The 57,671-nt window shown below is 64.9% G+C and carries 45 protein-coding genes, 1 tRNA gene, 3 other RNA genes and 4 pseudogenes (1 of these 53 running past the window's edge); 26 read left to right on the top strand and 27 right to left on the bottom strand.

Annotated features, from left to right (window positions below):
- Positions 1-1,542 carry the 5' portion of a YdiU family protein gene (locus J7360_RS05200; RefSeq protein ID WP_057660949.1) on the bottom strand. 15 nt of this gene lie to the left of the window's left edge, so 1,542 of the gene's 1,557 nt are visible here — the first part of the coding sequence; its start codon is at positions 1,540-1,542; its stop codon lies beyond the left edge, outside the window.
- A gap of 273 nt (positions 1,543-1,815) precedes the next feature.
- On the opposite strand from J7360_RS05200, the gene J7360_RS05195 reads away from it, so the two are divergent.
- Positions 1,816-2,691 (top strand): alpha/beta hydrolase, encoded by an 876-nt coding sequence (locus J7360_RS05195; protein WP_209033406.1) that lies wholly within the window; start codon positions 1,816-1,818, stop codon positions 2,689-2,691.
- Positions 2,692-2,904: 213 nt separating this feature from the next.
- Here J7360_RS05195 and J7360_RS05190 read toward each other — a convergent pair whose 3' ends face one another.
- The gene (locus tag J7360_RS05190; RefSeq protein ID WP_209033404.1) at positions 2,905-3,603 is read right to left on the bottom strand and encodes a glutathione S-transferase; all 699 of its coding nucleotides are present in this window, start codon (positions 3,601-3,603) and stop codon (positions 2,905-2,907) included.
- 168 nt (positions 3,604-3,771) lie between these two features.
- Positions 3,772-3,987, bottom strand: a complete 216-nt coding sequence (locus J7360_RS05185; protein ID WP_057660944.1) for a cold-shock protein — start codon at positions 3,985-3,987, stop codon at positions 3,772-3,774.
- A 553-nt stretch (positions 3,988-4,540) separates the two neighbouring features.
- Here J7360_RS05185 and J7360_RS05180 point away from each other — a divergent pair.
- The 3 genes from J7360_RS05180 to J7360_RS05170 all read left to right on the top strand — a co-directional run bounded on the left by J7360_RS05180 (position 4,541) and on the right by J7360_RS05170 (position 8,556).
- Positions 4,541-5,089 (top strand): YaeQ family protein, encoded by a 549-nt coding sequence (locus tag J7360_RS05180; protein WP_005923173.1) that lies wholly within the window; start codon positions 4,541-4,543, stop codon positions 5,087-5,089.
- Positions 5,086-6,267, top strand: a complete 1,182-nt coding sequence (locus J7360_RS05175) for an NAD(P)/FAD-dependent oxidoreductase (RefSeq protein ID WP_057660940.1) — start codon at positions 5,086-5,088, stop codon at positions 6,265-6,267. The genes J7360_RS05180 and J7360_RS05175 overlap by 4 nt, the downstream gene beginning before the upstream one ends.
- A 219-nt stretch (positions 6,268-6,486) precedes the next feature.
- Positions 6,487-8,556 (top strand): EAL domain-containing protein, encoded by a 2,070-nt coding sequence (locus J7360_RS05170; protein ID WP_209033402.1) that lies wholly within the window; start codon positions 6,487-6,489, stop codon positions 8,554-8,556.
- 100 nt (positions 8,557-8,656) lie between these two features.
- Here J7360_RS05170 and htpX read toward each other — a convergent pair whose 3' ends face one another.
- Positions 8,657-9,535, bottom strand: coding sequence for a protease HtpX (gene htpX, locus J7360_RS05165; RefSeq protein WP_209033400.1), 879 nt, complete (start codon positions 9,533-9,535; stop codon positions 8,657-8,659).
- Positions 9,536-9,632: 97 nt separating this feature from the next.
- Between htpX and gluQRS the strand changes: the two genes are divergently transcribed.
- The 4 genes from gluQRS (at position 9,633) to J7360_RS05145 (ending at position 12,222) form a co-directional block, all read left to right on the top strand.
- Positions 9,633-10,532, top strand: a complete 900-nt coding sequence (gluQRS, locus tag J7360_RS05160; RefSeq protein WP_057660938.1) for a tRNA glutamyl-Q(34) synthetase GluQRS — start codon at positions 9,633-9,635, stop codon at positions 10,530-10,532.
- Positions 10,533-10,613: 81 nt separating this feature from the next.
- Positions 10,614-11,354 carry a beta-ketoacyl-ACP reductase gene (locus J7360_RS05155; RefSeq protein WP_003486018.1) on the top strand — a complete coding sequence of 247 codons (741 nt, stop codon included), beginning with the start codon at positions 10,614-10,616 and terminating at the stop codon, positions 11,352-11,354.
- A gap of 159 nt (positions 11,355-11,513) precedes the next feature.
- The gene (phaR, locus tag J7360_RS05150; protein ID WP_099804238.1) at positions 11,514-12,089 is read left to right on the top strand and encodes a polyhydroxyalkanoate synthesis repressor PhaR; all 576 of its coding nucleotides are present in this window, start codon (positions 11,514-11,516) and stop codon (positions 12,087-12,089) included.
- A 57-nt stretch (positions 12,090-12,146) separates the two neighbouring features.
- Positions 12,147-12,222, top strand: a non-coding RNA gene (locus J7360_RS05145) — sX9 sRNA.
- Between the two features lie 53 nt (positions 12,223-12,275).
- Here J7360_RS05145 and J7360_RS05140 read toward each other — a convergent pair.
- The 6 genes from J7360_RS05140 to J7360_RS05115 all read right to left on the bottom strand — a co-directional run bounded on the left by J7360_RS05140 (position 12,276) and on the right by J7360_RS05115 (position 19,987).
- Entirely contained in the window at positions 12,276-13,250 is a 975-nt protein-coding gene (locus J7360_RS05140; protein ID WP_042675602.1) for a TraB/GumN family protein, read from the bottom strand.
- A gap of 33 nt (positions 13,251-13,283) precedes the next feature.
- Positions 13,284-14,219 carry a DUF1684 domain-containing protein gene (locus J7360_RS05135; protein WP_057660936.1) on the bottom strand — a complete coding sequence of 312 codons (936 nt, stop codon included), beginning with the start codon at positions 14,217-14,219 and terminating at the stop codon, positions 13,284-13,286.
- Complete coding sequence (mutL, locus tag J7360_RS05130) at positions 14,219-16,096, bottom strand: DNA mismatch repair endonuclease MutL (protein ID WP_057660980.1); 1,878 nt, start codon at positions 16,094-16,096, stop codon at positions 14,219-14,221. The genes J7360_RS05135 and mutL overlap by 1 nt, the downstream gene beginning before the upstream one ends.
- A 138-nt stretch (positions 16,097-16,234) precedes the next feature.
- On the bottom strand, positions 16,235-17,932 hold the full coding sequence (locus J7360_RS05125) for an N-acetylmuramoyl-L-alanine amidase (RefSeq protein WP_209033398.1): 1,698 nt from the start codon (positions 17,930-17,932) through the stop codon (positions 16,235-16,237).
- Between the two features lie 70 nt (positions 17,933-18,002).
- Positions 18,003-18,503 carry a tRNA (adenosine(37)-N6)-threonylcarbamoyltransferase complex ATPase subunit type 1 TsaE gene (tsaE, locus tag J7360_RS05120; protein ID WP_007965704.1) on the bottom strand — a complete coding sequence of 167 codons (501 nt, stop codon included), beginning with the start codon at positions 18,501-18,503 and terminating at the stop codon, positions 18,003-18,005.
- Positions 18,500-19,987, bottom strand: coding sequence for an NAD(P)H-hydrate dehydratase (locus J7360_RS05115; RefSeq protein ID WP_209033396.1), 1,488 nt, complete (start codon positions 19,985-19,987; stop codon positions 18,500-18,502). Before J7360_RS05115 ends, tsaE begins: the two co-directional genes overlap by 4 nt.
- Before the next feature lie 24 nt (positions 19,988-20,011).
- Here J7360_RS05115 and queG point away from each other — a divergent pair, with 24 nt between their 5' ends.
- Positions 20,012-21,079: a tRNA epoxyqueuosine(34) reductase QueG gene (gene queG / locus J7360_RS05110; RefSeq protein ID WP_007965702.1), complete on the top strand. Its 1,068-nt coding sequence runs from the start codon at positions 20,012-20,014 to the stop codon at positions 21,077-21,079.
- A 146-nt stretch (positions 21,080-21,225) separates the two neighbouring features.
- Positions 21,226-22,563 carry an exodeoxyribonuclease VII large subunit gene (xseA, locus tag J7360_RS05105; RefSeq protein ID WP_057660931.1) on the top strand — a complete coding sequence of 446 codons (1,338 nt, stop codon included), beginning with the start codon at positions 21,226-21,228 and terminating at the stop codon, positions 22,561-22,563.
- Positions 22,564-22,858: 295 nt separating this feature from the next.
- Here the strand turns inward: xseA and J7360_RS05100 are convergent, their stop codons facing one another.
- From J7360_RS05100 to J7360_RS05090, 3 genes are all read right to left on the bottom strand, one after another.
- Positions 22,859-24,121, bottom strand: coding sequence for a virulence factor (locus tag J7360_RS05100; protein WP_057660930.1), 1,263 nt, complete (start codon positions 24,119-24,121; stop codon positions 22,859-22,861).
- Between the two features lie 511 nt (positions 24,122-24,632).
- A complete protein-coding gene (locus J7360_RS05095; protein WP_173362051.1) occupies positions 24,633-26,378 on the bottom strand; it encodes a formylglycine-generating enzyme family protein in 1,746 nt (581 codons plus the stop codon).
- Between the two features lie 75 nt (positions 26,379-26,453).
- Positions 26,454-26,529: non-coding RNA, sX9 sRNA (locus J7360_RS05090), on the bottom strand.
- A 207-nt stretch (positions 26,530-26,736) separates the two neighbouring features.
- Here J7360_RS05090 and rnd point away from each other — a divergent pair.
- Positions 26,737-27,828, top strand: coding sequence for a ribonuclease D (rnd, locus tag J7360_RS05085; protein ID WP_007965696.1), 1,092 nt, complete (start codon positions 26,737-26,739; stop codon positions 27,826-27,828).
- A 202-nt stretch (positions 27,829-28,030) separates the two neighbouring features.
- On the opposite strand, the gene ligD is transcribed toward rnd, so the two are convergent.
- Entirely contained in the window at positions 28,031-30,649 is a 2,619-nt protein-coding gene (gene ligD, locus J7360_RS05080) for a DNA ligase D (protein WP_057660929.1), read from the bottom strand.
- Positions 30,650-30,664: 15 nt separating this feature from the next.
- Positions 30,665-30,841 (bottom strand): DUF3606 domain-containing protein, encoded by a 177-nt coding sequence (locus J7360_RS05075; protein ID WP_022559336.1) that lies wholly within the window; start codon positions 30,839-30,841, stop codon positions 30,665-30,667.
- 220 nt (positions 30,842-31,061) lie between these two features.
- On the opposite strand from J7360_RS05075, the gene J7360_RS05070 reads away from it, so the two are divergent.
- From J7360_RS05070 to J7360_RS05055, 4 genes and pseudogenes are all read left to right on the top strand, one after another.
- Complete coding sequence (locus J7360_RS05070; protein WP_003485983.1) at positions 31,062-31,463, top strand: H-NS family nucleoid-associated regulatory protein; 402 nt, start codon at positions 31,062-31,064, stop codon at positions 31,461-31,463.
- 92 nt (positions 31,464-31,555) lie between these two features.
- Positions 31,556-31,631: transfer RNA gene (locus tag J7360_RS05065), tRNA-Ala, on the top strand.
- A 173-nt stretch (positions 31,632-31,804) separates the two neighbouring features.
- Positions 31,805-33,018, top strand: a pseudogene (locus J7360_RS05060) (integrase arm-type DNA-binding domain-containing protein).
- Positions 33,019-33,030: 12 nt separating this feature from the next.
- On the top strand, positions 33,031-34,002 hold the full coding sequence (locus J7360_RS05055; RefSeq protein WP_209033394.1) for a hypothetical protein: 972 nt from the start codon (positions 33,031-33,033) through the stop codon (positions 34,000-34,002).
- 286 nt (positions 34,003-34,288) lie between these two features.
- Here the strand turns inward: J7360_RS05055 and yecR are convergent, their stop codons facing one another.
- Positions 34,289-34,612 carry a YecR family lipoprotein gene (gene yecR / locus J7360_RS05050; protein WP_065628148.1) on the bottom strand — a complete coding sequence of 108 codons (324 nt, stop codon included), beginning with the start codon at positions 34,610-34,612 and terminating at the stop codon, positions 34,289-34,291.
- 147 nt (positions 34,613-34,759) lie between these two features.
- On the opposite strand from yecR, the gene J7360_RS05045 reads away from it, so the two are divergent.
- The 5 genes from J7360_RS05045 (at position 34,760) to J7360_RS05025 (ending at position 38,361) form a co-directional block, all read left to right on the top strand.
- Positions 34,760-35,008 carry a helix-turn-helix transcriptional regulator gene (locus tag J7360_RS05045; protein ID WP_343237337.1) on the top strand — a complete coding sequence of 83 codons (249 nt, stop codon included), beginning with the start codon at positions 34,760-34,762 and terminating at the stop codon, positions 35,006-35,008.
- Positions 35,009-35,182: 174 nt separating this feature from the next.
- Positions 35,183-36,094: a ParB N-terminal domain-containing protein gene (locus J7360_RS05040; RefSeq protein WP_017163762.1), complete on the top strand. Its 912-nt coding sequence runs from the start codon at positions 35,183-35,185 to the stop codon at positions 36,092-36,094.
- 206 nt (positions 36,095-36,300) lie between these two features.
- Positions 36,301-36,534, top strand: a complete 234-nt coding sequence (locus tag J7360_RS05035) for an AlpA family phage regulatory protein (protein ID WP_244664086.1) — start codon at positions 36,301-36,303, stop codon at positions 36,532-36,534.
- Positions 36,535-36,794: 260 nt separating this feature from the next.
- Positions 36,795-36,971, top strand: coding sequence for a hypothetical protein (locus J7360_RS05030; protein ID WP_042675596.1), 177 nt, complete (start codon positions 36,795-36,797; stop codon positions 36,969-36,971).
- Between the two features lie 283 nt (positions 36,972-37,254).
- Entirely contained in the window at positions 37,255-38,361 is a 1,107-nt protein-coding gene (locus tag J7360_RS05025) for a sensor domain-containing diguanylate cyclase (RefSeq protein ID WP_176215017.1), read from the top strand.
- 42 nt (positions 38,362-38,403) lie between these two features.
- Here J7360_RS05025 and J7360_RS05020 read toward each other — a convergent pair whose 3' ends face one another.
- Both J7360_RS05020 and J7360_RS05015 read right to left on the bottom strand, forming a co-directional pair.
- Positions 38,404-38,913 (bottom strand): chemotaxis protein CheW, encoded by a 510-nt coding sequence (locus J7360_RS05020; protein ID WP_003485975.1) that lies wholly within the window; start codon positions 38,911-38,913, stop codon positions 38,404-38,406.
- Between the two features lie 11 nt (positions 38,914-38,924).
- Positions 38,925-40,583, bottom strand: a complete 1,659-nt coding sequence (locus J7360_RS05015; RefSeq protein ID WP_007965688.1) for a methyl-accepting chemotaxis protein — start codon at positions 40,581-40,583, stop codon at positions 38,925-38,927.
- A gap of 297 nt (positions 40,584-40,880) precedes the next feature.
- Between J7360_RS05015 and J7360_RS05010 the strand changes: the two genes are divergently transcribed.
- Positions 40,881-41,501 carry a DNA-3-methyladenine glycosylase gene (locus J7360_RS05010; RefSeq protein ID WP_042675594.1) on the top strand — a complete coding sequence of 207 codons (621 nt, stop codon included), beginning with the start codon at positions 40,881-40,883 and terminating at the stop codon, positions 41,499-41,501.
- Here the strand turns inward: J7360_RS05010 and J7360_RS05005 are convergent.
- Positions 41,441-45,834, bottom strand: a pseudogene (locus J7360_RS05005) (DEAD/DEAH box helicase). The gene J7360_RS05010 and the pseudogene J7360_RS05005 overlap by 61 nt on opposite strands.
- A gap of 190 nt (positions 45,835-46,024) precedes the next feature.
- On the opposite strand from J7360_RS05005, the gene J7360_RS05000 reads away from it, so the two are divergent.
- Together J7360_RS05000 and J7360_RS04995 are read left to right on the top strand one after the other, a co-directional pair.
- Positions 46,025-46,100: non-coding RNA, sX9 sRNA (locus tag J7360_RS05000), on the top strand.
- A gap of 76 nt (positions 46,101-46,176) precedes the next feature.
- The gene (locus J7360_RS04995) at positions 46,177-46,557 is read left to right on the top strand and encodes a DUF3301 domain-containing protein (RefSeq protein ID WP_033481176.1); all 381 of its coding nucleotides are present in this window, start codon (positions 46,177-46,179) and stop codon (positions 46,555-46,557) included.
- A gap of 194 nt (positions 46,558-46,751) precedes the next feature.
- Here the strand turns inward: J7360_RS04995 and J7360_RS04990 are convergent.
- The 8 genes and pseudogenes from J7360_RS04990 to J7360_RS04955 form a co-directional block, all read right to left on the bottom strand.
- Positions 46,752-47,079: pseudogene (locus J7360_RS04990) on the bottom strand (hypothetical protein).
- A 188-nt stretch (positions 47,080-47,267) separates the two neighbouring features.
- Positions 47,268-47,708: a ClpXP protease specificity-enhancing factor gene (locus J7360_RS04985; protein ID WP_007965679.1), complete on the bottom strand. Its 441-nt coding sequence runs from the start codon at positions 47,706-47,708 to the stop codon at positions 47,268-47,270.
- Positions 47,709-47,786: 78 nt separating this feature from the next.
- A complete protein-coding gene (locus J7360_RS04980) occupies positions 47,787-48,422 on the bottom strand; it encodes a glutathione S-transferase N-terminal domain-containing protein (RefSeq protein WP_005915265.1) in 636 nt (211 codons plus the stop codon).
- Positions 48,423-48,826: 404 nt separating this feature from the next.
- A complete protein-coding gene (locus J7360_RS04975) occupies positions 48,827-49,585 on the bottom strand; it encodes a cytochrome c1 (protein WP_057659041.1) in 759 nt (252 codons plus the stop codon).
- Positions 49,578-50,837 (bottom strand): cytochrome bc complex cytochrome b subunit, encoded by a 1,260-nt coding sequence (locus J7360_RS04970; protein ID WP_022559344.1) that lies wholly within the window; start codon positions 50,835-50,837, stop codon positions 49,578-49,580. The genes J7360_RS04975 and J7360_RS04970 overlap by 8 nt, the downstream gene beginning before the upstream one ends.
- A complete protein-coding gene (gene petA / locus J7360_RS04965) occupies positions 50,837-51,481 on the bottom strand; it encodes a ubiquinol-cytochrome c reductase iron-sulfur subunit (protein ID WP_007965672.1) in 645 nt (214 codons plus the stop codon). Before petA ends, J7360_RS04970 begins: the two co-directional genes overlap by 1 nt.
- A gap of 508 nt (positions 51,482-51,989) precedes the next feature.
- Entirely contained in the window at positions 51,990-52,973 is a 984-nt protein-coding gene (locus tag J7360_RS04960) for a lytic transglycosylase domain-containing protein (RefSeq protein WP_209033390.1), read from the bottom strand.
- A gap of 194 nt (positions 52,974-53,167) precedes the next feature.
- On the bottom strand, positions 53,168-54,133 hold the full coding sequence (locus tag J7360_RS04955) for a WYL domain-containing protein (RefSeq protein WP_022559346.1): 966 nt from the start codon (positions 54,131-54,133) through the stop codon (positions 53,168-53,170).
- A gap of 161 nt (positions 54,134-54,294) precedes the next feature.
- On the opposite strand from J7360_RS04955, the gene J7360_RS04950 reads away from it, so the two are divergent.
- From J7360_RS04950 to J7360_RS04940, 3 genes and pseudogenes are all read left to right on the top strand, one after another.
- Positions 54,295-54,882 (top strand): glutathione S-transferase family protein, encoded by a 588-nt coding sequence (locus tag J7360_RS04950; protein ID WP_057659046.1) that lies wholly within the window; start codon positions 54,295-54,297, stop codon positions 54,880-54,882.
- Between the two features lie 38 nt (positions 54,883-54,920).
- Positions 54,921-56,375, top strand: coding sequence for a tRNA (N6-isopentenyl adenosine(37)-C2)-methylthiotransferase MiaB (gene miaB / locus J7360_RS04945; RefSeq protein ID WP_209033388.1), 1,455 nt, complete (start codon positions 54,921-54,923; stop codon positions 56,373-56,375).
- A gap of 420 nt (positions 56,376-56,795) precedes the next feature.
- Positions 56,796-57,590: pseudogene (locus J7360_RS04940) on the top strand (PhoH family protein); the annotation flags it as partial.
- Between the last annotated feature and the right edge of the window lie 81 nt (positions 57,591-57,671).

Genomic DNA, 57,671 nt, shown 5'->3' with positions numbered 1-57,671 from the left:
CAGCATCGAACACCCGGCGCGATCGCGTGCCCATTCCGGCCGCCGCGCCGCAAATGCATCGCGCCCGGGCTGATCGTCGTATGGGCGGCGCATGACTTCCAGCAACTCCTGAACCCCGGACGGGTCCCCCTGTTCGGCACGGTCGATCGCCTGCTGCGCCAGATAATTGCGCAATACATAGCGCGGGTTGGCCAGGCGCATGCGCGTGTGTCGCTCGTCCGGCGGCAGTGGATCCTGCTGCAGGCGCGCGGCGTAGCGCTGCAGCCATTGCTGCAGCTGCGGCGCATCCGCAACGCGTTTGTCTTCGTCGTAAAAGGCCGCGCGCAGCTGCGCGGGGTCCGGATGGTCGGGCGACAGGTCGATCAGGCCACGGAAGGTCAGCGTCATGTCCATCTCGGATTCGCGCATCAGTGCGCGCAGCGCGTCGATCAGCTGCAGATCCTCGTCGCGACACTCTGCCAACCCCAGCTTGGCAGCGGTGTCGTGCCGGTCGCACGCCAGGTAGGTATCGCGAAAACGGTCCAGCCCGTGTTGCAGCGGGGCCTGGTCGGGAAACAGCGGCGCCAGCGCCTGGGCAAGCCGGCCCAGATTCCAGTAGGCCACTTGCGGCTGGGTGCCGAAGCGATAGCGCCGCCCCTGCGCGTCGGTGGTATTGGGCGTCCAGTCCGGGTCGTAGTCGTCGACCCAGCCATACGGGCCATAGTCGATGGTCAAACCAAGGATGGACATGTTGTCGGTATTCATCACCCCATGCACGAACCCGACCCGCAGCCAATGGGCCACCATGACCGCGGTGCGCTCGCAGACCTGCGTAAACCAGTCGGCGTAGAGCGCCTCGCCGGCACCGGCCAACGCCGGGAAATCGCGGGCGATGGTGAAATCCACCCACTGCCGCAGCAAAGCGATATCGCCGCGTGCGCTGGGCAATTCGAAGTTGCCGAAGCGGATGAACGAGGGCGCCACCCGGCATACGATCGCGCCCGGCTCGCGTTGCGGGTGGCCGTCGTAGAACATGTCGCGCACCACCGCATCGCCGGTGCCGACCAGGCTCAAGGCACGCGTGGTCGGCACGCCCAGATGATGCATGGCCTCGCTGCACAGGAATTCGCGGATCGACGAGCGCAACACGGCGCGCCCATCGGCGCCGCGCGAATACGGCGTCGGGCCGGCACCCTTGAGTTGCAATTCGTAGCGACCGCCGTCGGTTCCGATCGCCTCACCCAGCGAGATCGCCCGCCCGTCGCCAAGCTGCCCGGCCCAATGCCCGAACTGGTGCCCACCGTAGTTGACCGCCCAAGGCTGCATTCCCGGGTACAGCGCATTGCCGCCGAACACCTGGGCGAACTGCGCACTGGCGATCTCGGCCGCATCCAGGCCCAGCACCTGCGCCATCTCCGCCGAATGCGCGATCAAGGACGGAGCAGCGACCGGCGTCGGCAGGACTGCCGACCAAGCAGCGCTCACCTCGCGCCGGCGCGAACCCTCTTCCGGGTCGCCAGGCAGCTGTTGACGCAGACGATTATCGAAGCGCAGGTGTGTCATGCCGGCAAGCCTAGGCCACCGGCGGTGAACCTGGCATGGGCGATACCGCATCCGGCGCTGCCCGCGCACCGTATCTTCACTCGACTGGCGTGTGCCGAGCGGGCTCGTCCTGCACATGCTTGCGACGTGCGATAGCCGCTAATAGCCGCCGGCTGCGGATCGGATGCGAACCAGATAGAGGCGAACGTTGCCGGCTCGCCACATTCTCGCCTGCACTTGCCAGCCTGTTGCGTTCGTACCTGCCCCCCTCCCGCCCACCTGACGATACTGCCCATGCCCTCGCGCGCTTCCCGCTGGTTCCGTCCTGCCATTCTGCTGCTCGGTTCGTTGACCATGACGGCCTGCAGCAGCGTCTTCTTTGGGGGCATCAATGCTGCATCCAGCCGGTCGGGCATCGTCGAGCATCGCGACCAGGTGTTCGATCCCGAACACGGCCTGGCGTTGGATGTCTATCAGCCTCGCGGTGCAGTCGACGCGCCAGTGGTGGTGTTCTTCTACGGCGGCACCTGGAAGCGCGGTTCACGCGCCAACTATCGCTGGGTGGGCCGCGCACTTGCGCGCCAGGGCGTGGTGGCGATGGTGGCCGATTACCGCAAGTATCCGCAGGTCGGGCTGCATGGGTTCATGTCCGACGCGGCAGGCGCCACCGCTTGGAGCTACCGCCATGCGCACGAGTACGGCGGCAACCCGAGCCGCCTCGCGGTGATGGGCCATTCGGCAGGCGCGCATATGGCCGCGCTGCTTGGCACCGATGCCCGCTGGCTGCAGGCGCATGGCCTCAAACCTAACCAGTTGTGCGGCGTGGTGGGCCTGGCCGGGCCGTACGACTTCATGCCGATGACCGATCCCGAATTGGTCGAAATTTTCGGCGATGCGCCGGCAGCGCAACGGCAATCGCAACCAGTGCGTTATGTCGGCGGCGACGAACCGCCCATGTTGCTGCTGCATGGCGATGCCGACCGCGTGGTCGAACTACAGAACAGCATCTCGCTGCAGCAGGCGCTCACGCGCGAAGGCGGCAGCGCCGAACTGAAGGTCTACCCGGGCATGGGCCATCTCGGCATCCTGCTGGCGCTGCGCAAATCGCCCGAGCGCTCGCAGGTGCTGAACGATACGCTGCAGTTTGTGCGCCAGTGCCGGGCGCCTTGAACCGCAGTGCGTCCTGCCGTGGTTGCGAATTGAGTGATTGCTGCGAACGGCTGATGGGCAGCGGTACCGACGTCGGTGTCGCTGGGTAGCCATTCGGATCCGGAATGAGCGAATGCGTGGCGATGAGAGCGCCATGTCGTAGCAGCAGACAGCGGGCGTAAAACAGTCCCGCCCACCTACACTCACACCCGCTCTCCCTACTCTCCGATGCCGTCACTTGGCCGGTTTGCTTCCCATCAGCTCGAACGGTCCGCCTTTCTTCAGCGCAGCCTGATACGCCGGACGCGCTTGGATCCGTTCCACAAACGCATGCAGACGCGGGTATTTCTCCAGACCGCCGCCGCGTGCAGCAGCGGCCTGTACCGGGAAGCTAATCTGGATGTCGGCGGCGGTGAAGCGTTCGCCAGCGAACCAGTTGCCGGCCTGCAACGACTGCTCCATCCAGTTCAAATGCAAGGTGAGCTGCGGTCCCACAAAGCCCGACATCGCCTTGTCCACGATTGCACGCGCGATAGGCTTGGCGAAGAACGGCATCGGCGCGCTGCGGATGCGACCGAAGATCAGGGTCATCAGCAACGGCGGCATCGCCGAGCCTTCGGCGTAATGCATCCAATAGCGGAACTGCAGGCGCTCTGGCGAATCCAGCGGCCGCGGCGACGGCGACAACGCGCACTCGGTGTCGTAGCGCTCGGTCAGGTACTCCAGGATCGCCCCAGATTCGGCCACGACCAGGTCGCCATCGACCAGCACCGGCGACTTGCCCAGCGGATGGATCGCGCGCAGCGCCGGCGGCGCCAGCATGGTCTTGGGGTCGCGCTCATGGCGCACGATCTGGTAAGGCAGCGCCAGTTCTTCCAGCAGCCACAGCACGCGCTGGGAACGGGAATTATTGAGATGGTGAACAGTGATCATGAGATGGCTGCGCGCGGAAAGCGCACATCCTACCGATCCAGGCGTCGTCGCAGTGCGCAAGCAGCGCCCGGCGGACGCTCCAGCGAGGCTCCGCTTGTCTTGCAGGCAAAAAAAACGCCAGTCGCTTGCGCGACCGGCGTCCTTGGCAACCTTACGGTTGCAGACGGATTAGACCGCCTGCACCTGGTCAGCCTGCATACCCTTCTGGCCCTGCACGGCGACGAAGGTGACCTTCTGGCCTTCCTGCAGCGACTTGAAGCCGGTGCCCTGGATGGCACGGAAGTGCACGAACAGGTCGGGGCCACTTTCCGGGGTGATGAAACCGAAGCCCTTGGCATCGTTGAACCACTTCACAACACCGCTCTGACGTGATGCGTCTGACATTTTACTAACTCCTGAACTATTGATGGATAAATCGCAGCGTCCGAAAAGCCGGAGCTGAGACTGAGTTGCAGGCGTTGGTAAAGCGGAACGATGAAGCGAGATCTGTAACGATCCGGCTGCACCAGGCCACGATTCACGGTGACCCTTGCAAACACAGTGCGTGCACAGTACTCGTGTTTTCTGCAAAAAGCGACACCCTGCGTCAAATCTTTTGCAGTCAGGTCCAATCCGACGGCCTGTCGGGACTGTCCCCATCCCAATTGGCCGGATGACACTGCCTGACGACCCTACAGCTGCGCAGATCATGGGGGCCGTTAACGACACCTGCCCGGCCATGGTCCGCGACGTCCTGGACCGCGCCTCAGCGCCTGTCGCCCCGCCGTGACCCTTGCAGCCATTCGCCCTCTGAGCCAGGCCCACCCTGCCCTTGGTCGTACCATCCAGCTGTCAGCCAGCCCAGACCCGGCCGACGACGCACCTCTGCCAGATGCAGGCGACACCCGGCACATGAACCGGGCGCGTATCATGAGCGCCCTTTGCAACCGGCATCCTGATGGCCCTCACCGCCACCGTCCGCAGGGCGGAACTCCAGATCAGCGACATGGACCGCGGCTATTACGCCAACCATTCGCTGACCCTGGCCCAGCACCCTTCCGAGACCGACGAGCGCCTGATGGTGCGGCTGCTCGCGTTCGCGCTGTTTGCCGACGACCGTCTGGAATTCGGCCGTGGCCTGAGTAACGACGACGAGCCGGACCTATGGCGCCGCGACTACACCGGCGATCCGGATCTGTGGATCGACCTTGGCCAGCCCGACGAGAGCCGCGTGCGCAAAGCCTGCAATCGCTCGCGCGAAGCGGTAGTGATCGGCTACGGCGGCCAGGCCACCGAAACCTGGTGGAAGAAACACGCCAACGCCATGGGCCGGTACCGCAATCTGCGCGTGATCGAGCTCGACTCGCAGGCCACCGAAGCACTTGGTGCACTGATCCAGCGCGGCATGCGTTTTGACGTGATCATCCAGGACGGCGAAGTGCAGATGCTGGCCGACCACGGCAGCGTCACCCTGACCCCGATGGTGCGGCAAGCCCCGGCCGAATGAGCATGCGTTGCGACGTGCTGGTCATCGGCGCCGGCGCTGCCGGGCTGATGAGCGCCCTCACTGCCGGCCAGCGGGGCCGCAAGGTGCTGGTGATCGATCATGCCAACAAGGTCGGCAAGAAGATCCTGATGTCCGGTGGCGGGCGCTGCAATTTCACCAACACCGGCACCACGCCTGGCAACTTCATTTCGGCCAATCGGCATTTCTGCAAATCCGCACTGGCGCGCTACAGCCCGGCGGATTTTGTGGAGATGGTCGAACGGCATGCCATTGCCTATCACGAGAAAGAGCTGGGCCAGTTGTTCTGCGACATCTCCTCCAAGCAGATCGTGCGCATGCTGCTGGACGAATGCGATGCGGCCGGCGCGCAGATCCGCACCCAGTGCGATGTGCTGTCGGTCCAGCGCGGCAGCGACGGCTTCGAGGTCCAGACCAGCCAGGGGAGCGTGCAGACGCAGTCGTTGATCGTGGCAACCGGGGGACTGTCGATCCCCAGCATGGGGGCCAGCGGCTTCGGCTATACCTTGGCCAAGCAGTTCGGCCATGCGCTGTTGCCCACCCGCGCCGGGCTGGTACCACTCACGCTGAGCGGCACGCATCAGGAGCGTCTGCACGAGTTGTCCGGGCTGGCGTTGCCGGTCCAGGCGCAGTGCAATGGGGTCAGCTTTCGCAATTTCATGCTGCTCACCCATCGCGGGGTCAGCGGCCCGGCGATCCTGCAGATTTCCTCGTATTGGCAGCCGGGCGACGACTTGCGGCTGGATCTGCTGCCCGGTCGCGATGCAGCGACGTGGCTGCGCGAACAAAAGCAACAGCGCGGCGCCACCGAGCTGCGCAACGTGCTGGCCGACGTGCTGCCGAAACGGTTTGCACAACGCTTGTGCGAGATATGGCTGCCAGATAAGCCGGTCCGGCAGCTGGATCCGCCGCAGCTGAAAGCCGCCGCCGACCTGCTCGGCAGTTTTCCGCTGATCGCCAGCGGCACCGAAGGCTACCGGACGGCTGAAGTCACCCTGGGCGGGGTCGATACCCATCAAGTCTCCAGTTCGACCATGGAGTCGCGTCTGGTGGCGGGCCTGTACTTCGTCGGTGAGGTGCTGGATGTCACCGGCTGGCTGGGCGGTTACAACTTCCAGTGGGCGTGGGCGTCCGGCCATGCAGCGGGGAGCGTGGCGTAACGCCGATGGCGAGGAGTTGCTGGTCGCCCACCGATCACGCCAGGCGCCTTGAACGCGCGGTCGCGGCATGGGCAGCACGCGGTGAAAGCGGTCGATGCTCCCGCAAGGCAGTTCCACCGCAAATATTGCTCTACGTCTCACACTTGATGCGGCATGCTCCACACACATGGACGTGCCAAACCCCTTCGTGTATTAAAGCCCGTCTCTAGGGAGCCGCGCATGCAAAAAGGCAAAGACCTCACCCTCCGCCTGATGATCGTCGACGACAGCGTGGAGAGTGCGGAGACCATCGTCACCGCGCTGCGCAATGGCGGCATTGCGGTGCGCCCATCGCGACCGCAAAGCCAGGAGGAACTGGCCAGCATGCTGTCGGGCCAGATCGATCTGGCCATCCTGGGTCAGGCGCAGCAGATCCCCATGAGCGCCTTGCAGACCCAGATTGCCGGCAGCGGCAAGGACATCCCGATCATTTTGCTGGCCGAGCGGATCGAAGAGAACGCGCTGGTCGAGGCCGCTTCGCACGGGGTACGCGCCATCGCATTGCGCCACCGCCCCGCACACTTGCTTGCATTGGTGCGCTCGGAATGGGACGACCTGCAGGCCCGCCGTGGACTACGCCGCATCGAAGCCCAGATGCGCGAGACCGAGCGCCGCTGCGACGCACTCATCGCGTCCTCGCGCGACCCGATCGCCTACGTGCATGAAGGCATGCATATCCGCGCCAACGATGCCTATCTGGAAATGTTCGGCTTCGAGTCGTTCGACGATGTCGAAGGCATCTCGCTGCTGGACATGATCGCTGCGCAGTACGTCGACGATTTCAAACAGCTGCTCAAGGCGATGTCCAAGGGCGAGCCGCCGCCGGCGCAGTACAAGCTCGATGCACGCCGCGTGGAAGGCGACACCTTCCCGGCCACGATGGAGTTCGCCACCGCCACCTATGAAGGCGAGCCGTGCATCCAGGTGGTGTTCCGGCGCCGCGAGGAGTTCGACCCGGAGCTGGCGCGCGAGGTCGAAGACTTGCGCCAGCGCGACCAGGTTACCGGCCTGCTCAATCGCCCCACCTTCATGGTGGCGCTGGAACAGGCCGTCGCGCAGGCCGGCCGCAGCGAAGGCCAATCCGGCTTCCTGTTGATCGAGCCGGATCACTACGCACGCATCCTGCCGGAGTTCGGGCTGGATTCGGCCGATGCGCTGATTGCTGCGCTCGCCGCGCACGTGGCGAGCGTACTGGACGACAGCGTGTTGGCCGCCCGCTTCGGCGAACACAGTTTCGCCCTGCTGTTGAACGGAAATTACGCGCGCACGCATGCGCTGGCCGAAACCGTGCGCAATGCGTTCGCGCAGCATGTGTTCAGCGTAGGGACGCGCTCGGCCACGGTGACGGTCAGCATCGGCGGCGTGCAGATCGGCGAGAAGATCGCCAGCATCGGCCAGGTACTCAATCGCGGCACCGAGGCGGTGCGCACCACTGCCGAGCTCGGTGGCAACGCGGTCAGCATCTATGATCCGGCTGCGGCGGATCGGGCCGAAGAAGAACGCATCGAGCGCTGGGTCGAGCAGTTGCGCGAAGCGCTGGTCGGCGACGGTTTCCTGCTGCATTACCAGCCGGTGCTCAACCTGCAAGGCGAGCCGCTGGAGCTGTACCAGGCGTTCCTGCGCCTGGAACGCAATGGCGAAATGATGTCGCCGAACGCGTTCATGGCCATTGCCGAAGAGCACGACCTGGTCACCGAAATCGACCGCTGGGTGGTGGCGCGGGCAATCCGGCAACTGGGCGAACGCCAGCGTGCCGGACACAAGACCCACCTGCTGGTGCGCATCGGGCCGAACTCGTTCTCGGACCCGCAGATGATCGACACCATCCGCGAGCAGTTGGCGGTCTATGGCGTTCCCGGTGAACGGCTGTGGCTGCAGACGCCGGAGTCGAAGGTGTTTACGCACCTGCGCAACGCGCAGCAGTTCCTGGCGGCGGTGTCGGCGATGGATTGCAAGGTCGGGCTGGAGCAATTCGGCTCGGGCCTGGACTCGTTCCAGTTGCTGGCGCATTTCCACCCGGCCTTCCTCAAACTGGATCGTGGCATCACCGGCGACATCGCCTCGGCGCGGGATAGCCAGGAAAAGATTCGCGAAATCACCTCGCGCGCGCAACCGGCCGGCATTCTGACAATGGCCGAGTTCATCGCCGATGCGCAGTCGATGAGCAGCTTCTTCAGCGCCGGGGTGGACTATGTCCAGGGCGATTTCGTCGCACCGACCGGGCCGTTGATGAATTACGAGTTCGGCTGAAAGCCGGCAGCACCCCCTCGTTCGTACCATCGCTAGGCAACAAAAAACCCGCATTGCGCGGGTTTTTTGTTGCCTGCCAGGCAGCCGGAGACCCGACACCTTACATGGCGCTACCGCTGGCGGCGCGCAGCGCAGCGATGCGCTCTGTGAGCGGCGGATGGCTCAGGAACAGGCGGCGCAAGCCCTCGCCCACCCCGCCGGAGATGCCGAACGCCTGCACTTGCGAGGGCAAGGTGTTCTGGCCATGGTTGAGCGACAGCCGCTCCAGTGCAGCGATCATCTTGCTGCGGCCGGCCAGCTGCGCGCCACCGGCATCGGCGCGGAATTCGCGGCGCCGCGAGAACCACATCGCAATCATGGTCGCGAACAGGCCGAACACCATCTCCAGTGCGAACACGATGACGTAGTACGCAAAGCCGCGGCCACCCTCGCGGTTGCCAGACAAGGCGCTGTCGATGATGCCGCCGACCACGCGGGCGAGCACGATCACGAAGGTATTGAGTACGCCCTGCAGCAGCGCCATGGTGACCATGTCGCCGTTGGCGACGTGGGCGATCTCGTGGCCAAGCACTGCCTCGGCTTCATCCTGGTCCATGTTCTGCAGCAGGCCGGTGGACACCGCCACCAGGGCGTTGTTGCGGTTGGCGCCGGTGGCGAACGCGTTGATTTCCGGGCCCTCGTAGACCGCCACTTCCGGCATGCCGATGCCGGCAGCCTGGGCCTGACGGCGCACGGTTTCCAGCAACCAGCGTTCTGTCGGCGTGCGCGGCTCGGTGATGACCTGCGCACCGGTGCTGCGCTTGGACATGAACTTGGACAGCAGCAAGGAAATGAACGAGCCGCCAAAACCGAAGATGGCGGCCATCACCAACAGGCCACTCATCTGCGCGGGATTGACGCCCAGCAACGACATGACGATGCCGGCGAGCATCAGCACCGCAAGGTTGGTCAGCAGGAACAGGAAAATGCGGTTGAACATGACGCGATGGCTCCACGGATGCGGGGTGAACTGTTGCGGATCTGCGGGTGTTGCGGCTTGAAATCAAGCAAGCACCTGACCGACGATTCAGCTGCCCATGCCTTCGCCCCCTTATCTCGGCCGCTTCGCGCCCTCGCCCACCGGCCCCCTGCACTTCGGCTCCCTGCTGGCTGCATTCGGCAGCTGGCTGCTGGCCCGGCATGCCGGTGGGCAGTGGTGCGTGCGCATCGAAGACATCGACCCGCCGCGTGCCGAGCCCGGCGCCTGCGAACGTCAGTTGCGCACGCTGGCCGCATTCGGGCTGCACTCGGACCTGCCGGTAATTCGGCAGTCCGAGCGCGATGCGGCCTACATCGCGGCGATCACCCGGCTGCTGCAGACCGGCCAGGCATTCGAATGCAGCTGCAGCCGTGCCGATCTGGCCGGCATGGGCGGCATCCACCACGCCTGCGTCGCGCCGCTGGGCGAGCGCCGCGCGGTGCGCCTGCGGGTGCCGCCGCAACCACCGGTCGGCTTCGACGACGCCTTACAAGGCCCGGTACTGCAGGATGTCTACGCCGAGGTGGGCGATGTGGTGTTGCGCCGCGCCGATGGGTATTGGGCGTACCAACTGGCGGTGGTGGTGGACGATGCGGCGCAAGGCATCACCGACGTGGTACGCGGCGCCGACCTGCTCGACTCCACCCCGCGCCAGATGGTGCTGCAGCGCGCACTGGGCCTGCCGCAGCCGCGCTACTTGCACCTGCCGCTGATGCTGGATCGCGACGGCCGCAAGCTCTCCAAGTCACACGCTGCACCCGCGTTGGACGACGCCGATCCACTGCCGGCCCTGCACGCCGCCTGGGTGGCCCTGGGCCAACAGTCCGACGCGTTGCCGCGGCATGCAGCCGTGGAAACCGTGCTGCGCGACGCCGTGCAGCATTTTTCGCCACGGCTGCTCCCGCGCCAACGCCAGCTGGACCTCGATATGCGCACATCCGACCTCCAGCGTGACTAGAATTGCGCCCCAGCACCGGCATCCGGGCGCAGCATCCCGCGCCCAAATCGCCCTCAGCCTCACTTGTTGATTGGAGTCGTCATGACATCTCGCGTCGCATTGGTCACCGGCGGCACCGGCGGTATCGGTACTGCCATCTGCAAGCGCCTGGCCGACCAGGGCCACCGGGTCGCCAGCAACTTCCGCAACGAAGAAAAGGCACGCCACTGGCAGCAGCGCATGCAGGCACAGGGGTATGCATTCGCCCTGTTTCGCGGCGATGTCGCCTCCTCCGAGCATGCACGCGCGCTGGTGGAAGACGTCGAATCTTCGCTGGGGCCGATCGAGGTGTTGGTCAACAACGCCGGCATCACCCGCGACACCACCTTCCACCGCATGAGTGCCGAGCAGTGGCACGAGGTCATCAACACCAACCTCAATTCGGTCTTCAACGTGACCCGCCCGGTGATCGAGGGCATGCGCAAACGCGGCTGGGGTCGGGTGATCCAGATCAGCTCGATCAACGGGCTCAAGGGCCAGTATGGCCAGGCCAACTACGCCGCCGCCAAGGCTGGCATGCATGGCTTCACCATTTCGCTGGCGCGCGAAAACGCGGCATTCGGGGTCACCGTCAATACGGTCTCGCCCGGTTATGTAGCCACCGACATGGTGATGGCGGTCCCGGAGGAAGTGCGCGCCAAGATCGTGGCCGATATCCCCACCGGACGCCTGGGCCGTCCGGAAGAGATCGCCTACGCGGTGGCGTTCCTGGTGGCGGAAGAGGCTGCCTGGATCACCGGATCGAATCTGGACATCAACGGCGGCCACCACATGGGCTGGTGACGTTTGCTGCAACTTTGCGGTGCAGCATGGATTTTCCTCAAAAACCATGCTGCGCAACATTTTTAATGTGTCCGCTTAAGCAAATAAGGCGTTTTGGCTGTTGCAAGCGCTGCTGCGGTGCGCCATCCTGCGCGCACTATCAGTGTGGGTGAACGTTCCATGGCCGGACTTCGCATCATCAAGAAGTATCCCAATCGCCGTCTCTACGACACGGAAATCTCCAGCTACATCACCATCGAAGATGTGCGCCAGTTGATCATCGATGGCGAAGAATTCGAAGTACGCGACGCCAAGAGCGGCGAGGACCTCAGCCGCGCAGTCCTGCTGCAAATCATCGCCGACCGCGAGCAGGACGGCGAGCCGATGCTCTCCACCCAGTTGCTGAGCCAGATCATCCGGTTTTACGGCGACTCGCTGCAGGGCTTCATGGGCAATTACCTGGAGCGCAGCATGCAGGTGTTCCTGGATCAGCAGCAGCAGTTCCGCCAGCAGATGGGTAACCTGCTCGGGCAGACCCCGTGGGCGATGATGAACCAATTGACCGAGCGCAACCTGGAGTTGTGGCAGGAGTTCCAGCGCAACTTCGGCGCCGGCTTCGGTCGTCCCGGCGGCCCTGGCACGCCGCCGAGCCCACCTGGGGCGAGCGGCCTGGGCAGCGGCCCGATGGGAACAAGCACGCATGGCTCGGCCGGTGGCAATCACGGCACGACCGGCAAAGCCCGCAACCGCGGCTAAGAGCCGCCCACATCATTGCGCAGCCGCCAGGCAGGTGCGGCCGGTGCCGGAATCCTCTTGTGCTACTCGTACGTTCCGGTTCCGCTGCGCGGGCCCAGGCCAGCTGACGACTGGTCGCGCCGTGGTGTCGACCGTTCCAAACATCGAACGCTGCGCCAGGAGCGTCGCGCTCCCAGGCGCAGCCGATCAGCGGCCAGCCTGCGTTGTGCAGGCCGAGCAGATGCGCTCCACGTGGTAGCCGCGTGCACGCAGACGCTCCACCACCCCGTCATTGCCCAGTAAATGCAGCGCACCGACCACCACCAGCGTGGTTCCGCTGCCTTTGCCGAGCCGCTGTTCCAGCCGCGGCACCCAGCGCGCATTGCGCTCGACATTGATGTCCTGATACAGCGCCGGATACTGGCGGCGCATGTCGTCGGCCATCTGCGTGGAGAGCGTATGCACATCGCCGTTGCGCCAGGCTGCATGCAGCTGGCGTAGCTGGTCGGAGGCATCGGCCTCGTCCAGCGATTCTTCCAGCAACTGATGCTGCTCGGTCGGCGACATGCCATCGAGCAAGGCGATTTGCTCGGCGGCGCGCTCCAGGCCGTCGGCCGGTTTGCCGCGCGCCTGCGCCTGTTCCATCAGATAATGATCCAGCCCCGCGTTCGGGTCCATGCCTTGCCGAGTCATCTCCGCCAGGCTGATCGTCAGCGCCACGAACCAGGGCTTGAGCGGCTGCAGGCTCGCCAGCGACATGCCGTACTTGCGCGCGTAGGCGCTCAGCGCCTGCCAGGTCTTCGCATCCAGCGTGTCTTGCAGCGTACGCCCGTCGGTGCGCCGCGCCGCCCGCAACATGCGACTGGCCAGCTCGGGCGATTGCGCATCGTCAGGCGGCAATTCGAACAGCAGGCGGTCGGCCTTGGCGAAGGCCTGCATCACATCCGGCGATAGCGGATAGTCGCTGGGCTTGAGCACATGAAACGAGCCCAGCAGATACAGTGTGCCGCCCTTGCCATCGACCTTCCACAGCAGCGGCACCGGCGGGCCTGCCGGCGCGTGGCCGGCAGCGCGCGCCCACACCGGTAGGAGCGCCCCGCTCCACAAGGCCAGGCCGAGCAGCGCGCCGCTGCACCAGGCGGCACCCCGCTGGCGCGTCGACGTTATCCATAGCCCGGTCACGGTACTTTTCCGCGCATGTGAATGTCGCGCATGTCAGTGCGGCACCTTGTAGGCCTTCTCGCCTGCCGACACCGCCAGATCGATGCGGTTTTCCGGTGGCGGCAGTGGACAGGTGGCGAACGGGGTGAACGCGCATGGCGGGTTGTAGGCGCGGTTGAAATCGACCATCACATGCCCCGAGGCATCGGGCACGTCCAGATCGAGAAAACGTCCGGCCGGATAGCTGCCGTGGCCGCTGGTACGGTCGGCGAATACCACGAACATCGCCCTGCCTGGCTCGCCGATGGTTTCCAATCGGAAGGTCTTGCCGTCGCGTTCGAACTCGATCGCGCCCGCGTTCGGCTGCTCGCTGCTGATCCCGACGATGTCGACGATCGGGATGGTCTTGCCCACAGCGTTGGGCACATAGCGCGCGTTGATGCGCCAGGACGGATCCAAGGGCCAATAGTCCAGGCCAGCGAAGTGCGTGCGCGAACTCGCGTCGGCATGCTTGACCCGTAGCGCATACCGGTCGCCGCGATGGATCAGGCTCAACACGCCCTTGCCGTCGTCGAACCGGATCAGGGTGGGCTGCGGATCGCGGTCGGACTGGAAGCGGATCCGGCTGGTCAGCGGCTTGCCATCGAGGGTCAGCGCCGCACCACGCTCGGGCACGAACCAGACCGTGTTGTTCTCGGTGGACACCATGCCCATTTTCGGCGGGCCCACCGCCAGCTTGATGCCGCTGTCGGCACTGCTGCCGATGTAATGCGCATTCAGCGACAGCCAGTGCAAGCCGACCAGGCTGGTCCAGCCATCTGGTGCGCGTAACTCCTTCAGCCGCGCTTCGCGCCAGGCGGCGGTGTCGGCCAGAAATGTCTTGTCGAGTGCGACCGGCGCGGCCGGCGGCGGTGCATCGCGTCCGCACCCGACCAATATTGCCGCCACCAGCATGCCGAGCAGCCAGCCCTTCCCCCTGTGCACTGCCATCAACGCCCCCTCAAAAACCAACGATCGATATCGCTCAGCGTAAACCGCGCCCAGGTCGGTCGACCATGGTTGCATTGGCCCGAGCGTTCGGTGGCTTCCATATCGCGCAGCAACGCGTTCATTTCGGGCACGGTGAGGCGGCGGTTGGCGCGTACTGCACCGTGGCACGCCATGGTGGAGAGCAGTTCGTCGCGTGCGCTGGCGATGCGGCGGCTTTGACCATGCTCGCGCAGATCGCCCAGCACATCGCGCAGCAGCGCCTCCGGTTCGGCATTGGCCAGCAGCGCGGGAATGCTGCGCACGTGCAGCGACTGCGGGCCGGCGCGGGTGATCTCGAAGCCTAGCGTGGCCAACGTCTCCGCTTCGCGCTCGGCGGTGTCGGCTTCGCGCTCGCCCACTGCCAGCGTCATCGGCACCAGCAACGGCTGCGCGTGCAGGCCGATGCTGTCATGCGCCTGTTTGAGCCGCTCATAACCGATGCGCTCGTGCGCCGCGTGCATGTCGACCACGATCAAGCCTTCGGCGTTTTCGGCCAGGATGTAGATGCCGTGCAACTGCGCGATGGCATAACCGAGCGGCGGCACACCGCTGTCTTCTGCAGTTGCCGGCAATCCGGTGCCGGCCATGTTCGGCATGCCTGCCGATTGCTGCGCGCTGCTCGGCGGTGGTGCATACAGCGCGCTGTAGGCGGCGCGCGCCTCGTCCACACGCAGCCCCAGCGGCGTTTGCGAAGGCGTCCAGCTGGCGTAGCCGTACGTGCCATTGCTGCCCCCAGGCATACCGCCATGACTTGGAGCGCCGCCGCCAGCGAGACTGCCCATTCCACCGGAGGTCGTCCCCATGTCGCCGACGCGATCGCTACCGATGCTGTTTGGCGTGGCGCCGGCACGGGTATGCGCCAAGGCATCCTGCAGGGTGCGATAGACGAAATCGTGGATCAGCCGCGCTTCGCGGAAGCGCACCTCGTGTTTGGCCGGGTGCACATTGACGTCCACACGTGCCGGGTCCAGCTCCAGAAACAGCACATAGGCCGGCTGACGGCCATGGAACAGCACATCGCCGTAGGCCATCTTCACCGCATGCGCCACGCTGCGGTCTCTGACCGAACGGCCGTTGACGTAGAGGTATTGCTGGTCGGTGCTGGCACGCGAGTAATGCGGTTGCGCAACCCAGCCGTGCAGGCGCAGACCGGCGCCGCTGTGGTCCACGCGCAGGGCCTGGCGCGCAAAATCGTCGCCGAGCGTTTCGCCCAGCCGCGCATCCGAATACAGATCGCCCGGCTTGTAACGCCGCGACGGCTTGCCGTTGTGCGAGACGCGCAATTCGACATCCGGCCGCGCCAGCGCCAACGAACGCAACCACTCTTCGATGTGGCCGAGTTCGGTGCGTTCGGCACGCAGGAATTTGCGCCGCGCCGGCACATTGAAGAACAGTTCGCGCACTTCGACCGTGGTGCCTGGCGCATGCGCGCGCGGCACCACCTCGCCCAGGCGGCCGCCGTCGATTTCCAATGCCGAGCCGTGTTCAGCGTCGTGGCGGCGCGAGGTCAGGGTAAAGCGACTGACCGAGGCGATCGACGGTAAGGCTTCGCCGCGAAAGCCTAGCGTGGCGACAGTCTCCAGGTCGTCCAGCGAAGCGATCTTGCTGGTGGCATGCCGCGAGACTGCCAGCGGCAGCTCGTCCGGGGTGATGCCGCCACCGTTGTCGCGGATGCGGATCAGCCGGACGCCGCCCTCTTCGAGCTCGATATCCACGCGCGTGGCGCCGGCATCGAGTGCATTTTCGACCAGTTCCTTGACCACCGATGCGGGCCGCTCGACGACTTCGCCGGCAGCGATCTGGTTGATCAGAATCTCGGGCAACTGGCGGATCGCCATCAGCGCACGCTCCAGTGCGGCACGCGCGAAACGCGGTAGATCGGCGGTGTGACAGGCAAAACGGACATCGGCACGGCAATCCGGCGGCGCGCAGGCGCCGTCATCCAAGGAATCAGTGCGGAATGATAGCCGAGCGGGTCAGCGACTGCCGCCGGCCACGGTGCCGACTGCATCGGCTTCGGCCTGCGCACGCGCCGCGAACAAGGTGCCTGGGGGCGGTTGGCGGGTAAAGAAGGTATCGATGCCGTCCAGCACGGCGCTGGCAATCTTGCGCTGATAAGCCGGATCGATCAGGCGACGTTCTTCATGCGGATTGGAGATGAAGGCGGTTTCCACCAGCATTGCCGGCATGTCGGAGGTCCGCAGCACCGCGAAGTTGGCGCGTTCCAGCTGCGGCTTGTGATTGTTGCCGATGCGCTTGAGCCCACCCAGCACATGGCCTGCGGCATCTTCGGAGGCCTTCATGTGGCCGCTCTGCGCCAGGTCCAGCAACACGTTGGCCAGGGTGCTTTCGGTTTGTTGCAGGCGCACGCCCCCAACCAGATCGGCGGCGTTTTCCTTGTCGGCCAGCCAGCGCGCCCGTTGCGACGAGGCTCCCTTGGTCGACAGTACATACACGGAGGAGCCGGTGGCGCTGCGGTTTTCGGCGGCGTCGGCATGGATGGAAATGAAGATGTCGGCCTTGGCAGCGCGGGCTTTCTGCGCACGCATCGGCAACGGAATGAACACGTCGGTATCGCGCGTCAGGTAGGCCTTCATGCCTGGCGTGGCGTTGACCTGGCGTGCCAGTTCACGGCCCACCGCCAGGGTGACGTCTTTCTCGCGCTTACCGGTGGGCCCCATGGCGCCCGGGTCCTGGCCGCCGTGGCCCGGGTCGATCGCCACGACCAACGGCCGCATACCCGGTGCCATCTTGGTCCGCGAGGCTTCGCTGGGCAGTACCGGACGCGGCGGCAGGTCGTCGTCGCCTGCGGCAGCCGCCACGCTCGAGGCACTACTGGGGGCAGTTGCTGCGGCATTACCGGGCGTCGCGCCCATCGGTGCGCTGCCGCCATTCAAGATCGCAGCTGCAGCTGCGCTGCTGCCCGCCCCCCCTGCACCAGACGGTACGGTGGTGATGGCACCGGCGGCACGGTTCGGCGTGTTGCCGGCAACGCCGGTCGGCGCTGGCGCACCGGTGGTCGCGGAGGTGGCAGGCCGAGGCGTCGGCACACCGGTGGCGACGGTGGTCGGTACCGGGGCCTGAGTGACAGTGGGCATCGCCGATGCCGGCACAGACGGTGCAGACGGCGGCGACGGCGGCACCGAAGAGGCACGTTGCGCAGACGCGGCCAAGGCTGCCGTTGCGCGTGCCGCTTCGGCCTGCGCATTGAGCGGGCGCGGCGCCGGGGCAGCGGTCGGTGCAGCCGCAGCAACTGTGGAGGCCACCGCCGGCGTCGGATCGCCGGGCCATTCGATCACCAATGTCGACACGCTGCCCAGCGTCTGCATCTGCGGCTTCAGCGGGGTCACCGGCGTTGCCAGTTCGAACACCACACGGAACGTGCCAGGCACCGGCTGGCCGGTGCGCACCGAAGTCACCAACCCGGCGGCAGGCGGCAGCTTGAGACCGCGCACGCCCGAGGATTCCGGAAAATCGACCACCAGGCGCGTCGGGTTCGCCAGCGCCAGCGTCTTGAAGCCGCCGCTGCCGGCCAGTTGAATTTCCGCGCGGGTCCCGGTGGCTCCGGTACTGACGCCGACTCCCTTGATTTCGCCGCCCCAGGCAGCAAAAACCGCCAGGCTCAAGCTGGCGGTCAGGGCGGAACGACAGAAGTTGCGGATCCCCGGTGTCATGGCGCTGGATTCAAGCATCCAACTGCGTGAATTGCAAGGCAATTTCCCTTAATAATCCATAACCTGGCGTTCATTCTTCTCGTGCGGCGGCAAAAAGGGGCTGCAACTGGGGCTGCCGTGACAGTCTTTCCATCCAGGCATGCCCGATCGCACTGCGGCCCAGCAACCGAACGCTGCGGCCTTCGCCGACCACCGCCAGTTCAACGTCCAGATCGACCGGCGGCAGCACGCCGACGCCGCGCTCCGGCCATTCGACCAGCCACAAGCTCGCACTGCCCTCGTCGAGCCCGAGAAAGTCCAGCTCTCCGGCGTGGCCGATGCGATACAGATCCAGATGCCAGGCTTCATCGCCAGTACTCAGCGGATAACGTTCGACCAGGGTATAGGTGGGGCTGCGGATCGGCCCGGTGACACCGAGTGCGCGCAGCAGCGCGCGCGCCAGCGTGGACTTTCCCGCGCCCAGGTCGCCATGCAACTGCACCACCGCGCTCGCCGGTCGCGCTGCGGCCAGCGCTTGGCCCAGGGTTTCGGTGGCCTGCACGTCGTGCAGTTGTCCGTCGAGGTCGATCATGCGATGGCTCCAGCGTTGGCGAGGCGGCGCAGCTCGGGAAGCAGGTCGGTGGGCAGCAGGCCGCGCTCGCCTGCATGCGCTGCCGCATCGCCGGCACAGGCGTGCAGCAAGGCGCCAAGACTGGCGGCATCGAATGGCGAGAAGCCCTGCCCCAGCAAGGCCGCGATGACGCCGGTCAACAGATCGCCCATGCCGCCGACCGCCATGCCGGGATTGCCTGCGTCGATGATGCGCGGCAAGTGACCTGGCGACGCGACCACGGTGCCGGCGCCCTTGAGCACGACCACTGCGTCGTAGCGTGTTGCAAGTGCCGCAGCAGCGGACGGACGATCGCGCTGAATCTGCCGGGTCGACAGGCCCAGCAGACGCCCGGCTTCGCCCGGGTGCGGCGTCAAGACGCGCGGACCACGCACCGGAACGTCGTTGGCGGCCAGCAGATTCAGCCCATCGGCATCGAGCACCACCGCCGTGGCGGCGCCCAGCGCTGCGCGCCACAATGCCTGCGCCCACTCGTCCTGCCCTAGCCCGGGCCCGAGCGCGACTGCATCCGCCGCCTCGGCCAGTGTGGCGATGTCGTCATTGGCCTGCACGGCACGCGCCATCGCTTCGGGGCAGCGCGCCAGCAGTGGCGTGACATGCTCGGCGTGCGTTGCGACCTGCACCAACCCGGCGCCGCTGCGCAACGCCGCTTCGGCGGTCAGCATGATCGCGCCACCGCTGCCGAGATTGCCGCCCACGCACAGCACCCGCCCGGATTCGCCCTTGTGCGTGTTGCGGCGACGTGGGCGCAATTGCGCCGCCAGGGCATCGCTGTTCCAGCTGTGTGCGACTGGCGTGAGCCCGTCGAATGCTGAAACCGGCACCTCCAGCGAAGCCACTTCACGCTCGCCGGCGTGTTCCAGCGCATCGCCGGTGTAGAGCCCCAGATGCGGCACGATGAACTGCAAGGTCAGTGCTGCGCGTACCGCCGCACCGAAGGCCACCCCATGGTCGGCATCGATGCCGCTGGGCACATCCAGCGCAAACACCGGCACGCCCGCCGCGTTGATGGCGTCGATCAAGGCGGCGGTCGCATCGTCCGGTGCGCGATTCAGGCCGATGCCGAACAGCGCATCGACGATCACATCGGCCTGTGCCAGCGTATACGGAAACAATTCGATTGCACCACCGACGGCGAGGTAGTCGGTACAAGCGCGCTGCGCCAGGTCCGAGCCCGGGTCGTGTTCGGGCAGGTGCACCACGCGGACCTGACGCCCTGCGCGGTGTGCCAGGCGCGCCAGCACATAGCCGTCGCCCCCATTGTTGCCGGTGCCGCACACCACCACGAGGCGGCGCGCCTGCGGCCAGCGTTCCAGCAAGCACTGCCAGGCCGCCTGCCCGGCGCGTTGCATCAGGGTGTAGCCGTCGCCGCCGAGCAGCGTGGTGGCCTGCGCATCGAGCGTGCGCGCGGCGGCAGTGTCGTAAAGAGGGAGCGGTGCGTACATGCCGGGAATTCTATACTTGTCGCCATGTCTGCCGTTCTTGCCCGCCCCGACCCTGCCGATGCCGCTGCGCGCATTCGCGTGCTTGCGCGCGAAGCCGGCTTTCAACGCTGCGGCATTACCGGCATTGAGCTGGGCGAGGACGAGGTGCATCTGCGCAGCTGGCTGGAAGAAGGCCTGTACGGGACCATGCATTGGATGGCCCAGCACGGCGACAAACGCTCGCGCCCGCAAGAGTTAGTGCCCGGCACCCTGCGCGTGTTGTCGGTTGGCATGGATTACGGCCGCAAGGACGACGCCGAGGCCTGGAACACCTTGCACGACGGCAACCGCGCCTATGTGGCGCGCTACGCGCTAGGGCGCGATTACCACAAGCTGATGCGCAACCGGCTGCAGAAGCTGGCCGAGCGTATCCAGGGCGAAATTGGCGCATTCGGTTTCCGCGTGTTCGTCGACTCGGCGCCGGTGCTGGAGCGCGCGTTGGCGCGCAATGCAGGGCTGGGCTGGATCGGTAAACACACCTGCCTGATCGATCGCAACGGCGGCTCGTGGTTCTTTCTCGGCGAGATCTACCTCGACCTGCCACTGCCGATCGACACGCCCGCCACCGCGCATTGCGGCACCTGCACGCGCTGCATCGACATCTGCCCCACGCAAGCCATCATCGCGCCCTACCGGCTGGATGCGCGCCGCTGCATCGCATACCTCACCATCGAACACGACGGCGCAATTCCCGAAGACATGCGCAAGCCGATCGGCAACCGCATCTTCGGCTGCGACGACTGCCAGCTGATCTGTCCCTGGAACAAGTTCGCCAAGCGCACCGACGAAGCCGATTTCCGCGCCCGAAACGACCTGGACGTGGCCACGCTGCCGCAACTGTTCGCCTGGAATGAGGACGAATTCCTGCGTCGCACCGAGGGCAGCCCGATCCGCCGCAGCGGACACGAGCGCTGGCTGCGCAACATTGCCGTGGGCCTGGGCAATGCGTCTGGTACGCCAGAGGTGCTGGCCGCCTTGGAAGCACGTCGCGACGACGACTCGGCGCTGGTGCGCGAACACGTTGGCTGGGCGCTGGCGCAACACGGTCTTTGACCGGCACAGGCCACTTGTGAGTGCGTTGCGCATGCGGCAGCTGCGGCCTGCACGTGCACGTGCACGTGGCCAACGCTGCGGCACTGTGCCAACGGCGTTCGCCGGCCAATCACCCATCACCGTCGTCGCTACGGGATAATGCAGCGATGGCCGACCGCAACGAACAGATCCTCACACCCAGCCAGCTCAATTCACTGGCGCGCGACCTGCTGGAAGGCAGTTTCCCGCTGGTGTGGGTGGAAGCCGAACTGAGCAGCGTCACCCGGCCCTCGTCGGGACATCTGTATTTCACGCTCAAGGACGCGCGCGCGCAGATCCGCTGCGCGATGTTCAAGCCCAAGAGCACCTGGCTGAAATTCCAGCCGCGCGAAGGCCTGCGCGTGCTCGCGCGCGGGCGCCTGACCCTGTACGAAGCGCGCGGCGACTATCAGCTGGTGCTCGACCATCTGGAAGAAGCCGGCGAAGGCGCCTTGCGTCGCGCCTTCGACGAACTGCGCGCGCGTCTTGCCGCCGAAGGCCTGTTCGATGCAGAGCGCAAGCAGGCACTGCCTGCGCATGTGCAGCGGCTGGCGGTGATCACCTCGCCCAGCGGCGCGGCGGTGCGCGATGTGCTCAGCGTGCTGGCGCGGCGTTTTCCGCTGCTCGAAGTGGACCTGCTGCCTTCGCTGGTGCAAGGCGACAGCGCTGCGGCACAGATCACCTCACTGCTGCAACGCGCCGATGCCTCCGGGCGCTACGACGTTATCCTGATCACCCGCGGTGGCGGCTCGCTGGAAGATCTGTGGGCCTTCAACGACGAACGCCTGGCGCGCGCCATCGCCGCCGCGCAGACGCCGGTGGTGTCTGCAGTCGGCCACGAGACCGACTTCAGCCTCAGCGATTTCGTCGCCGACGTACGTGCACCCACGCCCTCGGTCGCGGCCGAATTGCTGGTACCCGATCAACGCGAGCTGGTCGCGCGCGTGCGGCGTGCGCAGGCACGCATGACCCAACTGCAGCAACACGCCTTGGGCAATGCCATGCAACGCGCAGACCGCCTGGCACTGCGGCTGCGTGTGCAGAGCCCGCAGGCGCGCTTGCAACTGTTCCATCGCCGCCAGGAAGACGCCGGTCGCCAGCTGCGTGCGCGCATGATGCACGTGCTCGAACGCTTGCAGGCGCGTGTACAGCGTGGGCAAGCACAGCTGCAATCGCACAACCCGCAACGTCATCTGGCCGGCTTGCAACAACGCCTGCGGGCACTGCATCCGCAGGCGACGATGCAACGTCGCCTGCAGCATGATCAGCTGCAATTACGCAGCATTGCACGCTCGCTGGAAGCGGTCAGCCCACTGGCCACAGTCGCACGCGGCTACGCCATCGTGACCCGCCCTGCCGATGGCAGCGTGGTGCGCAACGCTGCCGAGGTGGTCACGGGCGAACGCCTGCGCGCGCAGCTGGCCGATGGCAGTATCGAGGTGCGCGTGGAGTCTGGCGAAAGCTGACCGCAAGCAATGCGCGACACCGTGGTTCCTGCAGCAATGCCGGCGCTCAGCGCTGACATGAACTCTTCGAAGGGGCCCATTCCACGGAATGCCAGGCGGGTCTGCGCGGCGCCGGAGAGCGCCTTTTAACACGCCAAAGGGGCGGACGAATCCGGGATTTCGATGAAGCAGGGCCGCCAGCCGTGCTTCAGCGTCGAGCACCTTCGCATGGTGGAAGGTGCTCGGTGGCAATCATTGCGTGTCGATCAACCGCTCTAGAACACGTTATGCAACGCTTTGCTGGTTGCAAGCGGCATTAGGAGCGGCTCGCCGCTTCCGCGATCGGCGTCTGCGCTGCATGCTGCCAGCCCTCCATCAGCAGATTGGCCAGCACCACCGGATCGTGGTCGAAGTGATGCCCACCCGGGCGCGCCAGCACCTGCACGCCGCGTGCGCGCAGCTCCGGACACAGCGTGTCCTTTTCTTCGTCGCCGTAGATGCATTGCAGGCGGTGCGCGTCCAGCGCCTGGATGGCCGGCTCCACATCGCGCTCGGCGTCGTTATGCCAGCCCAGCCACCCACCCACGCGCACCTTGAAGTCAGCCTCGTGGCCTAGGCCGAGCAGGCTGACGAACTGCACCGAGGCGCGTTGCTGCGGCGACAGTTCTGGATAGGCGAACGGCAACACATCGGCACCGAACGAATACCCCACCAGGGCGACGTGCTGGATATGCCAACGCTGGCGATAGCTGGCGATCACTCGATCCAGATCCGCACCAACCTGCTGCGGCGTGCGGCTGCCCCAGAAGTAGCGCAGGCTATTCCAGCCCACCACCGACACGCCCTGTTGCTGCAGCTGCGCGGCAATGCCTTTATCCAGTTCGCGCCAGCCGCCATCGCCGGACAGCATCACCACCAGACGGTCGCTGCCGGGCGCGTGCATTTCCACCAGCGGCAAATCGCCTAGGCCTTGCGACTGCGCAGCCAGGAAGTGCCCGCGTGTGGCCGCTGCGATCTGCATTGGGCTGGATGCGTCGGCCAGATCGTCCAGGAAGCCCTGACTGGCATTGGGCAGATCGCGCGAGCACGCCAGGCCTGGATCCTTGGTACCGGCGTCGGCAACCACCGCACCGCCCAGCACGTCGGGCGCGGCTGAGGCCACTGCCTGGCGCGCCAGCACCGCGCCATCGCCCTGCCCCACCAACACCGGCGGCAGGAACGCATCGACACGTTCGGCGCGCAACAATTTCTTGCCCAGTCGCTCGGCATCGTCGGCCAGCGAGCTGCAGGCGGCTTGGTGGGAGCGCACGCGTTCGCGATAGTTGGCGGTGTCCACCACTGCCACCAGCGCGCCATCGTTGCTCAGCATGTCGGCCAGCTTCTGGCTGTCTTGAGGATGATCGCTGTCGGGCAGCAGGATCACCATTGCCTTGGGCGTGCCCTCCGGACGGATAACTTCGACCGAGCCGTAATGGCCAGCCGTATTACTGTCCTGCAGATGCCGCGCCACGGCATAGCCGCTGCCGCCGATCAGCAAGATCGCAATCACCCAACGAAACATTTTGATCCCCATGCCCATGACGGCAGTCCCTGGTTAGCGGTTGCGATTTGACCACAGCAGACACGACCGATTTCACCGCGATTGCACGCGGTGTTCGTTGCTGTTAAGCCATCTGAACCCTACCTTGCGCATGACGCATGATCGGTGCAGCGCGTTGCCCGCGGGCGCCCGCTGCACGGCTGACGGCCGGAAATTGCCGCCTCGGAAACTTCCGCACTCAGCGGTCGTCCTGGGAACGTTATTGGATGGCCATGAGGGATCCAAACGCAGCCCGCGCGCACTCGATCACCAAAGGCACTGGCGCGACTGCAGCGCTGTTCTGGCAATCCTTTCTCGTCGTGCAAGCGAGATGCCCGGCTCGTCCAGCCGCGCCCCGCCCGGCCGCCTTTGTCGGAACGAACACTTCCCCGCCGAGACCTCCCCCAGGTCGCAGGGCCGATCCGAAAGCGCTCGCGGCGACAGCGACGGCAAGCCGAAGGCGGCAGTCGCGCGGGACGCGCTCGACACGCCCATCCGCTGCCGGTCGTCGCTAGATTCCGCGTGCGACGCGAAAGCCGATACGGGCACTGGTGGTGTCAGAGTCCTGCGACTGCCGCCAGGCCGCGCGCGTCTGTTGCGGCGAATTGGCCCAGCTGCCGCCGCGGATCATGCGTTGCCGGCAGCCCGGGTTGTACCAGGCAGCGCCATCGGCCGGTGCACGGCGGTAGCTGGCGTGCCAGCAGTCGGCCACCCATTCGCTCAGGTTGCCGCCCATGTCGTGCAGACCCCAGGCGTTGGCGCGAAAACTGCCGACCGGCGCCGGGCCCCAAAAGCCATCGCCGTAGCCGACGAAGCCGTTGTTCCAGTGCCGGCCGCTGCGCGAGACGTCGTTGCCGCCGGTGAAATTGCCGGCGTCGGCCGGCGGCGAGCCTGCATTGCCCCACGGGTAACGTCCGGTGGTGCCGGCACGCACCGCATACTCGAACTCGGCCTCGCTGGGCACGTGGTAATGGCGGCCGGTCTGTTCCGACAGCCAGGACGCATACGCTTCGGCGTCGCGAATGCTCACGTGCATCACCGGGCTGTTGGGCGCGGCCTGGGCGCCGTTGTAGTCGGACTGCCAATCCACACCGCTGCGGCGGATGAAGTTGCCGCTGCGCTCGTCGTAGACCACCGAATGCCCGCGCCGGGTGGCACGCGGGCGCGCGCCGGTGGCTTCGACGAACTGGCGGAACTCGGCAACCGTGACCTCGGTGATCGACAACGCAAAGCCGCGCGCGAAGCGCACGTAATGGGCGGGGCGCTCGTTGTCGGATGCGCCCGGTTCGGCATCGCCGGCTCCCATCTGGAATGCGCCATGCGGCACCACGATCATCTGCGGCCCGCGCCCGCCGACCTTGAGCCCGTCGGTGAACACCTGCCCGGGACGGAAGCTGCCGTAATGCGTGGCCAGTTCCAGCCGGCGGCGTAGATCGCCGGCCACCGGGTCCCCGGGGTCAGCGATGCGCAGCACTTCGGCAAGTTTCTCGCCGGCCGCCTTGAGCCCGCGCGGCGAGGTGAGGTCGTGCAGACCGGCGTCGTGCAACGCAGCGATCTGCGCCCGGCGCACGCGTTCGACCCGCGCGCGCGCATCGGCGATGGTGGGCGCACGGTCGCGTACCTGCCCGGCCATCTGCAGCCAATACCGGGCACCGATGAAATCGCTTGCCTGTGCCGCCTGTTCGGCGCGCCCCAGCAGCCCGCTTTCCACGGCGGCCAGGCCCTGCCGGGTGCGCGGGTTGTCGGGATCCAATTGCGCGGCATCGCGAAAATTCACCAGCGCCCCGTTGCCGTCCTCGCCCAGCCGCCCGCCGCGCAGGTCTTCTTCGCCGGCGCGGTTGAACGCAAGCACGCGCTGCGCGGTTTCCACCTCGCGCTGCAGTGCGCGCACCTTCGGGTCCTGTGGCGAAAGGGCGAGCGCCACGAAGGCCACTTCACGCGCCTGTTCCAACGCATCGTCCTGGCGCTCGGTTTGTTCGATCAGCGCCGCGCCGCGTTCGAGCAACCGGCCACGCGCCTGCTCCAGGCCGCGACGGCTGGCTGCATCCTTGCCACCGGCGCGCTGCTGAATCGCCAGATACAACGGGATCGCATCGCCGGCATCGCGATACAGGCGGTCTTCCCGCAATGCCTGGTCGGCGCGCTTGCGCACCTGTGCCAGGGGCTCGTCGCCCAACTCCACCGCCGGCGGTTGCCATTGCGCCACGGTTTCGGCGGATTCTTCGCCGCCGATGGAAACGTTCGGCTTGCTCGGCACGGCGGCAGGCGCCGGTTGCGGGGCGACCGCAGGCGCGGGCGTCGGTGTGCGCGAACAGGCGCACACACTAAGGGCGGCCAACAAAACGTAACGAGCGGCCCTCGGGCAGGTGTGGCCGGCGCGCGGGAACCGGAATGTATGCGTGTCACATGCCGAGTCCGCACCCCGGCCGCGCCCGCCTGCTGGCTGCGCAGGAGTTTCGCCAGTCGCCCTCAGCGCAACCATTGCCCACGCTGCCATCCGGTCACCGCACTCACCCACCACCTGCTCCTTCCAGTGCTCTGCCGCACGACAGGCGATCGCGACGTTAGGCTATTCTGCGCGCTCTGCGCAAACCCTTGCCGCCGACGGAAATCACGTGCCCCATTGGATCACCCACCCCTCCGAGCTGACTGACCGCCTGCAGGCAGCGCGACCATCGCGCATCGGCCTGGATACCGAATTCATTCGCGAACGCACCTACTGGCCGCAACTGGCCCTGGTGCAGATGGCCATCGGCGAGGAGATCCTGCTGATCGACCCGCTGATCCCCGGCATGAACGCGGCGCTCAAGGAGTGGTTGATCGCCACCGACATCGTCAAGGTGATGCATAGCGCCAGCGAAGACCTGGTCACGTTCAAATGCGCGTGCGGCGCATTGCCGCGGCCGTTGTTCGACACCCAGATCGCCGCGGCGCTGGCCGGTGTCGGTGGCGGCATGGGCTACCAGAAACTGGTCCAGGAAGTCACCGGCACCTTGCTGACCAAGGGCGAAACACGCTCGGACTGGATGCGTCGCCCGCTGTCGCCAGCGCAGCTGGAATATGCCGCCGATGACGTGCGCTATCTGTTTGCGATCCACGACGAGCTCACCCGCCGCCTCACCGAGCAGGGCCGTCTGGAGTGGCTGGCCGAAGATGCCGACCGCCTGCTCGCCACGGTGGAGCACGACGATGGCGAGCGCTGGCCGCATGTAAGCCTGCGCGCCGCACAATTCCTGGAACCGGCGGCGCAACGACGGCTGCTGCGCCTGCTGCGTTGGCGCGACCTGCAGGCGCGGCAGAGCGATCGCCCGCGCAGCTGGATCCTGGAAAACGAACTGGCTAGCCAGCTGGCGCGGTTCCCGCCCGCCGATCTGGAGACCCTGCTGCGCCAGTTCGATAAATTCCCCAAGGCGCCGCGCAAGCTCGCCAACGCGGTGTGGGATGCACTCAACACCCCGCTGCCGGACGAAGAACATGCGCCGCTGGCGCAGGCCGCCACCGACGGCAACAAGGCTGTACTCAAGCGCCTGCAGGACACCGTGGCGCAGCGGAGCCGCGAACTCGGCCTGCCGGACGGCCTGCTGGCCTCACGCCGCCACCTGGAAACCTTGATGGAACAGCGCAGCTGGCCTGCGGCGCTGGGCCAATGGCGCCGTTCCCTGCTGGAAGCACAGTTGATGCCGCTGCTGGAAGACACAGCAGCGTAGGATTGCGCCGGCATGACGCCAGAGCCCGCAGCGATGCGGGCTTTTCGTCAGGTGCACGCGAGTGGCCCCGAACCGGCGCATGCCGCCTCGCAAGCAGTGGTGCAATGCGTCAGGACACTACGAAGCGCCTGCGTCGCGCGGCGATTTCGACTACCGTCCGCGTTTGCGCAGCGATGATGCCGGCAGTCTCTATCGCACCGCATCAGTCCTCGTCCTGCTCCGCCCAGCGCGCCAGGTTCTGCCGAATGCGGTCCATGTCTGCCCACGGGTCCTTGCGCCGACGGCGCAGCTTTTCCGGCACATCGCGCAAGGTGAATGCGTCGGCGCGCTGCAGCTTGGACAGGTCCGACCACGCCAGCGGCAACGCGACCGGCGCCCCTGGGCGGCCGCGTAAGGAATAGGACGCGACCGCCGTGGCGCCACGGCCGTTGCGCAGGTAGTCCACGAAGATGCGCTTGTTGCGTAGCCGCTTGGTGGCAGTGGCGATGAACCGCTGCGGCTCGGACTGCGCAAGGGCATCGGCAAATCCCTTGGCAAAACGCTTGGTCACCTCCCAGTCGCAGCCGGGGTTCAGGGGCACCACCACGTGCAGCCCCTTGCCGCCAGAGACACGCAGGAACGATTCCAGCTCCAATTGCGCCAGCAGCTTACGAATATCGTTGGCGGCACGTTTGACCTCGGCGAACGGCACGTCCGGGCCCGGGTCAAGATCGAAGACCACCCGGTCGGCCACATCCGGGCGGTCGGCATGCGAGCCCCAGGGATGGAATTCCAGCGCATTGAATTGCACCAGCTCCAGCAGGCCAGGTGCGTCTTCGACCACCAGGTAATACGCATTGGTGCCGGTTTCTTCGGTCAGTTTGACCGAGCTCACACGCTCGAGGCCGGCGGTGTGGTGCTTCTGGAAAAAACACGGTTTTTCTGCGCCGCTGGGGCAGCGGATGATGGACAGCGGGCGTCCCACGATCTGCGGCAACAGGTGATCCATCAACGCCTGGTAGTAATCCCAGACATCGCCCTTGGTCGCGCGGATATCCGGGTAGATCAGCTTGGTCGGGCTGGACAGCGTCGGCAGCGCAGCCGAGCCAGGTGTAGCAACCGCAGATTTGCGCGCAGGTGCTGTTGCCCGCGTCGCTGCACGTTTCGGCACCTGGGTTGCCGCGTTTTTGACAGCACGTGTTTTTGCCCAACGCGGGGTAGACGACGAAGTAGCCGGGCCATTTCCGGCATCGCTGTCGGCCAGATCGGCAATGCGTTTATCCGGACGCAGCGCCTTGAACGATGCCTGGCGCAACAACTGTTGCCCACCGATGCCGCGATAGAACACCTCCACCACAAAGCGCGGCGCAAACCAGGTGGCGCCGCGCAGGTCGGTATCTTCGGTGGAAATATGCGCAGTGGGTTTGCGCCCACCGCCTTCCAGTTGCTGGGTGACCTCGCGCATCAAGGCATCGGAGAAACCTGAGCCCACACGGCCGACGTACAGCCAGCCGTGCACCGGGTCCGGCGTGGCCAGCAACAGCGAGCCAAAACCACTGCGGCTGCCCTTGGGCGCCGTGTAGCCGACCACTGCATATTCCTGGCTGCCCAGTTGCTTGGTCTTGCGCCAATCGTCGCTACGCCCATCGCGATACGGGCGATCTGCGCGCTTGGAAATGATGCCTTCGAAGTGCTGTTCGCCGGCCACCCGGAACGCCTCGGTGCCGTCGCCCTCGACGTGCGAGCTATAGGCCAGGTGCGTGTGGGGTGCAGCCTCCAGCACCTGCTGCAACAGCTGCTTGCGCTCGCGCAACGGTGCCTCGCCGATGTCCACCCCATCCACATGCAGCAGGTCGAATACCGCCAGCGCCAGCGGCACCTGGCGTTCGCCGGACAAGGTGGCCTGCAGCAGGTTGAAGTCTTCCTTGGCGCCGCGTCCGGCGATCAATTCGCCATCGATCTGCGCACTGCGCAGCCCCAGCGACTGGATGGCATCGGCAATTTCCGGTGTCTTGTCGGTCCACTCCAATGCATTGCGCGACCACAGCCTCACCTTGCCGTTGGTCACAGTGGCAAGGATGCGATAACCGTCCCATTTGATTTCATGCAGCCACTGCGCGCCTTCGGGCGGGGACTGCCCCAGCTTGGCCAGCTGCGGCGCAAACGGGCCATCTTCCATCTCGGCGCGACGTGCATTGCTCAGCGCCAGCGCTTGTTTCGCCCAGGTACCACGCTTTTTCGCCGCTGGCGGTGGTACGGTCGTCAGCGCCTTGCGCTGGGTCTTGCCGGCACCCGCGCGGCGTACATCGTCGGCAGGCGCGGCAGCGACGTCGGCCAGTAGGTCGTCGGCCTCCAATGTGCCGGCGTAGGCATCGTCCTCTTTGAACAGCAGCCACTGCGGCTGCCGCGCCGGCTTGCCCGAGCGCACCAAATGCCAGCCGCCCTTGAGCTTGTTGCCGAACAACTCGAAGCGCAGATGCCCCTTGGCCAACTGCGCTTCGGGGTCGCCTGCGGTGGCCCACACGCCATGATCGAACTGCGCCACGTGCCCGCCGCCGTACTCGCCCCTGGGAATCTCGCCCTCGAAGCTGGCGTAATCGACCGGGTGGTCTTCCACCTCCACTGCCATCCGCTTGACCTTGGGGTCGTAACTTGGCCCCTTCGGCACCGCCCAGCTCTTGAGCGCATCGCCCACCTGCAGGCGAAAGTCGTAGTGGCGGCGACTGGCGTGGTGCAGCTGGACCACGAAGATCGCGCGCTGCCCCGGCGGCAGGGTCTTGCCCGGCTCCGGCTCGCGGGTTTTGTCGAAGCTGCGCTTGCGGCGGTATTCGCTCAGGCTCATGGCAGACCTTTCCGCTTATTTGCCCAGGTGCTGGCGTACGCTGGCGGCCATTGGCCCCACCTTCTGCACGGCCGCGCGCAAGTCATCGGCACTGACGCCAAGGGTCTTGGTCCAGTACTGCAGCTCATAGGCTTCATTGACGTTGATGCGGTCGCGGTCTGGCGATCCGACGTTGCGTTTGTCGTCACTCATGACATGCTCCTGTATCGTCGTGGTCGGGTCTGCTAACGTGAGCCTTCGGCCCAGCAGCGCCCGTAGCGACAATGCGAAAGCGTTCGAACAGGCGTCGTGAAAGGCCTGTTCACGCCATGTGCAAGCCCCTGCTCCATAACGGCCGTTCCCGGGCCACATGCCATAATGCCGCGCGCCCTCCGGGCGGCGTGTCCACTCTTTATTCCGAGGCCATACCTCTGTGAGCAATACCTCTTCGAAACTGGATTCCATCGCGCAAGCCAAAGCCAAGCTGCTGGACGAACTGCAGAAGCTGGAAGAACAGGAGAAAACCGAGCGCGCGAGCGAGGCATCCTCTGCGCATGCGACCATCGTTTCGCTGCTCGAACAGTTCGCCGGTCACTTCAACACCAAGCAGCGCAACGACATTGCCGCTTACTTGGGCACCACTGCCGCGCGCAAGGAAGTGGTCAAGAGCGGCCGCAGCGAAGTGAAGCCCAAGTACGAACTGCCGCACACCGGTGAAACCTGGTCCGGTCGTGGTCGCACGCCGAAGGCTTTCGCCGCCTGGGAAGGTTCGGTGTCGTACAAGGAATGGAAGGCCAAGAACCCGGACCTGAAGTTTCCGCTGGTCCGCGAGTAAGGCGAAAGCCCGCACGACGGTGCCGCCTCGCACCGTCGGCCGCCTCCTTCGCTTGGCGAACCGCGCGGCTTGTGGTTAGAATCGAAGCACGTGGGGCGGTAGCTCAGCTGGGAGAGCGTCGCGTTCGCATCGCGAAGGTCGAGGGTTCGATCCCCTTCCGCTCCACCATCTTGCCGTCCTAGACGGTGCAAACGAGGCCAGAAAGCACTGTGACATAAGGCTTTCCGGCCTTTTTTGTTTCCGAGGTAGTCTAGCCGAGACCGCGCAAATCCGGCGGTATCTGGCGGTAATTTTGGCGGTAGCTGGGGCATCCCCTAACCTGTTACCGCCAAGGAGCTACCATGCCTCTCACCGATACCACCATTCGTAGGACGAAGTGTCTCGCAACGCCTCAGAAGCTGCGCGACGGCAACGGCCTGTATCTGCTACTACGACCCGACGGCGCACGCTGGTGGCGCTACGACTACCGCCGCCCGGTCACCGGCAAGCGCAACACCCTGTCATTCGGCACCTACCCCGAAGTGAGCCTCGCAGATGCGCGGGAGAAGCTGGCGGAAGCGCGTCGGCTGCTCGCGGCCAAGGTAGACCCAGGCGAACAGCGGAAGGCCGTCAAGGCCGCTGGGGAGGCCGCCGCAGCGAACAGCTTCGAGGTCATCGCCCGAGAGTGGTTCGCCAAGCAGCAAAAGGATTGGAGTACCCAGTACGCGGACAAGATCATCCGCCGCTTGCAGAGCGACATCTTTCCCTGGATCGGCAGCAGCCCCATCGCAGCCATTACCGCCCCGGAACTGCTGAAGCACTTGGAGCGGATCGAACAGCGAGGCGCCATCGAGACCGCTCATCGAGCCTTGCAGACCTGCGGCGCAGTCTTTCGGTACGCAGTGCGTACTGGCCGGGCCGAAGCCGATCCTACAGGTGCATTGAAAGGAGCGCTGACTCCCTGGCGATCCATGCCGTTCGCTGCTGCCACCACATCGGAGGAAGCTACGGGCGTGCTGCGGAAGATTGACATCAGCACCAGTCGGCCAGTGGTCAGGAGTGCCCTGCGACTGGCACCGTTGCTGTTCGCCAGACCCGGCGAGCTTGTCCGCATGAGGTGGGCGGAACTGGACCTCGACGCCGGACAGTGGCGCTACTTCGTGACCAAGACCAAGCGCACCCACATCGCCGCCCTTTCGACTCAGGCTGTGGAAATCCTGCGCGACCTATACCCTCTTACCGGACGCGGCGAGTTCGTTTTCCCTGGTGGGCGGGACCCTCGCAAGCACATGTCGGGAAATGCCATCCTCGTAGCCGCCCGCCGCTGCGGCATTGAGAAGGATGAAAGTACCATCCATGGCTTCAGGCACATGGCAAGTACGCTGCTAAACGAAATGGGGGCTGGACGCCGGATGCCATTGAGTCGGCGCTAACCCATAAGATGCCAGGAGTTCGCGGCATTTATAATCAAGCGCAATATTTGGACGAGCGTCGAAAGATGATGCAAGCATGGAGTGATTACATACAGATACTCAGACTCGGAAGTGCGCCGCCCTTATTCAAGGGAACCGCTTAAGGAGTTGCGAAGATGCAGCAACCGATAAACTTGAACCAATCACTCTATATGCGCTGGTATGAGGAATATAGGGAGCGCCGCTACCTTCAGGAGCAAAGCGATGAGGTAGTAGCTCAGCGTGCCCGCGACCTCATATCGAACATACTGACCCTGGAATCTAACGGAAAGATAGGTTGCGTCCAAGGCAACGTGCAATCAGGCAATTTTCTGTGGCGCCTCTTCTCTCACCTTCTTGAAGAATCACGCCTCAGAACAGGGTCGTATCAAGGCCTATTCATTAAATGCGGAATCAAAGAGACCTTAGCCCCGAAGCCGACCGCACCTGTTAGTCCCGCATCAGAGGCAATCTTGTCTCTTTTTAAAGAAAAGCCAAAGCATCGCTATCTCTTTAAGTTTGGCGAAAGGAAATGGATGCAGGAGTTGGTAGACGAAGGAAAACTCCGAGTATCCCCCGCCTCCTTTTACAACGATGATTCTTTAGCTCCAGCGATCGCAGATGACGAGCTTTCTTACGACCTGGCTGGAGATGCCTTTGATGAGGAGATACTTTCTCTTGATCCATTCAAGACTAGGCTCATTGACTCCTTTGGTTCTGTAACACCGAGGCCGCAAAAAGTCGTCATGCAGACGAATTACTATGCGTGGTGCGCAAGCTTTGGCATGAGCCTACGTCTATTCGACGACTTCAATGCTGATTCGTTAGTGGTAATCCGCGATGTAGGCGAATACTCACGGAGGCTGATACAGGCCCTTCGTCCTCATCTTGGTGGCTGGCGATTCGTTCCATGCGCAGTTCATTACTTCGATCCTTTTCACCCCTCAAAAAAGACGAAGAGCGTTTTTGCCTGCAAGCATTTCAAGTACCTCTATCAGGAGGAGTTTCGCTATGTATTTATCCCTACAAGCCCAATAAAGACCCTGCCTCCAATTCACTTAAATCTTGGCCCACTAAAGGACATTGCCGAACTTATCCAAAGGAGCTAGCACTCCATAGGCGCACCCGCCCACAGCCGTCATCTGTATCATTTTAAATTTCAATGCGTCGAGGAAATCCTCACGATTGCAAAGGCTATAAGTGCTGCCACGAGAAGACCCATAACCAACTGCACCACAACCAAGTGCCAGGGCTTTTTGCCCAACCTCAATGTCAGCCTACTGGAAAGGGTGCTAATTGCACCAAGTGCAAACATGATAAGTGGGAGTGCAAGCAGTGTTCCCGTGATTGACCTCGAAAAATCTGGCGACCCGTGTAGGTTTCGGCGCAACAAGATTAATTACCTGGATTGCCGATGCACTGGAATTCAATCGTCACGCGCCTTGATCCGCAGTTTCCGAAGCCTCGGCGTGACAAACACTCGGCACTCTGCGATCCGAACGGCTCCGCTCCCTTATAGCCCCAGTTTTTGCACTTCTGCTCGGCAAGCTGCACGGCCTGCTGCTCGCTCATGTCGGGGCGCTGAAACTCATTGCGCTCATACGAAAGCGCTACCACACCATCCGCGCGACTGGCTTTGGTCACAAGCCAATCTGCATGAGTAGCACACGCACTGAGAAGAAGCGCGGCCCCGGCAACGCTGCAAAACTTCAACTTCATCGTGGGTCACCTTGTTCTGGACTTGTTGCACTGAGCGGGCGCTCCGCGCTCAATCGAATGATAGGCCCATCTCGCCTTTAATGTCACTCATAGAGGGTGAACTCATAGGGCGTGGCCCGATAAAGGGCGCATCGGCATCGTTCTCCAATGCTGGAGGAAGCGATGCCCACCGATCCGCGCGCCATGTTCGGACTGCGACTAGCCGAAGTTAGACGAGCCCGAGGACTTTCCCAAGAACGCCTCGTACTAGAGAGCGGGCTCGCACGCAGCTACCTGGGTGGCGTCGAGCGCGGGCAACGCAACATCGCGCTCCTGAACATCTACCGCCTTGCTGATGCTTTGGGCGTTCCTCCAGCCTCACTACTGGAGCCTCCATCTCAGGAAAAGTCAACCTAAGAGCCCTTGCCTAGCTCCGTTAACCACCTGATTTTTAAAGGAAGCTCATTTCGGTACCCCTATAGGACACAACGCTGTCCTAGACGCGCTTGACTTCGGCACACGGAACAGACTCACCGGCATGATGCCGACTAAGTTATGCGCGTCTCCCGCGACTCGAATAGGAGGCCAGCAATGAACTATGACGCCGCACTTGAGCGATTCAGGTGCACCCCTCAACAGCATCTACTTATCAGCTATGTTCGGCTCGCTGACGCTTTGCAGCCCAGAGTGACCCGCATAGTTCCAATTCGTGACAAGGGCCGGATCGAGCAGGGCCGCGAGCAGCACATCGCCACCCTTCGATTAGCGCTAGAAGTATCGGAACAGACACAACTTGACCCTGTGTGGATAGCGGATATCGGGCACGCAGAGTCTGTGGCCCCCGGCTTGTACCTCGTAGACGGACACCATCGCCTAACTGCCTATAGACAGGCTGGTCGAGACACAATTCCCGCGAGCATCTTGCCGATGGACTGGCATGCGGCCGTCGCCGTCTCGAAGCTGGTGAACTGCACTGGCAGATCACTCGCCCTCCACAAAGAACAATGCCGAGATGCCGCTTGGCAGTACCTTGCAATCCTGACGCAACGAGGCGCCAACGAGCTTCCAAAGGGCGAATCGTTACGCTCTATCGCAGGCCGATTCGGCATCAGCAAGAACACCGTCGGCAGCATGGTGACTTATCTGCCCCGCGTGGTCCCAACGGAGTTCAATTCACTGTCGATTGACCCCGGCACTGGCTGGCCGAGGTGGCGATACGTGCGGGAAGCCAACAGCCCATGGCAGACAAGCTTGCCCAGTACCGAGCAGCAGCAGTTAGACCGGGATGCGGAGAAGGTCGCGCGCAGTATCGTCAAGCTGGTGGATGGCTCATCCCCAGCCGTGCGCGCCAGAGCGCTTGAGATGCTGGCGAACGACGAGGTGAATGCCACAGATCAACTCGCATCGGTGGATCTTCTTGCTCACTTCAGCCCACCACCATACCGCCCTGTCCCAATTGGGACACCCGCTGTCCCAGCGCAACCGGCACATCTGGACAACTGACAGCCCAAGCCTGACTTGACCGCCCTGCCGGCGGGAGAAGAAAAAAGGTTTTCGCTGCGAAATTATGCGGCAGTCACTTCAACCATCCAAGGCCCAGCCGCCCCCATGCCGCCCCCTCCAGGGAGGCTGCCCTACGGCAGGCACCACACCAACCTAAAGGCTCGCTGCAACCTCATGCAGCGGGCCTTTCTCATTTCAAGGAAGCCATGACGACTCAACCACAGACGACGCTGCCATATCATTTCATGCGCTTGCCCGAGGTCATCGCCACCGTCGGCGTGAGCAAGTCCACACTCTATGCCTGGGCCGCTGCGGGCAAGTTCCCGAAGCCAGTACAATTCCCCGGTGGCAACATTGCGGCATGGGTCTCCACAGAAGTGGCCGCATGGATGAGTGCAGCGGTAGACGCACGCAATGGTACGCGGGGCCTAGCCGCATGAGCTTGGCGGTAACTATGGCGGTAACAGCACTCACCGCATCGGAAATACTTATTGCATTACAGCTACTTGCAGGTATTATTCGGGAGCCTTCCGCACCATAGAGTCAAACGCACGAGCCCTGGAAACCTCATGTTTCCGGGGCTTGCGCGTTTTGAGGGGGGCTGTGGGGCAACCTGCGGTGCAGGCGGGCCGGTCGCCGTGGCGTGGAGATCACATCGCGCGCGCTAACGTCCGGCTTCACTCCACAGCGGACCCACGCCATGAGCAAGAAAGACCAACAGCCCGACGAGGTCGCCGACGATGCGCACGGCGTGACCGAGAGCCAGCAAGACCGCCGGCACGACGATGCCGCCAGGCAGCGCCCGGGCCAGGAAGATCTGAAGGTGCACGACGAGCAAAGCCGTCGCCCAACTGGCAAGGCCGGTCAGGGAAAGTGAGTTGGACAAACCTGCAATCTGGCACCGGGCAGCTCCGCGGCAACGCTGATGCGGTGAGCCCCCGTGCTGCATCGTCGGCGGCGCGTTGCGCCCTATCGCGCAGCTGAAAATGCTGCGTCTACGGAACTAGAAAGCCGGCGCCGGCCAACCACGCCGCTCCTGTGGCAAGATCCGGACAGGCGCTCGCCGGTATGCCGCTGCCCTGGGAAGCAGTGCCGTGCCAGGGTAGCGATCGCATCGGCCAGTGCCTTGTCGCATTAACCCTCATCGCCTTGATGGCGCCTTGTTCCCGGTGGTGTTTTGCATGCAGGTACCCGAGGCACCCGCGTTGAACCTGTTCCACGCAACGTTGCTGCCAGGCGGCGTCAACGCCACGATCGGAGCGCGCCTGCCGGCCAACGAAGATGAGCGCGTGGAGGCGCTGCATGCTTACCGCCTGCTGGACACCGCACCGGAGCCGAGCTACGACGCGTTCACCTCGATCGCAGCTGCAGTCTGCTGGATGCCGATGGCGCTGATCTCACTGGTCGATACGCATCGCCAATGGTTCAAATCCAGGATCGGCATGCAGCAGAACGAGACGCCGCGTGAGCTGTCGTTTTGCGCGCACGCCATTCTCGAACCCGATCAGGTGATGGAAGTCGGCGACACCCATCAGGACGAGCGGTTTGTGGGCAACGCGCTGGTGACAGGCGAGCCGCAGATCCGCTTCTATGCAGGCGCGCCGTTGTTGACCCCGGACGGCATCGCGCTGGGCACCCTGTGCGTGCTGGATCGCGTTCCGCGGCGACTGTCGGTGGCCGAGCGCGACGCGCTGCAAGCATTGGCCAGGCAAGTCGTCAGCACCCTCGAACTGCAACAGGCCGCGCGGCTGGTAGAGCTGGATGCGCTGCGCGATGCGCTCACCGGGCGATGGAATCGCGCCGGGCTGGAGCACGCCTTGCACGCGCTTGCCGATGCGCCCAGCTCTGCCGCGGATGCGCCACTGGGTTTCATGCTGCTGGAACTGGATGGCTTCAAGCGGCAAAAATTGCAAGCCGGCGCCGCAGCGGCCGATGCTACCCTGCTGCAGGTCGCTACATTGCTGGAAGCGCAGCTTCCGCCTGCCGCAATCGTGGCGCGCCTGGCCTGCGATCAATTCTGCGTGGCGCTGCCGGCGACCGCAGCATCTGCATCCCTTGCTGCTGCCGAAGGCGTGCGCAAGGCGGTAGCAGACGCGCACTGGCCGACCGGCCCGTTGACGCTTAGCGCAGGTCTGGTGGATGTTGCCACGCCCACCGCGCTCGACAGCGCTACCTTGTTGGCCCGTGCGCGGCACGCGTTGCAGCAGGCGCGTGACGCTGGCCGCAACCACGTGCACCGCTTCGACGGTTGGCAGCTGCGGGCCTGATCGACGCAGCCTGCGCCGATCGCCCTGCGGCATGGCGGTCGCTCAGGCCGCCAGTGCGTCGGTATTTCCGGCGATCTCGTCCACCTGCAGCACCTGCTCCATCTCCAGCAGTACCACAAAGCGCTCGCCGACCTTGCCCATGCCGCGCAGCAGGTCGCGGCGGATATGCGTGCCGAACGAGGGCGCCGCCTCGATGTCCTGGTCGGCCAGTTCGATCACTGCATTGACCGCATCCACCAGCACGCCAATCACCTGCGTGCCTTGCGCCTGCTCGGTGGCCAGAATCACGATGCAGCTGCGTTTGCCGATCGCGCTGTCCGCGCGCCCCAGGCGCGATTGCAGGTCCACCACCGGCACCACCGCGCCGCGTAGATTGATCACCCCGCGCACGCAATCCGGCATCGACGGCACCGGTGTGGGAGCGCGGTACTGAATGATCTCGCGAATGCCGAGAATGCTGGTGGCGAAGGTTTCGCCATCCAGTTGGAAGGTCAGATATTGCGCGGCGACATCGGCGTCGCCGGGCATCACATCAAGCGTCGGTGCGGTCATTGGTCGCTCTCTCAGAAACGCGCGAACTGGCCTTCGTCGGGGCCCTCGGACATCGCATACGCCGGCGCTGCGTTGCTACGCCAGCCACGCGTGCCCGCCGCACGCGCCGGCCGCGCAGCGACCTGCTTGCCGCGCTTGGGCGGCGCAGTCGGCGCGCCCTGCCCGCCCAGCCGGAAGAACGCCATGCTCTGCTGCAGCTGTTCGGCCTGCGCACTCATTTCCTCGGCAGTGGCGGCAAGCTCTTCGGATGCGCTGGCGTTCTGCTGGGTGGTCTGGCTCAACTGCACGACCGCCGAATTGATCTGGCTGACGCCGGAAGATTGCTCCTCGGAGGCAGCGGATATTTCCTGTACCAGGTCGGAGGTGCGCTTGATGCTGGGCACGATCGAATCCAGCAAACGACCGGCGCGGTCGGCCAATTCCACGCTGGAACTGGCCACCTCGCCAATTTCCTGCGCGGCCACCTGGCTGCGTTCGGCCAGCTTGCGCACCTCGGCGGCGACCACGGCAAACCCCTTGCCATGTTCGCCGGCGCGCGCGGCTTCGATCGCGGCATTGAGCGCGAGCAGATTGGTCTGGTAGGCGATGTCGTCGATGATGCCGATCTTCTGCGCGATCTGCTTCATCGCCTGGGTGGTGGCAACCACCGCTTCGCCACCCTCCACGGTCTCCTTGGCGGCCTGGGTGGCCATGCCGTCGGTGATGCGCGCGTTCTCGGTGTTCTGGCTGATCGATGCGGTCATCTGCTCCAGTGAAGCACTGGTCTCTTCCACACCGGCGGCCTGTTCGCTGGCTGCCTGCGACAGCGACTGCGCGGTGGCGCTGACTTCTTCCGACGCGCTGGCAAGTGTTTCGGCGCTGGTGTTGACCTCGCCGACCACCTGCGACAGCTTCCCGACCATGGTGCGCATCGCTTCGAGCAATTGGGCGGTTTCGTCGCGGCCGTGCACATCGATGCGCATGGTGAGATCGCCTTCCGACAAGCCGTTGGCCACCGCCACCGCGCGGCGGATCGGCCCGGTGACGCTGCGGCTGATCACCACACCGAGAATGGCGCCGAGCAACACGCCGCTGCAGATGATGGCGACCAGCAGCCTGGAACTGCGCGTGTGGATCGCACCGGCTTCGGCGTTGGCCGCCGCGGCGCTGCGCTCGCGCAGGCCGCTCAGGTCGGTCATCAGGTTATCCACTTCGTCCGAGCTGGCACGGACCGCGCGCGAGAGCGCGGCCAGTTCCGGATTGGCCTCGCGCAGCGCTTCGCGGTTGGCGACCTCGATGAAGCGGCCCCGCTCGTCCAGATACTTCTGCCAGGCGCGATCGAATTGCGCCAGCTTGTTCTTGCCTTCCTCGCTCTGGAAGCTCTCCCGCGCACGGGCCATGTGATCGACCACCTTGGCGGTGTATTTGTCGATGTTCTGCACATGCGACTGGCGCTCCTCTGCACTGCTGGCCAACAACAGGTTGGCGCGCGCACGACCGGCATAGATGAGGTTGATGTTGGCTTCCTTGACGTGGGACATGCCGAGCAACTCGCGCTCGTATAACGACGTCGACAGCGCGCTGATGCGGCCGGAGTTGGAATAGCCCACCCACCCGATGCATGCGCCGATGGCCGAGACGATCAGGAATGCCACGATCAGTCTGGTTCCGATTCTGAAGTTGCCTAACATTGGGGAGTTCTCTCAAGAAGGGTGCGTGGGCGACATGCGCTGCAGGATGGTGATGGCGCTGCGCGTATCGCGCATGGCGCTACGGCTGGTCTAACCCATCGCTAATGGCTATCGGCGACGACAAAACCCGCTTGAGATGCAGTCAGGGCCGGAGTGCCTATTCATCCAATCGAATCCGCGCTTTTGTGACAGATCACGCGCTCGTCACAGCCCATATTCGGAAAAACCCTACCCTCGCCCGTGCGCTGTCCAGGCCAGTCCGCTGGGACATCACGTCCGTGAAGCTATGCTTCTGCCATGCCTGCACAGCCCCTGCCCCGCACGTTCTATGCCCACGATGCCCGCCAGGTCGCGCCGCAATTGCTCAACAAGGTGCTGGTCAGCGCTGACGGACGCCGCGGGCGCATCACCGAAGTGGAAGCCTACTGCGGCAGCGACGACCCGGCCGCGCACTCGTTCCGCGGCATGACCCCGCGCACGCGGGTGATGTTCGGTGCGCCCGGGCACCTGTATGTGTATTTCATCTATGGCATGCACTGGGCAATCAATGCGGTCTGCGGCGGTGCGCCCGGGCATGCGGTGCTGATCCGCGCCCTGGAACCGCTGGACGGTATCGACCGCATGCAGGCCGCGCGCGGCGCCGCGCCGGTCACCGCGTTGACCACCGGCCCAGGCCGCCTGGCGCAGGCGTTCGGCGTGACCGCTGCGGACAATGGGCTGGATCTCAGCACTGCGGCCGCGCGGCTCTGGATCGAGGACGACGGCGCGCCGCCTCCGTCCAACCCATTGGCGACGCCGCGCATCGGCATCCGCAAGGCCGTGGATGCGCCATGGCGCTGGGTGGTTGCAGATAGCCGCTATTTATCGCGTAGGCTTCCGCGCGTGACCGGAAAAGGCACGGCGCTTGCCGGCGATTGAGCCAACCAGCGCTCCATCGGCGATTGTTCGGCCGCGCCCGGTCCGCGCTGTAGCAGACGCAGCGCCTGCTCGGCCTGCTCGGGGGTAAGCTCCTCCAAGGTCTGGAAGCGGTCTGCCGCCCAGATCGCCATGGGCAGCCCATCCAGCGAAGCGACACGATTGCCCGGCACGCGCGCGACCCGCTCGCCCGGCAGCAGACTGCCGAGCAGATTGCTTGGGTCGCTCGCACTGACGCAGATCCACTGCTGCGGCAACGGCTGCGCGCGCACACGGCGCAAGGCCGCAATCGCCTCGGGCAACGCAAACTGCTCGCCGGACAGCCCGGCGATAAACCGCCCACCACGGATTTCACCGCGCGCTTCCAGCCGTTGATACATGCGCAGCAATTCCCGCCACGGCGGCAGCCATGCGGCCTCGCGTTCGAGCAGCCGCCAGCACACCACGCCGTAGCGCCGCAACAGCGTGCGCGCGACGTGTTCTAGCGTGTCCTGATGGCGCTGCGCGGCTTCGGCAAGCGGCAAGTCGGGCAGCGCCCGCACCGGCGCCCAGCGGCCCGCATCGCGGATGCCCAGCGCGCTGGCGCGGCGACGCTGCCGCGACAGTGCCGACGGTCGCTTGGACGCCGGCACCAGCAGCGCGCGCAGGCCGGCATAGCTGTCGCAATGCGCGCGGCCGCGCATCACCAGCTCGCTCAATGCATCTTCCAGCTCGGTATTCATCAGATGTGCCGCGTCGGCGATTTCATCGAAGAACAGCGCGCCTTGCTGCTGCAGCACCTGCATGACGCGTTGCGCGCGGGAGCCCAATGGCGCGTCGTCGACATCGCGCGCCAATGCGCTCCAACGCTGCGCTTCGCGCCGTGGCAGCAGCACGATCAGCGTGCTGCGCAGTGCGGCGCCGCTGCGGCCGCCGCCGGGCCGCAAGCGTGCCCACAGCGTGCGCCCGGCGGTGCACAACTCGTCCAGCCAGGCCGGTTGATAGTCGCGGATGCGCGCCGGCAATAGCTCGCTCTCCCACAGCACTGCAGGCGCCTCGAAGCATTCGAGCTGCCCCACCACGCCAGCCAGCGCATCCGGCCCAGCCACCCGGCTGCTGCTGTCCACGTGCTGCCACTCGAACAGAAAACGCGCGTAATCGCGCTGCGAGACCGGTTCGATCTCGCGGCGCAGACGCCCCAACGTGTAGCGATGGATGCGTGCCAACAGATGGCGCTCGCACCATTCTTCGGCCTGCACGTGCGCACTGAACTGCCCGGCCATGACGTAGCCCTCGCGTTGCAAGGCCGCCAACGCCAGCACGATCTCTGCTTCCGGCACCTGCAACGCGTTGGACAAGGCCGGCACCTGTGCCGGGCCAACCGCGGACAAGCGCCCGCGCAGCAGTTCGCGCACCGCCCAGTCGCGCTGCCAGTCGGCAACGTGGCAATCGGCCGGCGCCTGCAGCGGCGGCTGCGCAGTTGCTTGCCGATACAATGGCAAGAACCAGTCGATGCGCTCGGCGCTGATCCACAGCGCCGGGATGCCGTGCAAGGCAATGCAGCTGGCACGACCAGTTGCGGCCAGCGCGGCCAACCATGCCTGCCACAGCGCATCGGTGGCCTCTGCGACCGGCAACACGCCCAGCCCCACCAGTGCCTCGTGCATTTCTTCGGCATCGCGCGGCTGTGGCCAGGCTTCTTCGCACACTGCGGCAATCGCTTGCGGATCGAGCTGTCCCAGGTCGTCGCTGGTCTGCGGCGTGTAGCGCCGACTTTGCACGGCCTGAGTACGGCGTTCTTCCAGTGGCGCATCGTCGAGAAATGCATAGGGACGCGCGTTCAAGGCCTCGGCCGCCAGCGGCGACGGCGCCGCCAGGTCGCGCGCGACCAGCGTCACCGCGCCCGATTCCAGGCCGCGCAACACCTGCAGCCAGCCTTCGCTATCCATGGCGTGATGCAGGCAATCCTCCAGGGTCTGTGCCACCAACGGGTGGTCGGGCACCTCGCGTTCGCCAACCAGATTCTCCGCACAGGCCACCTGGTCCGGGAATACCGTGGCGAGCAAATCTTCGGACTTCATTCGTTGCAACTGCGGCGCCACCTTGTTGCCGCCGCTGAAGCGCGGCAGCGCCATCGCGTTGGTGGCGTTCCAGCGCCAGCGCACGCCGAACAGCGGCGCATCCAGCAATGCCTGGATCAACACATGCTCGGCCGACGACGAATGCAGGTAACGGCCAACCTCCTCCAGCGCAAAGCTATGACTGGTCGACAGCGACAGCACAATCGCATCTTCGGTGGCTGCAGCCTGCAATTCGAAATTGAAGGTGCGGCAGAAGCGCTTGCGCAGCGCCAGCCCCCACGCACGATTGATGCGGCTGCCGTACGGCGAATGGATGACCAGCTGGGTACCGCCGCTGGCATCGAAGAAGCGCTCCATCACCAGGCGCTGCTGGGTGGCATCGCACCCAATGCCGTGCAAGCCTTTGCCAGATAATCCACCAGTTGCCGCGCCGCTTCGGCGGACATCTCCAGCTCGCGCTGCAGCCAGTCGTGAGCCGCCTGGTGCGGCGCGGTGTCCAGCCGCGCGGCAATCTCGCCACGCAGGCGCGACACCGCCGCAGACAGTTCATCGCTGCGACCTGGCGCTTCGCCCAGCCAGAACGGAATGTTCGGCGGCGCGCCCTTGGCATCTTCCACGCGCACGCGCCCGGCCTCCACGCGCAGGATGCGGTAACTCGCGTTGCCGAGCTGGAACACATCGCCGGTGAGGCTTTCGACGGCGAAATCCTCGTTCACCGTGCCGATCTTTTCGGCCTGTGGTTCCAGCACCACGCTGTAGTCGCCGGTTTCGGGAATGGTGCCGCCGGAGGTGAGCGCCGTCATGCGCGCACCGCGCCGTGCATGCAGGCGCCGATGCACCGCATCGCGATGCAGGTACCCGGCGCGCGGACCGAGCCGAGTGCTGAAGCCATCGCACAACATGCGCACCACGCTGTCGAAGGTGGCACGGCTCAGCCTGGCGAACGGCCACGCGCGCCGCACCAGCGCGAACAGCGCATCTTCGTCCCAGTCTTCGCATGCGGCTTCGGCAACGATCTGCTGCGCCAGCACATCCACCGGCGCCGGCACAATGCGCAAGGCATCCAGTTCGCCGCGGCGGATGCTGTCCAGCAGCGCGGCGCATTCGACCAGTTCGTCGCGGGTCTGCGGAAACAGGCGTGCCTTGGGCGTCCCGCCGACCTTGTGCCCGGAACGCCCGGCACGTTGCAGGAAGGTGGCGATCGAGCGCGGCGAACCGAGCTGGCAGACCAGATCGACATCGCCGATATCCAGCCCCAGTTCCAGCGATGCGGTCGCCACCAACACGGTGAGATCGCCGGCCTTGAGCCGTTGCTCGGCCAGCAGGCGCGTCTCGCGCGACAGGCTGCCGTGATGCGCCGACACGCGCTGCTTGCCGAGCAGATCGCCCAGATGCCGCGCCGCGCGTTCGGCCATGCGCCGCGTGTTGACGAACACCAGCGTGGTGCGATGCTGCTGCGCCAATGCGGCCACATCGGCGTACACCTGCAGCCACTGGTCGTTGGACATCACCACGCTCAGCGGCGTGGGCGGCAACGCCAGGGCCAGATCACGCCTGCGGGTGTAGCCGATATCGACGATCTCGCACGGCGGCGGCACGCCGTCTGCGTCGACACCGACCAGGAATTGCGCCACCGTGTCGATGGGCTTCTGTGTCGCCGACAGCCCCACCCGCGTGATCGGCTGCGCGATCAGCCGCTGCAAGCGCTCCAGCGTCAGGCTCAGGTGGCTGCCGCGCTTGTCCGACGCCACCGCATGGATTTCATCGACGATCACGGTGCGCACCTGCCGCAGCGACGCGCGCCCGGATGCCGACCCCAACAGCACGTACAGCGACTCCGGGGTGGTCACCAGAATATGCGGCGGCGTGCGACGCGCCTGCGCGCGCTCGCGCTGCGGGGTGTCGCCGGTACGCACCGCCGCACGAATCGGCACATCCGGCAAGCCGCTGGCGACCAGCGCCGCACGGATGCCCTGCAAGGGCGCGTCCAGGTTGAGGTGGATATCGTTGGACAAGGCCTTTAACGGCGAGACATAGACCACGCGGGTTTCGTCGGGCAACGCACCGCCATTGGCCAGCCCGTCGCGGATCAACGCATCGATGGCGGCGAAGAACGCCGTCAGCGTCTTGCCCGAGCCGGTCGGCGCGGCCACCAGCGTGTGGCGTCCGGCCTGGATCGCCGGCCACGCAGCGATCTGCGCCGGTGTCGGCGCAGCGAAGGTCTGCGCGAACCACGCAGCGACCACAGGATGGAAGTGTTGCAGGACAGGATGCATTGGCAATGCCCGACACCGTTGCTCATCATGACGGCAAGGCGCGCGGATGTAACTCGGCGGCAACCACAATCAATGGGGCTGCGCAGCGGTCCAGACAAGCCATGGGCCAGGCCGGTAGTGAACGATTTAGAGCGGCTAACAAAACTACTGCGCAGCCGCCAGACGGGCGCGGCCGGTGCTCGGAATCCTCATGTACCACTCGTACACTTCGGTTCTGAGCGCGCCGTCCGCGCCCACCTGACAGCTGCTCGCTACGTTTGTTAGCCGCTCTTAGCGCAAGGGTGACGGCCTCTGCCATCGACAAGGCGACGCCTTCGCAACGCTGCGGCGCCGGCCCGGCGATTGTCCGCCGGCCACGTGCCGTGGCACATTGACGGCATGCCCAGCCTTATTCTTTTCATGATCGCCGGCGCCGCGCTGTTCGCGTTCTGGAACTCTTCGCGCGCGGCTGCCGAACGCGCCGACATCCTCGGCCGCAATGCCTGCCGCGCGGCCGACGTGCAATGGCTGGACCAGAGCGTGCATTCCACCAATATCCGCGTGTGCAGGATGCCCAGCGGCTGGCTGGGCTTCGAGCGCACCTTCCGTTTCGACTATTCCCACGACGGCGTGGATCGCCATAGCGGCAAGCTGGTGCTGCGGGGCGATCAACTGATTGCCTTCACCGGGCCGCAGGTCGCTACCGTCAGGGCCTTGCACCCGGAGCATGAGCGGCTGGAGTAAGGCGCGCGGTTGCAACGCAGGTCACGCGCGAGCTGACACCTGACATCCCTGCAGCTTCACCTGCCCGGGTTACAGCGATTGGCCGGCCAGCTTCCCCCTGACTTTCAGCACTCATCGAGCTGCGCTACGCGCAGTTGCGATCTGCGCGCGGGGTTGGTCGTTCCGGCAGTTGGCGGCACTCCACAGCCGCCACGTCATTCCAAAGGCGTCGAATCCGCGGGGACGGGCTCGTAGCCATTGTCCCTGCCGCTCAGCCAGCGCAACTGCAGCTTGCCCTCTCGACGCAGCTGCGACTGGGCAACCAGCCACAACGACTCGAGCAGATCGGCATCCTTCAAGAGGCGCGACTCGCCGGCAACGTCGATGCTGAGAAAATGCGCCTCACTCGGTGTGTCGATGTAGCTGCGCGCAATCAGACAACGCTCGCCGTCCAAGAAGCGATAGATGTCGTACTCGTAGGCGTCCTCGAGTGCGCCGGACGCATCCGGGGCGCTGCAATCGACAGGTGCGCTGCACGTGCAATCAGACCCTCCATTTCCGTGGATCTGCAGGTCATACGCTGGGCCGCTTTCACCGCAGCCAGCGAACCTGACACGCCATCACCGGCTGTGGACGGCACGCAGGAACCAGAATTTACAAATGGCCCCTGCTGATTCCAAGCACCGACCTGCATTCGCCTTGCGGCTGTGCAGTGGTGTGGCGCGCGCTCCTTACTTCACCACGCGAAGATGCGGGCGCTTGCCACCGCTGGGCGGTTCGTCCGGCGTCGGCGCGCTCGGCGGTGGCGTGCCCGGATCCGGTGGCTCGCTGCTGGTGCCGGGGATGTCGTCCGGCAGCGCCATGCCCTGCCCGGTTTCGCGCGCATAGACCGCCAGCACGGCGGCCATCGGCACCATCACCGGATGGCTCACGCCACCGAAGCGTGCAGTGAAGCTCACGCTTTCGTTGTCCACCTGCAGGCCGACCACGGCACGCTCGGCGATATTCAAGACGACGCGACCGTCCTTGACGGCACTGGCAGGCACCTGCACACCGGGCAGGCCGGCATCCACCAAAACGTGCGGCGTCATGCCGTTGTCGTTGATCCATTCGACCAAGGCCCGCAACAGGTACGGGCGATGGCTGGTCATGCGGGGGAAATCTTCGCTCATTGCCTCATTTTACCCGCACATGGCCCGTCGCGGCGGCCATGCAATCGGAAGTCGGTCTGTTGGCATACAGCCGTCGCATCAGCCCGGCAGATCGCGCAGCTTCTTTTCCTGATCGGTCAGGCTGCGGATAAAGCCCGGGTTGCGGAAGATCCGGTTGCCGTAATCCTCGATCGCCTTGCCATCCTTGGGCAGGCTGATTTCCAACGCGTCCAGTCGCCAGATGATCGGCGCCATCGCGCAATCGGCCAGACTCATTTCCGGATTGAGGAAGAATTTGCTGGCCTTGAACAACGGCACCGATGCGGTGAGCAGTTCTTTCAGGCGCTTGCGGCCGGCCTCGGCCTGCGTCTTGTTGCCGAGCTGGATCGCCTGTACTTGCGGCACCCAGTCATGCTCGATGCGCAACATCGCCAGGCGCAGACGCGCGCGCGAGAGCGGGTCCACCGGCATCAGCGGCGGATGCGGATAGCGCTCGTCCAGGTATTCGCTGACCACCGACGCGGCGTAGAGCACCAGGTCGCGTTCGACCAGCGTCGGCACCGAATGGTAGGGATTGAGATCGATCAGATCTTCGGGAGGATTTTGCGGGTCGACCGGCACCAGGTCGTAGGTCACCCCTTTCGCCGCCAGGACCAGACGAACCCGGTGGCACAACACGTCGTCGTTGGACGAAAACAAAGTCAAGGTATTCCGCATACGCACACTCGTCGCCATTCAAGGCTCTCCGACGACCGGAATCCGCCGGCCGCATCGGCGCGGCCGGCCCAACGCCGACAGTCACCACGGTCTATCGAGTGTGCAATCACGTCACGCAAAAGCCAAGAGTGATAGGGCTTATTAATGTTCCGATAAGCCAGCTGTTGCGCTGCTCCCCGAGAACCGCAGGACGTGTGGGCGTTGCAACACGGTCGCAGGGTTCTACCTGGCCCGGTAGACACGCCGTTCGCCTGCCAACCATCGCCCTGCCCCCTCTCCGCACGGGAGGGGGGCAAGCGCTTTCCCATTGGGAGCGGCCGCAAGGCTCGGCGATCAGCGAGGTCTCCAAGCACCTGGCGATGCCTGCCCTGCAGTGCACTGCATTTGTTCGCTTCCGCAGCCGATGACGGCCTACGCAGCGCTCAATGCACGTCCTTCCAGTATTCCTTCTTCAGCAAATAAGCGATGAAGGTGAGCAGCGCCAGGAACAGGACCACCCACACGCCCATGCTCTGGCGCTTCAATGCGGCTGGCTCGCCAGCGTACTCCAGGAAGTTGGCGATATCGCGCACGGTCTGGTCGAATTCCACCGGCGTTTGACGCCCCGGCTGCCCAAGCTTCAATGCCTCTACCGGCTTGTCGCCGGTGGCGTTGTCGGCCGGGCCGAATTGCGCCTGCTGCAGGCCTTGCAACTCCCAAAGCGGGTTGGGCATGGATGCATTCGGAAACAGCTTGTTGTTCCAGCCCAGCGGGCGGGTCTGATCCAGATAAAACGACTTGAGATAGGTGTAGACCCAGTCGGTTCCGCGCACGCGTGCAATCAAGGTCAGATCCGGCGGCGCCTTGCCGAACCACTTGGTCGCCGCATCGTGCGGCATGGTGCCTTCGATGTGTTCGCCGACCTTGGCGCCGGTGAAGTTGAGGTTGGTCATGACCTCCTCTTCGCTCAAGCCCAGATCGCTGGCCATGCGCGAATAGCGCAGGTACTTCAACGAATGGCAGCCGGAGCAGTAGTTCATGAACAACTGCGCACCGCGTTGCAGCGAAGCGCGATCGCTCAGGTCGTTACCTGCTTGCTGCACCGCCCCGCCTTCGGCCGCCACCGCACCGCCAGCGACCATCAGGCCGCAGAGCAAGGCGACCACGCGCGACTTCCATGACCTCACGTTGGGATTAGTCATGGGTCGTCACCCGCTCCGGAACCGGCTTGGTCTTGTCCAGCCGCGTCCACACCGGCATGGTGATGAAGAAGGCGAAGTACAGGAAGGTCAACACCCGCCCGACATAGGTTTCGTGCGCGTCGGTGCCGGGGCCGGAACCGATCACGCCCAGCCAGACGAAGCACACCACCAGCACGCCCAACGCCAGCTTGGAAATCCAGCCGCGGTAGCGCACCGAGCGTACCTTGGCGCGATCCAGCCAGGGCACCAGGAACAGGATCGCGATGGCCGAGAACATCACCAGCACGCCACCGAGCTTGTTGGGCACCACGCGCAACATGGCGTAGTACGGCGTGTAGTACCACACCGGCTTGATGTGCTCCGGGGTCACCAACCGGTTGGCTTCGGTAAAGTTGTCGTGCTCCAGGAACAGGCCACCGAACGCCGGTGCGAAGAAGATGATGAATGCAGCGATCAACAGCAGGAATCCAACGCCGACCAGGTCCTTGACCGTGTAATAGGGGTGGAACGGAATGCCGTCGGCCGGCTTGTGCGCATCCCAGCGATTGCCCTTCGGACCTTTCTTGATCTCCACGCCGTCCGGGTTATTGGAGCCTACTTCGTGCAGCGCGCCGATGTGCAGCACGATCAACAGCAGCAGCACCAACGGCAATGCGATCACGTGCAAGGCGAAGAAGCGATTGAGGGTGGCATCGCCGGGCAGGTAGTCGCCCATGATCCATTCGGTCAGCCCATTGCCGATCACCGGAATGGCGCCGAACAGCGAGATGATCACTTTCGCGCCCCAGAACGACATCTGTCCCCACGGCAGGACATAGCCCATGAAGGCTTCGGCCATCAGCACCAGGTAGATCAACATGCCGAGAATCCACACCAACTCGCGCGGCTTCTGGTAGCTGCCGTACATCAAGCCGCGGAACATGTGCAGGTACACCACGATGAAAAACAGCGAGGCGCCGGTGCTGTGCATGTAGCGGATCAGCCAACCCCACTCCACGTCGCGCATGATGTATTCGATCGACGCGAATGCATCGGCGGCGCTGGTCTTGTAGTGCATCGTCAGGAAGATGCCGGTGACGATCTGGTTCACCAGCACCACGATGGCCAGCGAACCGAAGTAGTACCAGAGGTTGAAGTTCTTCGGCGCGTAGTACTCGCTGATGTGCTTGCGATACATGGGCATCAGCCCGGGCGCGCGCTCGTTGACCCAATCGAACACGCCGTTGGCGGTACGGACCAGAACATTGCTCATCAGGCAGCCCCCGTGCTTTTGGTCGACGCACCGGCATCGTCAGGATCGACGCCGATCACCAAGGTGTTGTCGTCCACGTAGTGGTGTGGGGGCACCAGCAGATTGATCGGTGCCGGCACGCCGTCGAAGACGCGGCCAGACATGTCGAAGCGCGACTTGTGGCAAGGGCAGAAATAACCGCCCTTCCACTGCGGGTCGTAAGGCTCGGGGCGGATTTCGGCGACCATCTCCGGCGAGCAGCCCAGATGCGTACATAGCCCGACCAGTACCGAAATGTCGGACTTGATCGAGCGGTATTCCGGGTTTTTCAGCACGTACTCCGGCTGCTGATCCTTGTTCTCGGACTTGGGGTCCTTGAGCCGGTCGTCCAGCGACGGCAGTGCGTCGAGCATGGCCTTGGAGCGCTTGACGATCCAGATGGGCTGACCGCGCCATTCAAGGACCATGCGCTGGCCTTCCTGCAAGGCGCTGATGTCGGCGGTGACCGGTGCACCGGCCAACTTGGCGCGCGCACTGGGATTCCACGACTTCACGAACGGAACTGCAACGAATCCTGCTCCGACCGCACCGACCACGGCCGTTGTCGCGGTTAAAAACCGACGACGCCCGATATCAGCAGGTGCGTTAACCCCATCGTTGGCCATCCGGCTCTCCGATCTTGATTAGGTAGCGTGAGGCTGCCAACGGCTGGCGGGGGGTCCAGCCGCGATGAATCGACCGCAGTGTAGCGGAACGCTTAATGCACAGACAACGCAATGTACGCAGTCGGCCCCATGCGATGCAACGGCCGATGCAGACGGCAGCCGATCGGATGGACTTCAAGGAGTGTGGAGGGCGTATGGCTGTGACGGAGTGCCGTTGCATCGCCTGCAACGGCAATGCACGCATGCGCAGGATGCGCAGGCATAGTGCAAGCGCAGCAATCACGATCGTCCGCGACTGGCTGTGGGCGCCGCAACCTATGTCGCCGCTACGGAAGCACTCGCCCAGTCGCACGTTGCGCAGCGCCGTGGCGAATATTCGCAAGGGCGGCTATCCATAGGTCAAGCAGTGGTCCGGGCAGTAGATGGCGCAGACGCCGCGGTGCTTGTGACATGTCCGGCGCACCGGCCGCGCCCGCCGGGCGGCTGCACGGTCGTTCCGTCGGCCGCTCTAGTTGGCTGCGGTCGCCTGGCCACGATAGCGGCCGGCCAATACACCCACGCGTTGCACGTAACGCTGGGTCTCGCTATACGGCGGTACGCCGCCATAACGGTCCACCGCGCCCTCGCCGGCGTTGTAGCCGGCAGCGGCCAGCGAGAGGTCGCCATTGAAGCGTTTCAGCAGCCAGGACAGATACTGCACCCCGCCGCGAATATTTTGCGCTGCATCATAGGCATCGCTGACGCCGAACCTGCGCGCCGTGCTCGGCATCAACTGCATCAGGCCTTGCGCGCCGGCACGACTGAGCGCGAGCGGGTTGTAGGCCGATTCGGCGTGGATGATCGCGCGCACGATCGATTCTTCCACTCCGAACTCGCGCGCCGCCGTTGCGATTTCCTGCTGGTACGCGTTGGTGTTGAGCCGGATCGCACCGAAATTAACCCCGGGCTTGGCACCGCACGCGTAGCAGGTTTCGATAAAACTGTAATGGATGGTGCGCAGGCCTTCGATGCTGGCGACCTGGCGCGGACGGGCGCTGGTGTAGTGGCGCACGCCGTCCTTCATATAGGAATACACCTGCCCGCTGACGACCCGGCGCGGATTGGCTGGTGCTGGTGCTGGCGGCGTGACGACCGAGACGGACGACTCCGTCAACGCACGCGCAGCCGTCGCCGAAGCGACCTCGGCAGCACGCCCTGCCGGCTGGCTGACTGGCTGGCTGATCATGTTGGCCGGCGCACCGCTGTCGATATTGGCGATGCCGGGCGCGGGGCTGACGGCCAGACGCCCAGGCGAAGGAGACGACGGCAGGCGGCGGGCCGAACGGTCGGGGGTATAGCTGCTGATGACGCTGCAGGTGGCGCCGCTCTGGCGCTTGCTCAGGTAGCTGGTGATACCGTCAGCGCCGACGCACTTGTACAGCGTGCCGGCGCTGACCGGCGCAGCCGACAACGTGACGAGCATCAGCCCCAGCAATCTTGACATCCCCTTCATGCGCGGAGTGTCCCAGCTTGCCCAGGGCTTGCCAAGTGTCGGCCAGCGCTGGAGCAACCGACAAGGCGCCTGCGCAGCCACAGGCTGGCCAAACCGGCGCTCACATCCTCGAGTGCCGAGCGCGCACTCCGACTCCGATGACTAGCGCGCCGCCCGCCCACCTGACCACCGCTCGCTGCGGCTTGTTGGCGCCCTCACTGCGGCAGGCGGTCCAGCTGCGTGCGCAACGCGTCCAGTGCCTGCGTCAAGGTGAGGCGGACTTCGGCCGGCGCAATCGCGTCGAACGGCAGGTCCAGCAATAACAGGTTGGCTGCCAGCGCGGACATGCTCGGCGCGCCAAGACCCAGCCAGCAATGTGCGGGACCATCGGCCTGCAATGCACCCAGCCAGGGCGGGATGCGCGCTGCCAATGCCTCGACCGTGCCGGCCAAACGCACCCGCGCCCGGCATGGGAACGGTGCTTCGCCGATCGCCTTGCGCAACAGCTGTAGCGGCTCTTCGGGCAAGGCGCGGGGAGCGAACCGCGCGCCGGTGGCGAGCGCCTGATCGATCCGGTCCGCGCGCAGGCTGCGCCAGTCCTGGCGTTCGCGGTCCCAGACCAGCAGGTACCAGCGCCGCCCGTAGTTCACCAGCAGCGCCGGCTCGACGTTACGGGTGATGGCCGTACCCGAATGGCGCCGATAGTCCAGCCGCAGCGTGGCCCGGTCGCGGCAGGCGGCGGCCAGCTGCCCGAGCAGGTCCGCATCGACCAGCGATTCCGTTTCGGCAGCCGGCATGCTGGCCATGGCGGCATGTGCGGCACTGGCGCGCTGGCCGCTGCGGCGCGGCAGCAGGGGATCCAGTTTGGCCATCACGCGTGCCGCGGCGGCGTCCATCCCGCGCACCGCTGGCGCGGCGGCGCGCAAGGCGACCGCCACGGTCAGCGCCTCGTCTTCTTCCAATAGCAGCGGTAGTGCCGCAGCGCCCTGCCCCAGCCGATAGCCTCCGCCGCTGCCGGGTGCTGCATGCACCGGGTAACCCGCTTCGCGCAGGCGTTCGATATCGCGTCGCAGACTGCGCGGATGGATGTCCAAACGCTCTGCCAGCGCCACACCGGACCAGCTTCGGCCACCTTGCAGCAGGGAAAGCAGACGCAACAGACGGGCAGCAGTGGACGCCATCACGCCACCGTATTGCGGACAGAAACTGTCCGCAAGTGGCTCGTAAGCTCGTAATACCAGTCACCACACCACCCGCTCGCCACCGCAGCCACCCTGGAGACCGCAATGTCCGACGACCGCCACGTCACCCTCTTCCACAACCCCCGATCCGCTCGCGTGGGGTGCTGGTCTTGCTGGAAGAACTGGGCGCACGCTACCGCCTGCAGCCCATCGATCTGGAAAAGGAGGAGCAGCGCACGCCCGAATTCCTTGCGATCAACCCGATGGGGAAGATTCCGACCGTCGTTCATGGCACCAGCGTGGTCACCGAACAGGGCGCCATCTATCAGTACCTGGCCGAGCTGTACCCGGAAGCCGGCCTGTCGCCGGCCCCGGGCGATGCCGACCGCGGCGCCTACCTGCGCTGGCTTGCGTTTTACGGCTCGGCCTTCGAACCGGCGATCATCGATCTTGCGCTCAAGCGCAGCGCTCCGCCGCGCTCGCTCTCGCCTTATGCCGATGCCGACACGGTGTTGCAGGTGGTTGATGCGCAGCTGGCCAAGGGCGATTACCTGCTGGGCGAGCGCTGCAGTGCGGCCGATGTGCTGTGGGGCGGCGCCTTGGCGTGGATGGTGGAATTTGGCCTGATCGACCCGCCCGCCCCGACCCGCGCCTATATCGCCCGGATGGCCGCGCGCCCGGCAGTGGCGCGCGCCGAAGCCGTCAATGCCGGGCGCGCGCCCGCGGACGGCGCCAGCGCAAGCGGGTAAACTGCGCGGCTCTCTTCTACCCGCCTGGAATAAGCGCCATGCCCGGGACACCCGTTTCCGATCTGTCCGCGGCCACTGCCGTGGACGCACCCGCCCTGTTGCCCTTGCCCGTCGCGCGCCCATCGGCGCCTGCCGTGGTACGCGGCAAGCTCTATATCAAGACCCACGGATGCCAGATGAACGAGTACGACTCGGCCAAGATGGCCGACGTGCTTGCCGCTTCCGAAGGCCTGGAGCTGACCGATAACCCGGAAGAAGCGGATGTGGTGCTGGTCAACACCTGCTCCATTCGCGAAAAGGCGCAGGAAAAGGTCTTCAGCCAATTGGGTCGCTGGAAGGCGCTGAAGGCCGGCGGCAAGCCGGTGATCATCGGCGTCGGCGGCTGCGTGGCGTCGCAGGAAGGCGAAGCCATCGTCAAGCGTGCGCCCTACGTGGACCTGGTGTTCGGGCCGCAAACGTTGCACCGGCTGCCGGAGCTGATCCGCGCGCGGCGCGAATCGGGCAAGTCGCAGGTGGACATCAGCTTCCCGGAGATCGAGAAGTTCGACCGCCTGCCCGAGCCGCGTGCCGAAGGTCCGTCGGCCTTCGTCTCGATCATGGAAGGCTGCTCCAAATACTGCTCGTTCTGCGTGGTTCCCTACACCCGCGGCGAAGAAGTCAGCCGGCCGTTCGAAGACGTGCTGGTGGAAGTGGCGCAGTTGGCGGCGCAAGGCGTGCGCGAGATCAACCTGCTCGGCCAGAACGTCAACGCGTACCGTGGTGCGTATGGCGCCGATGCCTGCGACGCCGCGCAGTACGCCGATCTGGGCCTGCTGATCCGCACCATCGCGCAGATCGAGGGCATCGGCCGCATCCGCTTCACCACCTCGCATCCACTGGAGTTTTCCGATTCGCTGGTGGATGCCTACCGCGATGTGCCGCAGCTGGTCAACTACCTGCACCTGCCGGCGCAGGCCGGCAGCGACCGCATTCTGTCGGCGATGAAGCGTGGTTACACCGCGCTGGAATTCAAGTCGAAGATCCGCAAGCTGCGCGCAGTGCGCCCGGACATCTCGATCAGTTCGGACTTCATCGTCGGCTTTCCTGGCGAGACCGAAGCCGACTTCGAAAAGACCATGAAGCTGATCGAAGACGTAGGCTTCGACCAGAGCTTTTCGTTCGTGTATTCGCGTCGCCCCGGCACCCCGGCATCGGACCTGCAGGACGATACGCCGGAGGCAGTGAAGCAGGGGCGTCTTGCGCGCCTGCAGGCGCATATCAATGCGCACGCGGCGAGCATTTCGCAATCGATGGTGGGCAGCGTGCAGCGCGTGCTGGTGGAAGGCCCCTCGCGGCGCGATCCGAACGAATTGACCGGCAAAAGCGAAAACATGCGCCCGGTGAATTTCCCGGGCAACCCACGTTTGATCGGACAGTTCGTCGATGTGTTGATCACCGAGGCAATGAGCAATTCGCTGCGTGGCCGGATTCAATTGGACGACAGCGCACATTGATGGCGCGTGGGCGCTGCGCAATGCGGCGCTCCTTCAAGCAAGGCAACCACGCGCCGAAGCGTGTCATGCGAAGTGGTCAAAATTTCACCACACAGCTGTCGCACCTTGCAGCGTAAGGCTTCGTCATACTTACCCACAGGCTTTGCGGAATTCGATCCACATCCCGTGTGGACAACCCTGGCGGCACTGGCGATTTTTTCACCACCTCCCCGGCAAACCTTGCGCCAGTAAGCGCGACAAGTTTTATCCACAGGTTAGTGATGCGTGACTCCACAGCGCTTGTGGAAAACCTGCACGCGACTGCGGCGAGTGCATGGCCGGTGCCGCGCCGTCCGCTGTGTTGGTGGGATCCCATGCCGCGCGCTACCCTTTCGCTCCCGCCCTACCGACGCGCACCCAGGTGCGCTGTCCGATCCAACCATGAACGCACCCGCACATCGCGATTTCACCCTGGAACCCGAGGACATCGAGCGCCTGGCCAATCTGGCCGGTCCGTTTGACGCGCATCTGCGCCAGATCGAACTCAAGCTTGGCGTCGAGATCGCCAACCGTGGCAACGTCTTCCGGGTGGCCGGACCGGAGCCTGCCATCGCCGCCGCCCAGGCGCTGTTGACCGCGTTGTACGAGGAGGCCGCCACCACCACCTTCGACGCGCACGCAATCCACCTGCGGCTCAACGAGGCCAACCTCGAACATGTGGCCGAGCGCGCGTACCAGGCCCAGGATGTGGCGATCAAGGTCAAGCGCGGCACCGTTCGCGGCCGTGGCGCCAACCAGGCCAAATACCTGCACGCGATCGCCACCCATGACATCAATTTCGGCATCGGTCCGGCCGGGACCGGCAAGACCTTTCTGGCGGTAGCAAGCGCGGTTGAAGCGCTCAACGAGTCGCGTGTGCAGCGGCTGATTCTGGTGCGCCCGGCAGTGGAAGCCGGCGAAAAACTGGGCTTTCTGCCTGGCGATCTCAGCCAGAAGGTCGACCCGTACCTGCGCCCGCTCTACGATGCGCTGTACGAGATGCTGGGCGTGGAAAAAGTGGTCAAGTTGCTGGAGCGCAACGTCATCGAAATCGCGCCGCTGGCCTATATGCGCGGCCGCACGCTCAACGATGCGTACGTGATCCTGGACGAAGCGCAGAACACCACCATCGAACAGATGAAGATGTTCCTGACGCGCCTGGGCTTCGGTTCAACCGCCGTGGTCACCGGCGACCTAAGGAAGGTCTGATCAACTCACCGCAGATGCGCGACACTATCGCCTTATGTAGAGGATTCATCCATGCAGCTGACGTTCGGT

Source organism: Xanthomonas sp. D-99 (genome assembly GCF_017746145.1).
In the GTDB taxonomy this organism is placed as follows: domain Bacteria; phylum Pseudomonadota; class Gammaproteobacteria; order Xanthomonadales; family Xanthomonadaceae; genus Xanthomonas; species Xanthomonas cissicola.
Note: the sequence above shows the minus strand (reverse complement) of the source record. Positions and strands in the feature narration are given on the sequence as shown.

Excerpts from the sequence above, each read along its gene's own strand:
- htpX (WP_209033400.1), bottom strand. The coding sequence starts at position 9,535 with ATGTTCAACCGCATTTTCCTGTTCCTGCTGACCAACCTTGCGGTGCTG.
- J7360_RS05170 (WP_209033402.1), top strand. The coding sequence starts at position 6,487 with ATGCAAAAAGGCAAAGACCTCACCCTCCGCCTGATGATCGTCGACGAC.
- queG (WP_007965702.1), top strand. The coding sequence starts at position 20,012 with ATGTCTGCCGTTCTTGCCCGCCCCGACCCTGCCGATGCCGCTGCGCGC.
- J7360_RS05020 (WP_003485975.1), bottom strand. The coding sequence starts at position 38,913 with ATGACCGCACCGACGCTTGATGTGATGCCCGGCGACGCCGATGTCGCC.
- petA (WP_007965672.1), bottom strand. The coding sequence starts at position 51,481 with ATGGCCAACGATGGGGTTAACGCACCTGCTGATATCGGGCGTCGTCGG.
- phaR (WP_099804238.1), top strand. The coding sequence starts at position 11,514 with ATGGCCGGACTTCGCATCATCAAGAAGTATCCCAATCGCCGTCTCTAC.
- J7360_RS05175 (WP_057660940.1), top strand. The coding sequence starts at position 5,086 with ATGAGCATGCGTTGCGACGTGCTGGTCATCGGCGCCGGCGCTGCCGGG.
- J7360_RS05045 (WP_343237337.1), top strand. The coding sequence starts at position 34,760 with ATGCTGGAGGAAGCGATGCCCACCGATCCGCGCGCCATGTTCGGACTG.
- J7360_RS05125 (WP_209033398.1), bottom strand. The coding sequence starts at position 17,932 with ATGACACCGGGGATCCGCAACTTCTGTCGTTCCGCCCTGACCGCCAGC.
- J7360_RS04970 (WP_022559344.1), bottom strand. The coding sequence starts at position 50,837 with ATGAGCAATGTTCTGGTCCGTACCGCCAACGGCGTGTTCGATTGGGTC.
- J7360_RS05015 (WP_007965688.1), bottom strand. The coding sequence starts at position 40,583 with ATGTTAGGCAACTTCAGAATCGGAACCAGACTGATCGTGGCATTCCTG.
- mutL (WP_057660980.1), bottom strand. The coding sequence starts at position 16,096 with ATGGCGATCCGCCAGTTGCCCGAGATTCTGATCAACCAGATCGCTGCC.
- J7360_RS05100 (WP_057660930.1), bottom strand. The coding sequence starts at position 24,121 with ATGGGCATGGGGATCAAAATGTTTCGTTGGGTGATTGCGATCTTGCTG.
- J7360_RS04980 (WP_005915265.1), bottom strand. The coding sequence starts at position 48,422 with ATGGCGACGAGTGTGCGTATGCGGAATACCTTGACTTTGTTTTCGTCC.
- yecR (WP_065628148.1), bottom strand. The coding sequence starts at position 34,612 with ATGAAGTTGAAGTTTTGCAGCGTTGCCGGGGCCGCGCTTCTTCTCAGT.
- J7360_RS05190 (WP_209033404.1), bottom strand. The coding sequence starts at position 3,603 with ATGATCACTGTTCACCATCTCAATAATTCCCGTTCCCAGCGCGTGCTG.
- J7360_RS05180 (WP_005923173.1), top strand. The coding sequence starts at position 4,541 with ATGGCCCTCACCGCCACCGTCCGCAGGGCGGAACTCCAGATCAGCGAC.
- J7360_RS05040 (WP_017163762.1), top strand. The coding sequence starts at position 35,183 with ATGAACTATGACGCCGCACTTGAGCGATTCAGGTGCACCCCTCAACAG.
- xseA (WP_057660931.1), top strand. The coding sequence starts at position 21,226 with ATGGCCGACCGCAACGAACAGATCCTCACACCCAGCCAGCTCAATTCA.
- gluQRS (WP_057660938.1), top strand. The coding sequence starts at position 9,633 with ATGCCTTCGCCCCCTTATCTCGGCCGCTTCGCGCCCTCGCCCACCGGC.
- J7360_RS05030 (WP_042675596.1), top strand. The coding sequence starts at position 36,795 with ATGAGCAAGAAAGACCAACAGCCCGACGAGGTCGCCGACGATGCGCAC.
- J7360_RS05010 (WP_042675594.1), top strand. The coding sequence starts at position 40,881 with ATGCCTGCACAGCCCCTGCCCCGCACGTTCTATGCCCACGATGCCCGC.
- J7360_RS05035 (WP_244664086.1), top strand. The coding sequence starts at position 36,301 with ATGACGACTCAACCACAGACGACGCTGCCATATCATTTCATGCGCTTG.
- J7360_RS04985 (WP_007965679.1), bottom strand. The coding sequence starts at position 47,708 with ATGAGCGAAGATTTCCCCCGCATGACCAGCCATCGCCCGTACCTGTTG.
- J7360_RS05055 (WP_209033394.1), top strand. The coding sequence starts at position 33,031 with ATGCAGCAACCGATAAACTTGAACCAATCACTCTATATGCGCTGGTAT.
- ligD (WP_057660929.1), bottom strand. The coding sequence starts at position 30,649 with ATGAGCCTGAGCGAATACCGCCGCAAGCGCAGCTTCGACAAAACCCGC.
- J7360_RS05185 (WP_057660944.1), bottom strand. The coding sequence starts at position 3,987 with ATGTCAGACGCATCACGTCAGAGCGGTGTTGTGAAGTGGTTCAACGAT.
- miaB (WP_209033388.1), top strand. The coding sequence starts at position 54,921 with ATGCCCGGGACACCCGTTTCCGATCTGTCCGCGGCCACTGCCGTGGAC.
- J7360_RS04975 (WP_057659041.1), bottom strand. The coding sequence starts at position 49,585 with ATGACTAATCCCAACGTGAGGTCATGGAAGTCGCGCGTGGTCGCCTTG.
- J7360_RS05155 (WP_003486018.1), top strand. The coding sequence starts at position 10,614 with ATGACATCTCGCGTCGCATTGGTCACCGGCGGCACCGGCGGTATCGGT.
- J7360_RS05135 (WP_057660936.1), bottom strand. The coding sequence starts at position 14,219 with ATGGCAGTGCACAGGGGGAAGGGCTGGCTGCTCGGCATGCTGGTGGCG.
- J7360_RS04955 (WP_022559346.1), bottom strand. The coding sequence starts at position 54,133 with ATGGCGTCCACTGCTGCCCGTCTGTTGCGTCTGCTTTCCCTGCTGCAA.
- tsaE (WP_007965704.1), bottom strand. The coding sequence starts at position 18,503 with ATGATCGACCTCGACGGACAACTGCACGACGTGCAGGCCACCGAAACC.
- J7360_RS05115 (WP_209033396.1), bottom strand. The coding sequence starts at position 19,987 with ATGTACGCACCGCTCCCTCTTTACGACACTGCCGCCGCGCGCACGCTC.
- J7360_RS05075 (WP_022559336.1), bottom strand. The coding sequence starts at position 30,841 with ATGAGTGACGACAAACGCAACGTCGGATCGCCAGACCGCGACCGCATC.
- J7360_RS04960 (WP_209033390.1), bottom strand. The coding sequence starts at position 52,973 with ATGAAGGGGATGTCAAGATTGCTGGGGCTGATGCTCGTCACGTTGTCG.
- J7360_RS05195 (WP_209033406.1), top strand. The coding sequence starts at position 1,816 with ATGCCCTCGCGCGCTTCCCGCTGGTTCCGTCCTGCCATTCTGCTGCTC.